This window comes from Burkholderia sp. MSMB1826, from assembly GCF_001526325.1.
Classification (GTDB): Bacteria; Pseudomonadota; Gammaproteobacteria; order Burkholderiales; family Burkholderiaceae; genus Burkholderia.
The window spans coordinates 111026-167526 of record NZ_LOYN01000055.1; the positions used below are offsets into that span (position 1 = coordinate 111026).

A 56501-nucleotide genomic window follows, 5' to 3' on the forward strand; every position below is an offset into this window, starting at 1 on the left:
TTCCTTCGAAAACACGATCGACGCCGGTTCGGACCGGATCGCGGACGATCAGGAGACACGAACCATGCTGAGCCCGCATGAATTCTCGATGCTGCTGCGCATTGCACGTGCGCCGGACAGTGTCGATCAATCGAATCCCGCTTTCGCCGTGCTGGTCGAGAAGCGGTTGGTGGACCCGACGCAGGTGCGCGTGAATGCGGTGGCCGTGCGTCCGGCGCTGACGCCGATCGGCCAGATGCTACTCGCGCGCTTCGACGAAGCGGCTTGAGGAGACGCGTCACGCCTTCGTCGACGTGACCGGCGCGACGCGTCGAAGCGCCCGATCGCTTACTGCGCGACCGGCACCGTCACGTCGCTGCCGAACCAGTGCGTCGAGATCTTCTTCAGCGTACCGTCCTTGCGCAGCGACTCGAGCGCGTCGTTGATCGCCTTCTCGAACTTCGGGTTGCCCTTGCGGAACGGGATCGCCATTTCCTGCTTGCCGCCGTTCAGCACCGCCCCCGCGCGCAGCGGCAGGTTCGACGTCTTGATCATGTACGGCAGCATCAGGCGGTCGTCGAGCGTCGCCTCGATGCGGCCCGCGGCGAGATCGCGCAGCTTCTCCGGCGCGCCCGGATACGTCTGCACCTCGATACCCGGCACGGTGCGCGCCATCTGGTCGTAGTTGGTGCCGAGCGTCACGCCGAGCTTCTTGCCCTTGAAATCGTCGAGCGACTTGAAGTTGCGCGTGTCGTCCTTGCGCTGGATTAGCTGCGCGGCCGAGTACGTGTACGGTTCGCTGAAGTCGAGCGCTTCCTTGCGCTGCGGCGTGATCGTGACCTGGTTGACGATCACGTCGAACTTGCCGGCCTGCAGGCCGGCGATGATGCCGCTCCATTCGGTCGGGATGAACTGCGTCTTCACGCCGAGCTTGCCGGCGACCGCGTTCGCGACGTCGACGTCGAAGCCCTCGAGCTGGCCGGACGTGCCGCGCGAATTGAACGGCGGATACGTGCCCTCGAGGCCGACGCGCAGCACGCCGGCTTTCTTCACGGAATCGAGCAGGTCGTCCGCGTGCGCGGCGACGGCCGTGAAGCCGAGGGCCGACGCGAGCAGCAGGCCCGACAACAGGAACTTCGAACGTTTCATCGCAGATCTCCAGTGTGCAGCGTGGGGTAATGAGCGCCGGGCGCGGTCGGGCCCGGCTGAGCCGAAATACGGGCACGTAGACACTACTCGCAACCGTGCCTTACCGGAAGTCGAAGTGGCCCTGATTGCAATCGATTTCACGAAAAACCGGTGACGTGCTCGCGCAGGCCGAATAATCTGACGAAAATAGTGCGCCGGAGGGCGCCGAAATCATCGGGCCGGGAGCAGATCGACATGGATTTCAGTTTTTTCGCCGAGGTCGCGGCTTACACGTTCGAGGACGGCGTTCATGTCGTCGGCGTGGCGGATCGCGACCCGCCGACACACTACGTGATCCTGCAGCGCGGTGCCGAAGACGACGAACGAGACGAGGCGCTCGGCCTCGGCGCGTATTACATGGAAGTGTGCGAGAGCGGGGTGGCCGGCTATGGCGGTGTCGAGTCCGTCTCGTTGCGTGGAGAAATGCTGAATATCCAACTGGCGCCGGATGCGCGATGGGCGCAAGGGCTGGCGCGGGTCACGATCGTGGTGCGCGCGACGGACGGACTGGAACACGTGAAGCAGGGGTTGGCGGCGGTTTTTGCGGGAACACCGGTCACGCTGCGCATCGACTGACGCGCGCGCGGAGGCGGGCGCGCCGGGAATTGGCATAATCACGGCCTGCCGCGGGTCGCGCGCGGCCGATGCAACGCAATCAATCCGGATACCACCGCAATACCCATGTCGCTCGATTCACCTAGCGCAGTGTCGCTGCACCATATTCTCGAACGTCCCGGCGATTTCTCCGGGTGGCTTTACCTGCCGCCGATGCCGTGGACGCTCGACACCGAGGGCGCGTTTTTCGAAGATGCCGATGACGCGCAAGCGGACGTTGCGTCTGCCATCGCGGCCCGGCCTGGCTGGAAGGTCACGCTGGACAGCGCGACGATCGAGGACATCGTGATCAACGCGCACGATCAGGTCGACGAGCCGAGCGTCGCGCAATTGCTCGATGCGTTCGTCTTCTACGTCGAGAACGACGCGTTCATCCTGTTATGACGACGGGCCGGCGAATGCGAACGACGATCGTGATCGAGGAAGCGATCGTCGGCAACCGGTCGCACGTGACGGAGGCGCCGTGCGACGATCCCGCGCTGGCGATCGCGGTCGTCGAACGACTGAATGGCCACGATCGCTCGACCGTCGCCTTCGAAGCGAGCGACGCAACGGTGATGACGATCGGCGGTGGCGACGACGGTCGATATGTCGTCTTCATCGCATCGGAGATCGACGCAGCGTTGCTGACCCTGACGACGCCCGAGGCGCCGGCAGATGAAACGATCGAACTCGTGGCAGGCGGGCAGCGAGGCACCTATCCGGCGCAGCAGTGCGTTGACCGCGCGACGGCGGCGCAGGCGGCTGCCCATTTCGTATCGACCGGCGGCGCCGATCCGCGGTTGTGCTGGCAACCCGGCTGACTCGCCGCAAGACAGGAAGAAAGCGAACATGGCCGACGATCCGGCAGCGCTGCGCGCACAACAGGATGCCGTTTGCGCACGTTACGGGCTGCATGCCGTCGAACCGGAAGACATGGTTGCCGTCGCGCTGTCGACGCTCGGGCGCATGCCCGTCTACGGCACGCGCATCGCGCTGTCCGAACGCGACAACGTCGGCTGGTTCTTCCATTGCGGCGAATACAGCGACGCCGCCGACTTCTATCAGCCCGTGCACGCCGCGCACTTGTCGACCTGCCTGCCATGGGTTCTGCCTTATCTGCGGTTGCCGCCAGGCGCACGCTTCATCATCGACGATGCCGGCTACGAAGACGTCTGGATGGCGTGACGAATCGGTACGCCGTCGGTCTTCTTCAGTTGTCCGGACAAAGCCGACAGAAGCGAAAAAGGACCGCCAAGCGGTCCTTTTCCCATGAAACGGCGTTCGAAAAACGTATGCCCGTTACGGCAGCGAAATCGTCAAATTAGCCGACTCCGGCCCGACCTTGATCACCTGCGAATAGGGGGCGAGCGTCTGCAGCGTCTTGTCCTTCAGATACGTGTTGAGCCCGATGAACGCGAGCAGCGCGACGAGCGCGAAAACCGCCCCGATCGCCCACACCGGCACCTCGCGCTTCAGTCGATGCGCGATCTGATCGGGCAGCGGCCAATGCGGCGCGAACGGCGCGCGTTTGCCCTTCATGTGCGCGATCTCGTCGCCGAGCCGCGCGGTCAGATACGCGAGCTTTTCCGGCCCCTCGAGCAGGTACTTGCCCTGGAAGCCGAGCAGCAGGCACATATGGAACACCTCGAGCGACTGCAGTCGGGCGGCACCCTGCGCACGACCTTCCTCGAGATACTGAAAGAACTTCTCGCCCGCGAGTTGCTCGCCGAACAGCACGAGCTGCAGCGGCCGGCGTTCCCAGTCGGTCCGGATCTTGAACTGCGACGACAGTACCATCTCGTCGATGGCCGCGCAGAACGCGAACTTCGCGCCGTACACGTCCTCGGCGGCGATGTTCAGCTTCTTCGCGCCGCGCTCGAAATCCGACAGAAATTCCTGGATCCGCGTGCTGAACTCGCTGGCGCTGTCCGGCTCCCGCCCATTCTTGAGCAGGAACAGCATGAAGAACCCGTCGTACAGCAAATCGAGCAACGAGCGGGCTTGGAACGCGGAGTCCGTCGACGCCGGGCTATGCTGGGGCGGCGGCACGTTGTCGCCGAACAGGGAGGGCGCGTAGCTCATGATGTGACCGCGATCAGTTCGAATTTCAGGTCATTGATGCCAGTCGGCGCGTAGATCATCGCGGACTGGGCCTGCAGCATGCGCTCGTACAGCGGGCTGCGCGAATCGAGCGCGAAGTAGCACGCGCCGGGGCGCACCGGAATCGCGGGCGGCACCTGCGGCGTGTACGACAGCCGCACGCCGGGCATGGCCGACAGCACGAGCTTGTCGACGTCGTCGGGCGCACCGACCTTGAAGCGGGCCGGCACCGCATCGACGAGCTCGACGCTCGGCATGTCGGCCGATACCGCGAGGTAGAACTCGGTCTTGTCGTCGATCTTGCCGGAATCGAGGCGGCCGAGGTGGAACGACGGGCGCACCTCGTCGAGCGTGATCGCGAAATAGCGCGTCGAGATCACGGTGTCGAGCAATTCGCGCAGCATCAGGTCGAGACGCGCGAAGCTCGGCCCGGGATCGTCGTGGCGGTACACGGGCAGGTCGGCGAGCGTATAGCCCTTCGAGAACGTCATCAATTGACCGGCGAGGCGCAGCAGTTCGTGGAACAGCCGCTCCGGATGCAGCGCCGCGTGCTGGTGCAGGTGCGCGAGCGTCGCGAACGCGGCGTTCGCGGTGTGCAGCAGCCAGAACGACGCGATGTCGCCGGAGCGGAATTCGATGATGTTCTTCGACGGCTCGCGGTGAAAGCCGTACAGCGCGTTCACCTTCGCCTGCAGTGCGTCGACCAGTTGGCGCAGCCGCTGGTGCAGGATCGGCGACGCTTCGATCGCGAGGCAGGGCGGCACGAAGCTGTCGTCGATCTCGAAACCGGACGTCGCGGTGCGGCGCACGCGCACGAGCGGCACGGACAGCAACTGGTCGCGCGGCTCGCTGTGCGCGATCAGCTTGACCTGCGTCTTCAGGAACGTGATGTCGGCTTCGGCGGCGTCGGTGAAGTTGTCGGCGACGCTCGTCTGCTCGCTGACGAACCGCGTCATGAAGCCGGCGGCCGGATCGTCGCTGTAGTTGGTGCCGTTCTCGCGCAGCGGGTGCAGCGCGAGATAGAACACGAATTCGTTGATGCCGTCGGGCAACGTATCCAGCGCGATCGGCGGCGGCAGGTCGTCGGCCTGCGGCGCGGCATACAGCGCGCCGTCCGGGAACACGAGCGCGAGCTCGGCCACCCGCAGCACGTTGCTGCCGAGCGCGTCGCGGTCGATGCGCACCGAGCGCACGCCCCAGTTGTACGGCTGGATCGCCTGGATGGACTCGAACAGGCGCGCCTCGTGGTACGCGTCCTGCCGCTGAAAGTGTTGAGGCCGGAGGAACAGCCCTTCCCCCCACAGCACCTTGGCCGAATAACTCATGTCAAATCCGGTTAATGTGGCGTTGCGATGTAATCGATTTGTTCGTGCCCGAATTAAATCGCCAATTGTTAACTCTTGTTAATTGACATTCGTGCGTCATGTTTAACCGCAGGAGACCGAAGAAAGCATATTCAGCGGTTGCGACGGCGCACCCTGCTGCGGAGCGATGACCGTACCGTCGGTGACCGTCATCGCGCAATTATGCAGGCCGACGATTATGCCGGATTTCTCCGACTTCACCGGATCGAACGTCAGTTTCCATCGTTGTATTGCGGGATCGCGGAACAGCGCGACGATGCCGAATGCCTGCGCTTCACGCGACACCTTCTCGGTTGCCGTATAGCGCTGGCCCGGAATCAGCGTGATTTCGCGCACATTCAGCAGATCGGCGCCGAGTGCGGCTTTTTCCTTGGTCGGATCGGTAAATGCGTCGAACGGCGCTTGCTGGAACGAGGTCGGGTCCTTCAGCGCATAGAGCCGGACGACGAGCGCGAGCGGCTTGTGGTCGGTCGCGGCATTCAGGTTCGGCGCGGCGGCCAGCGTGAGGCCGATGTTGCGCGGCGGCTTCTGCGCGTCGGGCACCTCGGGCTTGCCGATGCCGGCCGCGGACATCACGGCGCTGGCGGCCGAGCCGAGCAGCGGGGCGGCCGCGCATCCGGCCAGAAGGGCGCACGCAACCAGCGGCAGCGCGTAGCGAATCATGGACGATCTCATCGTTTTTCCGGCGTGCCGCCTTTATCCCTGTCAAAACTGCCGGGATATTGCCGCGTTCGCTGCGTATCCCCGACATTGCACCGTTCAACTATTAAGCACGCCCGCGCCAGGCAAGCGTTCGGAAATTTTTTCCGCCATCCGGGCGGCGGGTCGCGCGGCCAGTAAAACTTGCGCATTCCGGTCGAAAGGAAAAACCGCCGCGAGCCCGCGGCGAGAGGCCATTCGAGGGGGTAGCGCCCGGTTTTAAAAGGAATTACTCTTCACACGACGATTGAATTATGAAAAATTGATCGGTACTATACCCGCGCGCTTCTTGCAAAGCAAAAGAACCAGATTCTCAACGATTTAAAACTCACGCGCCGGTGGATATAACGATGAAAGACCGTCTGTTCGCAAAACTGTCTGGGGTAGTGGTGGCTTGCGGCGTGATCGCCGGCTGTGCGAGCCAGCCTCCCGCGCCGCCGACTGCGGAAGTGTTCAACAAGTCGCTGGCCGATGCAGACGCCGTCGCGAAGGCGGGGGATCAGGACAAGGCGCTCGGCCTGTACCAGCAGCTCGCGAAGTCGGATCCGACGCGCGAGGAACCGTGGTCGCGCATCGCGCAAATCCAGTTCGCACAAAACCATTACGGGCAGGCGATCGTCGCCGCCCAGGAAGCGCTGCAGCGCGACGCGACCGATCGTCAGGCGAAGAGCGTGCTGGCCGTCGCCGGCCTGCGGATCGCGACGCAGTCGCTCGGCGAGCTGCGCCAGGACGCGTCGCTCGCGGGCGACGCGAAGTCCGACGCGCAGGCGCTCGCGAAGCAGCTGCGCGACACGCTCGGCGAATCGGCGCTGTTCCCGCCGGAAACGAAGGTCGCGAAACCGCGCCCGCCGCGCCGGGTCGTCCATCGTCCGAAGGGCGGTGCCGCACCGGCCGCCGAGGCGGCGGCGTCGACCACGCCGACGCCGCCCGCGGCGCAAAAGGGCAGCGCGGATCCGTTCGGCGCACTGCGCAACTGAAACCGCAACTGACGCGATAACCACAACTAACCTGGGAGCCGTCGAGATGGCCAAGAAAGAAAGCATTCAGAAAAGCTTGCAGAAAATACGGCCGCCGCGCGTCCAGCTGACCTACGAGGTCGAGAAGGGCGATGCGATCGAGGTGAAGGAACTGCCGTTCGTCGTCGGGGTCGTCGGCGATCTGGCGGGCCAGTCCGAAATCGAGCAGCCGAAGCTGCGCGACCGCAAGTTCGTCAATATCGACCGCGACAATTTCGACGACGTGATGAAGGCGATCGAGCCGCGTGCCGCGTTCCAGGTGGAAAACCGCCTGAGCCCGGAAGGCGGCAAGTTCGCGGTCGACCTGAAGTTCCGCTCGCTGTCGGATTTCAGCCCGGACCAGGTCGTCGAACAGGTCGAGCCGCTGCGCCGCCTGCTCGAGGCGCGCTCGAAGCTCGCCGACCTGCGCAACAAGCTCGCCGGCAACGACAAGCTCGAGGATCTGCTGTCCGAGGTGCTGAAGAACACGCAGCAGTTGCAGGAGCTCGCGAAGGGCACCGGCAGCGACAAAGACGGCGAATGACGACGGAGTGTTGAGATGAACCAGCAAACGGCTGCGGCCCAAGCGAGCGGTGCGGAATACGCCGCCGGGACTTCGTTGCTCGACGACATCGTCGAGAAGAGCAAGGTCGCGAAATCCGATTCCGAGCATGCGCGTGCGAAGGACCTGATCGGCGAACTCGTGCACCAGGTGCTCGACGGCACGGTGATCGTGTCGGACAACCTGTCGGCCACGATCGACGCGCGCGTCGCGGAACTCGACCGCCTGATTTCCACGCAGCTTTCCGCCGTGATGCACGCGCCGGAATTCCAGCGCCTCGAAAGCACGTGGCGCGGGATGGACTATCTGGTCAAGGAAAGCAACACGGGCCAGACGATCAAGATCAAGGCGCTGCACGCACCGAAGCGCGACCTCGTGCGCGACTTCAAGGGCGCGAGCGAGTTCGACCAGAGCGCGCTGTTCAAGAAGGTCTACGAAGAGGAATTCGGCACGTTCGGCGGCTCGCCGTTCGGTGCGCTGATCGGCGATTACGAGATCTCGCGCCAGCCGGAAGACATGTACTTCATCGAGCAGATGTCGCACGTCGCGGCGGCCGCGCATGCGCCGTTCATCGCGTCGGCGTCGCCGGAACTGCTCGGTCTCGAGTCGTTCGCCGACCTCGGCAAGCCGCGCGACCTCGGCAAGGTGTTCGATACCGTCGAATACGCGAAGTGGAAGTCGTTCCGCGACGCCGAGGATTCGCGCTACGTCGGCCTGACGCTGCCGCGCTTCCTCGGCCGCCTGCCGTTCAATCCGAAGGACGGCCAGACCGCGGAGAACTTCAACTTCGTCGAGGAAGTCGACGGCACCGATCACGACAAGTACCTGTGGTGCAACGCGGCATGGGCCTTCGCGGCGCGCCTGACGGCCGCGTTCGACGACTTCGGCTGGTGCGCGGCGATCCGCGGCGTCGAAGGTGGCGGCCTCGTCGAGGATCTGCCGACCCACACGTTCAAGACCGACGACGGTGAAGTCGCGCTGAAGTGCCCGACCGAGATCGCGATCACCGATCGCCGCGAGAAGGAGCTGAGCGACCTTGGCTTCATCCCGCTCGTCCATTGCAAGAATTCAGATTACGCCGCGTTCTTCGCTGCGCAATCGGTGCAGAAGCCGAAAAAATACAGCACCGACAGCGCGAACGCGAACGCCGTCCTGTCCGCCCAGCTTCAGTACATCTTCTCGGTATCGCGCGTCGCGCACTACCTGAAGGCGATGATGCGGGACAAGATCGGCAGCTTCGCATCGGCGCAGAACGTGGAGACTTTCCTCAACCGGTGGATTTCGCAATACGTCCTGCTCGACGACAACGCCTCGCAGGAACAGAAAGCGCAATTTCCGCTGCGCGAGGCATCCATACAAGTGTCGGAGATTCCGGGCAAGCCGGGCTCGTATCGTTCGGTCGCGTTCCTGCGTCCGCACTTTCAGCTCGACGAACTCTCGATTTCTCTGCGACTTGTCGCTGATCTGCCCAAACCGGCAAATTCATAAGCGAGTAAATCGCCCGGGCGGGCCGCCTGGGTAGGACGTTAAAACCACCTCTTTGGGGAGTCGAAGGGCCATGTTACATATGCACTTGCAGTTTGGTAGTCCCGCGGTGAAGGGCGAGTCCGCGGACAAAGACCATCAGGGCTGGATCGAACTGAAATCGTGGGATCACTCGATCATTCAGCCGCGTTCGGCAACCGCATCGACCGCTGGCGGTCACACGATGACGCGTTGCGAGCACGGCGACATGATCTTCACGAAGGAAATCGATTCGTCGAGCCCGCTGCTGTATCAGCACGCTTCGGGCGGTACCACGTTCGACGAAGTGACGGTCCATTTCTCGCGCGCGGACGGTGAAGGCAAGCGCGTGCAGTATCTGGAAGTCAAGCTCAAGTACGTGATCATCTCGAGCATCGCGCCGAGCGTTCGCGAGGAAGGTCTGCCGCTCGAGACGTTCTCGCTGAAGTACGCAGCCGTGCAGTGGAAGCAAACCCAGCAGAAGATCGGCGGCAACCAGGGCGGCAACACGCAAGGCGCCTGGAGCCTGACGAAGAACGACAAGACCTACGCGGTCTAAGGTCGGTTGCGGCAACGGGGCGCGTCGCGTCCCGTTGCCGTTTTCGTCATGAAACGATTCGAACCCAGTTTTCTCGACAAGCTGTTCGACGACGAACCGCATCTGCCGGCAACGGCCGCGATGCGGCAATTGTCGCTGGACGAGCTCAAGAATACGGTCGCCCGCGACGTCGAGGCGATCCTCAACACCCGTATCGCGCACACCGAGGACGAGCTGGCCGCACTGCCGGAATGCCAGAAATCGGTGCTGACCTACGGACTGAACGATTTCGCGGGGCTGAGCCTCGCGAGCCACTACGATCGCGCGTTCATCTGCAAGTCGATCCAGCAGGCCATCGCGCGCCACGAGCCGCGCCTGCAGCAGGTGCAGGTGACGTTCGAGCTGAACGAGCAAGCCACCAACGCGCTCTACTTCGCGATCCAGGCGCTGCTCGTCGTGCATCCGGCCGAGGAGCCGGTGAGTTTCGACGCGATGTTGCAACCGTCGACGCTGCAATATTCGGTCACGCGTGCACGCGCGGCACGAATGCAGTAAATCAAGCCGCCGAGCGGGCCGGACCGCCCGGTGGTCGATCAGGTCCGGCATGAAACATTGAGGTTCGGGGTCGTCGATGGAAGAGTTGCTGCCGTATTACGAACGCGAATTATCGTTTTTGCGGCGCTATTCGCGAGATTTCGCCGAACGCTATCCGAAGATCGCCGCGCGCCTCGCGCTGTCCGGCGAGCATTGCGAGGATCCGCACGTCGAGCGGATGATCGAATCGTTCGCGCTGCTCGGCGCGCGCATCAACAAGAAGCTCGACGACGACTACCCCGAATTCACCGAAGCGCTGCTGGAAGTGCTGTATCCGCACTACCTGCGGCCGTTCCCGTCGTGCTCGATCGCGCAGTTCACGCCGGCTTCGCCCGGCCAGCAGACCGAACCGGTCGTGGTCGATCGCGGCACGGAGCTGAAGAGCCGCCCGATCCGCGGCGTGCAATGCCGGTTCCGCACCGCCTACGACGTGACGCTCGCGCCGATCCGCATCTCGGAGGCGCGCTATACGCCGGTCGCGCTCGCGCCGAGCGCGACGGTGCTGCCGTCGAACGCGACGGGCGTGATCTCGATCACGTTCGAATCGCTCGCCGCGCAGCTCGATCTCGGCGCGCTGAAGGTGTCGACGCTGCGCGCGCATCTGCACGGCGAGCAGTCGTTCGTCGCCGCGCTGACCGACTGCCTGTTCGTCAACGTGCTCGGCGCGTACGTCGAGCCCGAACGCAACGGCCGCTGGACCGCGCTGCGCAAGCTGCCGATCGCGCAGGCCGGCTTCGCCGAAGACGACGCGCTGATCGACTATCCGGCGAAATCGCATCCCGCGTACCGGCTGCTCACCGAATACTTCGCGTTCCCCGACAAGTTCGATTTCGTCGACTTCGACCTCGCTGCGATCGCACGCGCGGCCGGCCGCTGCCAGCGCGTGACGCTGCACCTCGTGCTGCAGGACGTGCGCAGCGATTCGCACGTCGCGCGCCTGCTCGAGCTGCTGACGGCGAGCCATTTCCGGCTGTTCTGCACGCCGATCGTCAACCTGTTCCAGCAGCACGGCGAGCCGATCCGCATCACGCACCGCGCGGTGTCGTATCCGGTGATCGCCGAGGCGCGGCGCGCGTTCGCATACGAGGTGTACTCGATCGATTCGGTGAAGCTCGTCCGGCAGCAGGCGCACGAGGAATCGGTGATCGAGTTCCGGCCGTTCTATTCGCTGCATCACGGCGAATCGGCGCGGATCGGCCATTACTGGTTCGCGCGCCGCAACGACTGGGTCGCGCAGAAAAGCCCCGGCTACGAAACCGAGATCTCGATCGTCGACATCGACTTCGAGCCGACGTCGCCGCAGACCGACACGCTGAGCCTCGACCTCACCTGCACGAACCGCGACCTGCCGGCGATGCTGGCGTTCGGCCTCGAAGGCGGCGACCTGTTCCAGGAAGGCGGCGCGCAGACGAGCGGCATCTCGCTGCTGCGCCGCCCGACGCAAAGCGTGCGCTTCGAGCGCGGCCGCGCCGCGCACTGGCGGCTCGTGTCGCACCTCGCGCTCAACCACGTGTCGCTCGTCGCGCACGGCCTCGCGCCGCTGAAGGAAATGCTGACGCTGTACGACCTGCGACGCACCGCCGTGTCGATGCGTCAGATCGACGGCCTTGCGGGCATCGAGCAGCGCGGCGCCGTGCAGTGGCTGCCCGGCAAGCCGTTCGCGACCTTCGTGCGCGGCATCGAGGTGCGCCTCACGATCGACGAGGAACACTTCGTCGGCGCGAGCCTCGCGTCGTTCGTGCGCGTGCTCGACAGCTTCTTCGGGCTGTACGTCCACCTCAACAGTTTCGTTCAATTGGTCGTCGTGTCGAAGCGCACCGGCGAGGAGATCATTCGATGCAAGCCCCGAACCGGCGAATCGATCCTGGCGTAGTCGACGCGCTGCTCGACGAACCGCATCGCTTCGAGTTCTTTCAGGCGGTGCGCGTGCTCGAAGGGCTGTTCGCGCGGCAGGCGTCGGATGCGCCCGGCGCGTGGCGGCAGGGCGACGTGGTCGCGCAGCGCATCGCATTTCGCAACACGCTGTCGCTCGGCTTCCCGCCGAGCGAGATCGAGGGCGCGCGTTCGTACGACGACGACGGCACGCCGCTGAACTCGGACGAGCAGCGCGACGCCGCGCTGGCCGCCGGCGAGCTCGGCCGCGTCGAGCTGACGCCCGCGTTCTTCGGGCTGCTCGGCGGGCAGGGCGCGCTGCCGCTGCACTACACCGAGCAGATCGTCGCGCGCGAGCATCTGAGGCGCGACCACGCGGCGCGTGCGTTCTTCGACGTGTTCTCGAACCGCGCGACCGCGCTGTTCTATGCGGCGTGGAAGAAATACCGGCTGCCGTTCCATTACGAACTCGACCGCGACGAGCGCTACCTGCCGCTGCTGCTCGCGATCGCCGGCGTGCCGAGCGACGAGGTGCGCGACAGTCTCGCCGCCGGCCCGGGCGGCGTGCTCGACGAGGCCGTGGCCGGCTACGCGCTGGCCGCGCGGCACCGGCCGATGTCGGCGGCTTACCTGCAGCGCACGCTGTCCGATTACTTTCGCGTGCCGGTGAAGATCGACCAGTTCGTCGGCAAGTGGTACGACGTGCCGCCCGATCAACTGAGCGTGCTCGGCGAAGTCAACGCGGTGCTCGGCGCGACGGCGCTCGTCGGCGAGCGCGTGTGGCAGCGCGACATGCGCGCGCGGATCGTCGTCGGCCCGCTGTCCAAGCGCGATTACGAGGCGTTCCTGCCCGGCGGCGCGCACGCCGTCGCGCTCGAGCGGATGCTGACGCTGCTCGCCGGCGTCACGCTCGAGTACGAGGTGAGGCTCGTGCTGAAGCGCACGGAAGTCGGCGCGAGCATGCTCGGCACGGGCTCGCGGCTCGGCTGGGATGCGTTTCTCTGCACGCGCGACGCCGCCGAAGACCGCTCCGACGCCCGCTACGAACTGCACGTGATTCACTGACCCTGACAACAACAAGCAATCGAACCTGAGATCGACGCCATGAGCACGCCTCTGAAGACCCTGATCACGAAACTGAACCCGCTGTGCCGCCACGCGACCGAGCGCGCGGCGAGCGCGTGCCTGGCGCGCGGCCACTACGAGGTCGATCTGGAGCATCTGTTCCTCGCGTTGCTCGACGAAGCGACGGGCGACCTGCCGCTCGCATTGCGCGCGAGCCGCGTCGACCCGCATGCGCTGCATGCCGATCTCGAACGCGAGCTGACGCGCCTGAAGACGGGCAACACGCGCACGCCGGTGTTCTCCGTGCATCTGATCGCGCTGTTCGAGCAGGCGTGGCTGATCGCGTCGCTCGATTCGCAGCTCGGTCGCATCCGTTCGGGGCACCTGCTGCTCGCGCTGCTGACCGCGCCCGATCTCGCGCAGTTCGCGCAACGGATGTCGTCGCGGTTCGCGGAAATGAACGTGACGGACCTGAAGCACAAGTTCGACGAAATCATGGCCGGTTCGAGCGAAGCCGAGCCGCGTCAGGCGGATGAAGACGGCAGCGACGTCGCGCCGGTCGCCGACGGCATGGCGCCCGCGGCCGGCCCGTCGAAGACGCCCGCGCTCGACACGTACACGACCAACCTCACGCAGCGCGCGCGCGACGGCAAGATCGACCCGGTGATCGGCCGCGAAGCGGAGATCCGCCAGGCGATCGACATCCTGATGCGCCGCCGCCAGAACAACCCGATCATGACCGGCGAGGCCGGCGTCGGCAAAACGGCGGTCGTCGAAGGGCTCGCGCTGCGGATCGCGGCCGACGACGTGCCGCCGCCGCTGCGCGGCGTCGCGCTGCACGTGCTCGACATGGGGCTGCTGCAGGCCGGCGCGAGCGTGAAGGGCGAGTTCGAGAACCGTCTGAAGAGCGTGATCGACGAGGTGAAGAAGAGCGCGCATCCGATCATCCTGTTCATCGACGAGGCGCACACGATCATCGGCGCGGGCGGCCAGGCCGGCCAGAACGACGCGGCGAACCTGCTGAAGCCGGCGCTCGCGCGCGGCGAGCTGCGCACGATCGCCGCGACGACGTGGAGCGAATACAAGAAGTACTTCGAGAAGGATGCGGCGCTCGCGCGGCGCTTCCAGGTCGTGAAGGTCGAGGAGCCGAGCGAGCCGCTGGCCGCGGCGATGCTGCGCGGGATGTCGGGCCTGATGGAGAAGCATTTCGACGTGCGGATTCTCGACGACGCGATCACCGAGGCCGTGCGCCTGTCGCACCGCTACATCAGCGGCCGCCAGTTGCCGGACAAGGCGATCAGCGTGCTCGACACCGCGTGCGCGAAAGTCGCGCTCGCGCACAGCGCGACGCCGGCGGCGATCGACGATACCAAGAAGCGCATCGAACGCATCGACGCGGAAATCGCGTCGCTGGAGCGCGAGGCGGCGGGCGGCGCGGTGCACGACGAGCGGCTCGGCGAGCTGCGCGGCGCGCGCGACACGGCGCTCGAACAACTGGCGAAGGACGAAGAACGCTACGAAGCCGAGCGGGCGATCGTCGCCGAGATCACCGAACTGCGCGACGCGCTCGATCGCGCGCGCGGCCCGTCGGAAGACGGCCAGCCGGTCGACGTGCAGGCCACCCGCGACAAGCTCGCCGAACGCGTCGCGGCATTGCATGCGCTGCAGGGCGGCGAGCCGATGGTGCCGCTGCAGGTCGACGGCCACGTGGTCGCCGAGATCGTCGCCGCGTGGACGGGCATTCCGCTCGGCCGGATGGTGAAGGACGAGATCGACACCGTGCTGAACCTGCAGCCGCTGCTCGCCGCGCGCGTGATCGGCCAGGACCATGCGCTGGAGGCGATCGCGCAGCGCGTGCGCACCGCGACCGCGAACCTCGAGGATCCGAACAAGCCGCGCGGCGTGTTCATGTTCGTCGGGCCGTCGGGCGTCGGCAAGACCGAGACGGCGCTGGCGCTGGCCGACATCCTGTACGGCGGCGAGCGCAAGATGGTCACGATCAACATGAGCGAGTACCAGGAAGCGCACAGCGTGTCGGGCCTGAAGGGGTCGCCGCCGGGCTACGTCGGTTACGGCGAAGGCGGCGTGCTGACCGAGGCCGTGCGCCGCAACCCGTATTCCGTCGTGCTGCTCGACGAGGTCGAGAAGGCGCACCCGGACGTGCTCGAAATGTTCTTCCAGGTGTTCGACAAGGGCACGATGGACGACGCCGAAGGCCGCGAGATCGACTTCCGCAACACGCTGATCATCCTGACGTCGAACGTCGGCTCGGCCGCGGTGATGCAGGCCTGCCTGAACAAGCCGGCCGACGAATTGCCCGATCCGGACGCGCTCGCCGAGACGTTGCGTCCGCAACTGTACAAGACCTTCAAGCCGGCGTTCCTCGGCCGGATGAAGGTCGTGCCGTACTATCCGATTTCCGACGACGTGCTGGCCGAGATCATCGAGCTGAAGCTCGAGCGCATCCGCCGCCGGATCGAGACGAACCACAAGGCCGCGTTCGAATGGGACGAGTCGCTCGTCGACGCGGTGCTCGCGCGCTGCACCGAGGTCGACTCGGGTGCCCGCAACGTCGACCACATCCTGAACGGCACGCTGCTGCCGGAGATCGCGGGCCACGTGCTCGGCCGGATCGCCGACGGCGCGGCCATCGCGCGCATCGCGGTGCGCGCGGACGAGGCCGGCGAATTCGCGTACACCGTCGAATGAGCGCGGCCGCGCCCAGCCCAGCATTGATGAACTGACCGAACCATGCCGATCAATCTCCCCGAGCTGCTGACGCCGATCAGCGAGACGTCGCCCAGCGGTGACGACTTGCTGTTTTCGAACGAATTCGACGCGATCCAGGACGCGCGGCGCTATGACGACCCGACGCTCGACCAGGGCGAATGGGTGACCGAGATCAAGGAGGCCGACTGGGGCTTCGTCGTCGATCATGCGGGCGAGCTGCTGCGCACGCGCACGAAGGACCTGCGGCTCGCCGTATGGCTGACCGAGGCGCTCGCGCTCGAGGACGGCATCACGGGCCTCACCGAAGGCTATGCGCTGCTCGAGGGCCTGTGCCGCGAGTTCTGGGACACCTTCCATCCGCTGCCCGAGGACGACGACATCGAGCACCGGCTCGGCAATGTCGCGTGGCTGTCCGGCCGCACGGCCGAGTTGCTGCGCGCGGTGCCGCTGACGGACGGCGCATCGAATGCGTTCAGCACGCTCGACTGGGAAGTCGCGCAGCACGTCGCGCAGTCGATCAAGCGCGACCCCGAGCACGCGGACGACATCGCGCGCGGCAAGCCGTCGATCGAGCAGATCGATGCGTCGCGGCGCATGACGTCGATCGCGTTCTACACGGCGCTGCTGGCGAACCTGAAGGCGTTCGAATTCGCGCTCGATGCGTTCGAGGAGCGGCTCGTCGAGCGCGCGGGCGATTCGGCGCCGAGCTTCCGGCAGGCGCGCGACGCGTTCGAGACCGTGTACCGGCTCGCCGAGCGCTTTGCGCGCGAACAGGGCTATACGGGCAGCGCGCCGCACGCACAGGTGGCGCCGCAGGCCCAGCCCGAGCGCATCGAGCCGGTGTTCGGCCAGCCGATCCAGACCGAGGAGACTCACGTGCCGCAGCAGACCGCTTCGCGTCCTCCGGCGACGCCGATGATCGCCGGCATCCAGAACCGTGCGCAGGCGGTCGATCAGTTGCGCGCGGTGGCGCGCTATTTCCGCCAGACCGAGCCGCACAGCCCGGTCGCGTATCTCGCCGACAAGGCGGCCGAATGGGCCGACATGCCGCTGCACAAGTGGCTCGAGAGCGTCGTGAAGGACGACGGCTCGCTGTCGCACATTCGCGAGCTGCTGGGCGTGCGGCCCGACGAGCAGTCGTAAACGCGGGACGGGCGGCGCATTGCTGCCGCCGCCCGTCGTGTGCCGCGCCGTGCCGCATCGCCGTCGCGCGAGCGGCCGGCCGGTTTCCCGTTACTGCCCGACGCGGAATTCGATCCGCCGGTTCCGCGCCCGTCCGTCCGCCGTATCGTTCGGCGCGATCGGCTGATCCGGTCCGACGCCCGTCGTCGTCATCTGCTGCGGCGGAATGCTCTTCGTGATCAGGTAGCCCTTCACCGCGTCCGCGCGCGCCTGGCTCAGCGCGATGTTCGACGTCCGATTCCCCGAGTTGTCGGTGTGGCCGATGATGTCGACCGTGCGGTTCGGCATCTTCGCGAGCGCGGCCGCCATCTGGTCGAGAATCAGCTTGCCCTGCGGCGTCAGCGTCGCGCTGCCGGTCTCGAACTCGATCGTCCGGTTCGCGAGCGTCTGATCGAGCACGCCCTGTTCGGACGCGGACACGCGCAGCCCGTTCTTGATCGTGTACGTCGGGTTCAGCGTGTTCGCCATGTCGCTCGCGAGCTGCTGGCGCTGCGCCTCGTTGTGCACCTCGCCCTTCATCTCGATCTGCGTGCCGTTGATTCTCAACTGGCCCTTGCTGATCTGCTTGAGCTGCGCGCCGAGCAGCTTCTGCACGTTCGCGCTCCAGTTCGGCGGCGTCGCGACGTCGCCGACCTCGATCTGGTCGACGACGTTCGTCGCGCCGTAGGTGTCGCGCAGCTTCTGCAGCACGGCCGCCTTGGTCGCTTCGTCGGGCACCTTGCCGCCGACGACCACCTGGCCGGGCGTCGCGTTCGCGGGCGGCGGCGCGATCGTGCCGGCGGTGCCGTGTACCGCCGTGCCGGACGCGCCGCCGGCGTTCGGGTTGGCCTGCGGCAGCGCGGTCGTCGCGACCGTGCCGTTGCCGACCGGCGTGACGGTCGCGCCCGTGTTCTGCGCGAAGGCCGCGCCGCTCGCGACGAGGCCGGCCGCGAACAGTGCGGCGAGGGCGGGCGAGACGGCGGCCGACAGGCGCGCGCGCCGGACCTGAATCGTGCGATGCATGCCGTCAGCCTCCGATGAACGCTTCGCGGAACGCGTCGATGGCGACGCGCAGCGAGAGTTGCGGTTGGTCGAGGTAGCTGACGAGCTTGCTGATCTGCTGATCGTTTTGCGCATGGGCGTCGATCCACTCGGGATCGTCGATGTCGATGTTGTGGGCGGCGTAGGTCTGCGGGTCGACGACGCTCAGCAGCGTTTTCGCCGACGCACCGTTGAAGCCGATGATGAGCCGTTCGCGTTCGGCGATCGTGCCGATGAAGATCGCGAGCTCGAAGTCGGCCTGCGCGACGAACGGCGCGATCAGCTCGAGCCAGAACGCGGCGACGAGGCTGCGGTAGAACGGATCGACCGGCAGCGGCAGCGTGAGGCCGCGCTCGATGTGCGACGAGCCGCTCTGCATCACCGGCCGCAGCAGCGAGCCGAGCGCGAGCATCGCGCCGCGCAGCCGCACCGGATGACCGCTTTCGAGCAGCATCTGCTGCAGGCCGTACAGCGACTGGTGTTCGACGAAATCGTTGAAGGTGCCGTCATGCGACGTGCCCGGGCCGCCGATGTCGATCGGCACCTGGGTGTCGCCGAGCGCCTGCAGCGCGCCGGGCGGCTCGTCCTTGCCGAGCAGCGGCGGGATCTGCGCGGCGACGCGCGACCACAGCCGCGCGAACGCGAGCGGGCTGCGCGCGAGGAACGCGAGCGGCCGGTCGACCTCCAGCGCGGTGGCGCCGAGGAACGGGAAGCGGCGCATCGACACGTCGTGGCTCGCGACCATGTGGCCCGCGATCGCGAGCTTGCTGCGCGAGCCGAGGAACGCGAAATGCATCGGCTTCGCATCCTCGTAGACGATCTTCCAGCGCGGATCTTCCGCGAGCAGCTCCAGCGCCTGCGCGATCCAGCGATCGAGCGTCTGCAGCAACTGCGGATTGTGCGCGCTCTTCACGAAGTCGCCGCGCGACGGAATCTTGCCGAAGTAGGCGATTTGCGCCTGTACCGTTTGCGTCATTGCGCCCTCTGTGCATTCGTTGCGTTGGCGGCCGCGACGGCCGGCGCTGCGCCCGGCGTGCCGGTAGCGGAGGTGCCGGTAGCGGACGTGCCGGTAGCGGACGTGCCGGTTGCGGACTGCGTCGCGTTCTGCGCGGCGCCCGCGCTCGCGTCGGCGACCGACGACGGCAGTTGCAGGCCGCGCAGGCTCTGTTGCTGCGGCTGGTCGCCGCCGCCGGCCGACGGTTGCGACGTGCTGATGATGCGCATCGTCACCGACACGTTCACGCTGCCCTGTGCCCACGTCAGGTCGAAGGTGCCGTCCGGACGGCGCTTGCGCTGCGCCGAGTTGATCAGCTTCTCGAGGCCGTAGCGGCCCGGCTCGTTGACGAGCTGTACCGTGCGGCCGTCGAAGGTCGTCGCGGACAGCGTCGCGCCCGGCGAGCCCTGCGGGTTCGGCCACACGAAGTTGGTCCACTGCGGCGGCGTGTTGCGGTAGCGCAGTTGCTGGCCGTCGATCGCGATCGTGTATTCCGTCGTGCCCGTGCTCGGTTGCGGCAGGATCTGGAACACGGTCTGCGGCTCGGCCGACGCGGCCGCGCTGCCGGCGGCGCCGCCGGCGAGCGGCGCGACCCAGCGCGCGAAGCCGTTCGTGAACTCCGGCGTGAGCCCGATGCCCATGTCGCCCCACGTGCGGGCGGCGAGCGTGTCGCCGCGGCGCACCGCGAGCGGCCCGAGCGTCGTGCCGACGAACTTCGCGATCGAGCCGTCCGGACCGAACACCTGCGCGATTTCGCCGGCGCCGGCCTCGACCTTCGCGTTCGCCGCGAACGGGTACTTCGTCGCGAGCGAACTCTGGAACGGCTGGTAGACCTGCGCGTTCCACACCTTGTTGACTTCGGCGCTGGCCGGCTGGATCACGACCGCGAACGCCTGCATCAGCGGCCGCACCAGCAGGGGGCGCAGCGACTTGCGTTGCGAATCGGTCAGGCCCGTCAGCATCTGCTCGTCGACGAGCTTCAGCGAATCGGCGAGCTCCGAACCGCTGCCGTCGAGGGTCTGCTGCATCAGCTGGCGCGCGCCCGGGCCCGGGTCGCCCTGGTTCTTGATCACGTTGAAGCGCGTGCGGACCTTCGACAGCGACTCCATGTAGCTCTTCAGCATCGACGTGCCGTCATGTGTCGCGACGATCCGCGCGAGCCCGACGAACTCCTGGCCGATCGGACCCATCGGCACCTCGGCCGGATTACCGTTGATGTCGATGTTGGCCGCCGCCACCTGGCCGGCCTGCGAGCGCGAGAACAGTTGCTTGACCCAGTTCACGACGCCCGTCTGCGCCTTCTTGATCGTCACGTTCGCGAGCGACGGGTTGTCCCACGACGTCTGGTCGTACGCGGTCTCGAGGATCTTGCGGATCGGCGAATCCTGCGGGTCGCCGAGGCGGTTCATCCCGTCGACGGCCTGGCCGAAGCTGGTGAAGCCCTGTACCGCGATGCCCTGCATGAACTTCTGCCAGTGCTGCGCGTACTCGGTCTTGTACATGCCGACGAGCGTCTTCTGGATCTGCTCGGGGCTGCCCTCGAGCGTCAGGTCGTCCTGCGTCGACGTGTTGAGCACCCAGTCCTTCGCCTGCAGTTCCTTGGTCGCGGCATCGCGGATCGCCGGCTGCACGTAGTCGAACCACGCTTCGCGCGTGAACGTGCCCGGAATCGCGTAGCTGCCGGCAACCAGCGACTGGTTGCCGTCGCCGACGATGCGCGCGATGGTCATCGGCGCGAAGCGGGTCGATGCGCGGGCCTTGATTTCCTCGTAGACGCGCTGGCGGGCCGGCATGCCGCGCACCACGCGGCGCAGGTTCTCGCGGGTCTGGTCGACGAGCGCGAGGTTCGCGTCGATCATCGGCCAGTCGTTGTCGTTCACGCGCGACAGGTAGAACGAGATCATGCGCTCGGCGCTCCTGATCATCTCGTCGCGCGGCATGTTGCCGCGATTCGTCTCGAGCCAGCCGCGCCAGAAGCGGGCGAGCTGGTCGGTCAGGTGCGCCTGCTCGACGTGACGCTTGTCGGACAGCATCAGGTACGTCTTCAGCGCGTTGTACGCGTCCTGCACGTTGGTCGGCGACGCGTCGCTGTAGAGGCCGCCCTGCGGCGCGGCCGCCTGTTGCGGGGCGGCGGCCGGTGCGGCGCCCGACGCGGCCGGCACGGCGCCGGCCTGCGGCGCGGCGCCTGCCGCGTTCGTCGAGACCGGCAGCGTGCCGCCCTGCACGGCGCCCGATTCGGGCGGGCGCGTCATCGGCACGAGCTGTTCGGGGTGCGCGTTCACGTCCTTCATGAACGACGCGAGGTTCTGCGACACCGGCGCCAGCAGGATCTGGCGCACGCCGTTGTAGTACTCGGTCAGCAGGTGCTGTTCGAGACGGTCGCCCTGGTACAGGCCGAGCGACACCGACAGCGGCTTGTCGCGGCGGAACTGTTCGAGCTGTTCGATCCGGTCTTCCAGGATGTCCATCGCCTGCAGGCGCGACTGCAGGTCGTTGCGGCCCTGCTGCAGGCGCGTGACGTTGTCGAGGTCGGCCTGCACGTTCGCGACGAGCTGCTGGTTGCCGATCGTCGACCAGGTCCAGCCGCCGAGCGCGAGCGCGAGCGCCGCGACGAAGCCGAAGAAGGTCGCGTAGCGCAGCCGCGTCTTGGTCGGGCTCGCGAACTGGCGCACCGTCTGACGGTCCGCGAAGATCACCTTCGAGAACAGGTCGCGCAGGAAGAAGCCGTTCTTCGAGAACGCGCTGTGCGGTTTCGGCAGCGCGCTTCCGTCGAGGCCGAAGCGGTGCGCGATGCGCTGCGCGGCCGCGCTGTTGGTTTCGCCTTCCTGCAGCGCGCTGGTGAAGTAGAAGCCGCGGAAGATCGGCTTGTACTGGAACGGGTTGTTCTCGAACAGCGTCGCGAGGAACGCGCGCAGCGACGGCTTGATCGTCGAGAATTCGAGCGGGAAGCTCAACTGGCCCGGCGACAGCTGGTTGCCGCGCGACAGCGACAGCTGCGCGACGCTGATCTCCTTCAGCCCTTCGTAGAGTTCCTCGAAGTGCGTGTCGAACTGCGCGACGACGTCACGCTTGTCGTCGGGCTCGTAGGGCAGGGTGGCGCCCCACACGCGGTCGTACTCGTGCTTGTCGCTGCTGCTGAAGAATTCGGTGAAGCCGGTGATCAGGTCGGCCTTCGTGAACATCACGTAGACCGGCGCGAACACTTCCAGCTTCTCCGTCAGCTCCTGAACGCGCTGGCGGAGGTTTTTCGCGAGGTTGATCGCGAATTCGGGGCGGTTGCCCGTGAGTTCGGCGATGCTGGCCGTGACGATGATGCCGTTGATCGGCGCCTTCGGACGATAGCGCTTGAGCAGCCCGAGGAAGCCGAGCCATTCGCTGCGGTCTTCCTCGTGCACCGAATAGCGGCCGGCCGTGTCGAGCAGGATCCCTTCGGTCGTGAAGAACCAGTCGCAGTTACGCGTGCCGCCGATGCCGTGGATCACGGCGCTGTTCTTGTCCGCGAACGGGAACTGCAGGCCGGAATTGAGCACGGCGCTGCTCTTGCCCGCGGCCGGATTGCCGATCACGATGTACCACGGCAGTTCGTACAGCGCGGAGCCGCCCGACACCTGGCCGATCTTCGACGTCTTGATCGTCTTCACCGCATCCGACAGGCGCGTGCGCAGCACGTCGAGGTCGGCCGTCTTCGCGTCCGGTGCGAGCGCCGCGGCGGCCGGGGCGGCGATCTTGCCGGTTTCCGCCTGCTCTTCCAGCACCTGGCCGAGCTGCTGGTTCGCGCGCTTCACGCGCCAGCGGCGCCACAGCGCGACGACGAGCCACAGCGCGAGGACCGCCGCGAACGCGAGCGCCGCCCACAGGAGCGGCAACTGCAGCATGTCGGCGACGATGAACAGGATGGCCGCTAGCGCGACGATCCCGACGATCGAGAGCGTACGCGGATGAGTCAGCACGTTGAGGATGCGTTGCATAGGACGTTCAGGTTCCGGTGCGATTCGGTGAGGCGACGCAGGCGCGCCGAGCGGCAAGGGTGGCGCCGCGATGTGTCGCCATGCTGTCAAACGGGATGAAGGAGGCTGGCATCAACGCGCTCGCGGCATCGGAGAAGGCGCGCGCATTAACGAAAGGACGCTGTGAGATTTAAAACGGAAGCGGCGGCCGGAAAAAATCGCGCACCGGAATGCCCGATTGTTTGCGCCGCTCAAATCGTTTCCTGCCGGGTGATTAAAAAGCCCCATGCCGCCCTCATTATTTCTTGTCCGGCAGCCCTGGCTAGCTGCCGCGTCCCAGTTTAAAACCGGGTTTATGGTATTCCACGTGCCCGAGATCCATCATTTTCCATCGGCCGCCCCAGGTCAGGCCGACTTGCTCGGCGACCTGGCCGTACAACTGATAGCCGCGCATCGCCCACGGATCTTTCTCGGAAATGACCAGCTTGCCGTCGCGCAGGAATGCGTTATCGGCCGCCAGCCCGAATTGGTGATAACTCTGGAAGGCTGCCGCGTTGGTCACGTTGCTGCCCATCTGCGCCAGCCGGTTCTGCCGTTCCGGGCTCCGGTAACCTTCCAGCAACGCCATTTCATAACCGTGCTGTTCGTGCATGATCTTGTAGACCAGCAGCAAACGCGTACGGAAATCCGGGTCCAGCAGATTCCAGTCGCGGCTCGCATCCTTCAGCGCCGGGCGGACCTGCTCGACCTCCTTGGTGGCGAAGACTTCCGGCGGCAGCGGCGGGGGCGGCACGAGTTGCTCGCCCTGCAGCAGCGCGGCGATTTTCTCGTCGGGCACGCGCGCCGTGTCGTCGTACTGGAACAATTGCCGGCCGCGTAACGCAATGGCGACCAATGGCGGCGTCGCAAGAATACCTGCCGATACCATAATCATCAAGCGTCGCCGAATCAGTAAATTTTGCACATCGCTTAATGCGCCGCGCGTCGCGCTTGCCGATTTAACAATCTGACTCCGCGTGCGCGCGGCGCGATCGTTCGCACGACGCGTAAGGCGGCCGTGAAACTGGGCGACGGATTCGAAAACGGTCGCGCGGATACCCGGTAAAAGCAACAGTGCCGCGACGGCGACGGCAAGGGCGAAATAGGCGACGAGTGCGACGGCAATCAACGAAATCCCCGGAAATTGGAATTGATTGTGTTTTGCAATGCTTGCTCTTAGAATCAGGCTGCTTCGAGAAGCCGGGCTATATTATCGCGGTGAATTAAACCAGGATTCAATGAGACGCTGAATGAGTGCGCCGGAAAATTCAAATTCGAAAACTCCGCCCAGCCTGCTGTCCGATACCAAACCGGCAGGCGAGGGAGGACCTCGGCAGTCGCGCATTCTCGCGGATCTGGAAGGGCGTGTCACGCCGCCCGCCGAGCCGCCGCGCCGTTCGCTGAAGGCGCCGATCGCCGCCGTGGTGGCGTTGGTCGTGGCCGTCGGCGGCTGGGGCGCGTGGCGCATGCAGCAGTCGTCGGGCGAACGGCCCGCGGTCGTCGCGGCCGCGCCGGCACCCGCGGCGGCTGCGCCGGAGAAGGCCGCACCGGCCAGCGGCGGCGCCGCGCAGGTCGCGCAGAACGGCGCGTCCGCCGCATCGGCCGTGCAACCGGCCACGATCGTCAACGACGATTCGGCGTCCCAGGCCGTTGCGTCTGCTTCGACTGCGTCCGCCGCGGACACCGGCCGCCTGTCGCGTGCGCTTGCCAACGGCGCCGACGACGCATCGGGCGCGGCCACCGCCGGCGCAGCCGCAACGGCGGCCGCCGCGGCGGCGACGGCCAAGACCGCGAAGGCCGACGCGTCGAAGGGCACGAAGGTCGCCGCGCACGGCAAGACCGATGCGAAGGCCGACACGAAGGCCGAAGCCCGCAAGCATCGCAAGGAACAGCAGGCCGAGCTCGCGCAGGCGAAGAAGCGCCGCGACGCGACGCCGACCCGAACCGCGAAGGCGGCCGGGAAGGACGATCCGGATGCCGATCTGCTCGCCGCGCTCGTCGCGCGCACGAAGCCGGCCGACAAGAAACTCGCCGCGCAGAAGGGGCAGGCGGTGCCGACCAAGACGGCGGCGGCGACCGGCGGCTCGCTGGCGTCGCGCGTGAAGGAGTGTTCGGAGCGCGGTTTCTTCGAGGATCAGCTGTGCCGCTGGCGCGTCTGCGACGGCCACTGGGGCAAGGACCCCGCGTGCCCGAGCGCCGCGCAGTCGGAGACGCGGCAGTAACGCGTGCCGCGCACGCCGCGAGGTCTTTCCTATCAGCGCCGCCCACTGGGCGGCGCGTTGTTTTTGGGGCATGGAGCGACCGCCGGTATGATGCCGCGTGACGGTGTCACGAACGCGTCACGCCCGTCGGGCATACGTTTCCTTTCTTTTCCCGGCGCGGGCCCGCGACCCGCGATGTGCGGCGCGGCGCGCGCCGCACGACCTTCGACACGATGGACCTGATCGTACAGACTTACGGCGCCGATACGTCCGGCATGGTGTGCGGATTCCGCTTCGTTCCGGGCGGCGCCGGCACGATGCTCGATGCCGACGCGGCCGCCGCGTGGTTGCGCACGTGCCGCGAGCACGGCGCGGCCGCGTCGGACGATTTCGTCTGGCTGCATTTCAATCTCGCGCATGGCGCGAGCGAGCGCTGGATGCGCACGCATCTCGGGTTGCCCGACAGCTTCTTCGAATTCCTGCACGAAGGCTCGCGCTCGACGCGCATCGAGCAGGAGGACGGCGCGTTGCGCGCGATCGTCAACGACGTGATGTTCAATCTCGAGCTCACGCCGTCGGAGATCGCGACGCTGTTCGTCCACGTCGAACGGCGCATCATGGTGACCGCGCGGCTCAAGCCGCTGCGCTCGGTCGACACGCTGCGCGCGTGCGTGCGCGACGGCGAGCAGTTCCGGTCGCCCGCGGAATTGCTCGTGCACCTGCTGCGCGACCAGGCCGACCTGCTGATCCAGATCATGCGGCGCACGAGCGTCGACGTCGACCGCATCGAGGATCGTTTCCTGTCGCAGCGGCTCACGTCGAACCGCATCGAGCTCGGTGCGATGCGCCGCACGCTGACGCGCCTGCAACGCATGCTCGCGCCGGAGCCCGGGTCGATCTTCCGGCTGCTCGCGAAGCCGCCCGCGTGGCTGCACACGGAGGACGTGCAGGAGCTGCGCGAGTCGACCGAGGAATTCTCGCTGGTGCTCGCCGACCTGGCGGGACTCAACGAGCGCATCAAGCTGCTGCAGGAAGAGATCGGTTCGCGCCTCGACGAACAGAACAACCGGACGCTGTTCACGCTGACGCTCGTCACCGTGATCGCGCTGCCGATCAACATCGTCGCGGGCTTCTTCGGGATGAACGTCGGCGGCGTGCCGTTCTCGGAGAACAAGCACGGGTTCTGGCTGATGGTGCTGCTCGTCGCGGGCTTCACCGCGCTGGCCGCGTGGTGGGCGTTCCGGCGCCGCGACGATCGCTAGCGCGGCATCGGGCGACGCATCGACGCATCGACGCAGCAGCGCGTTTCGCCGCGCGGTTCGCGCAGCCGGCGCGGGAACGCCGCGTGGGCGGGACGGCGGGCAGAGGCGCCGCCGATGAAAAAAGGGCCTCGCATGCGAGGCCCGTCAACAGGTCGGAGAAACCGGTACGCCGGCCGGCACCGCGGGTGGCGCAGCGCCGGCCGGAGTCGCACCGTTACTGCGTCACTACCTTGCGCGGCCGGAAGATGCCCTGGTATTGCCGTGCCGGGCGTTCCTTCGTCACCGGTTCGATGCCGCCGAAGGTCGGCGTCTGGCGCAGCTTCATCGCGGCCGGCGAAGCGACCGAGCCGATCGACGTCGAGCGCGAGGCCGGCGCGAGGTTGTTCGCGACGAGCAGCGCGGCTTCGCTCTTCAGGTTCGCCAGCAGCACCGGATCGGTCGAGCCGTTGACCTGCGTGAGCAGCCCGCTCCAGGCCGCGTCGCTGTAGTTCACGACGTAGTAGTCGAGACCGCTCGGATCGGCGACCACGCCCGTGCAGCCGTCGATCCGCGTCTGTGCCTGCGTATCCTTCAGCGCGAGCGTCGTGCGTTTCGCGAGCCCCTGGCCGTACGCGAGCGTGATCGGCACCGTCCACTGCAGGCCCGGATACGCGTTCTTGTTCGGGAACGGCTGCTGTTTCAGCGTGACGACCGTCTGGTTCTTCGTCAGGTCGCACTGCGTGTCGAGCGAGATCAGCGGCACGCCGGTCTGACGCACGTAGCTGTCGCCGATCGGGCCGACCGCCTGGCCGCTTTCCTTCGACAGCGCATCCCACAGACGCTTCGGCGTGCCGTTGCCGAACGAGTAGTCGACCAGGTACTGCTGCAGCCCCTTGCGCAAGGTCTGCTCGCCGAGATAGTTCTCGAGCGTCTTCAGCACGTGGCCGCCCTTGTCGTACGTGAACGCGCTGGCGCTCAGCACGAAGTCGTTCGACGCCCAGTCGTTGAAGTTCGGCGCGACCGGGAACGCGTTCGGGCCGATGTCACGATTGATCACGCGGTACTTGTTCTTCACCTGGTCGAGCCAGCTGAACTCGTTGGGGAAGAACTGGATCGTGGTCTTCGTCTCGAAGAACGTCGCGAACGATTCGTTGAGCCACACGTTGTCCCACCAGTCGGTCGTCACGAGATCGCCGAACCACTGGTGCGCCACTTCGTGCGTCAGCACTTCGTTGCCGTAGTGCGACATCGGTTGGCCCGGCTGCGGCAGGATGTCGTCGGCGAATTCGAGGATCGAGCCCCAGTTCTCCATCCCGCCGAAGTTCAGGTCCTTCTGCTCCTTGAACGCGTCGTTCGCGGCCACCGTGTCGAACTTCGTGAGCGGCAGCGGGATGCCCGTGTAGCGGTAGTAGAAGTCGAGCGCCTGCTTGGTGCGGTCCATCGCCGGCTTCGCCCACTCGCTCATGCCCGGCGGCGTGAACACGCGCAGGTGCAGGCCGCCCTTGCCGCCCGGCAGCGGGCTCGTGAAGTCGTCCTCGTAGGTGTCGAACATGCCGCCGCCGAAGAACAGCAGGTACGACGGCATCGGCGGGGTCTTCTCGAACTGCACGAGCTTGTAGCCGCCGCCGACGTTGGTCGACGGCTTCTCGGCCGCGTTCGACACGACGCGCCAGCTTTGCGGCACTTCGGCCGTCACTTCATAGGTCGGCCGGAACGCCGGCTCGTCCCAGCCGGGGAACCACTGGCGCGACAGGTTGGTTTCGCCCTGCGTGAGGATCGCGCCGCTCGTCTTGCCGTCGGTGCCCTTCAGGTCGACGCGGAATACGCCTTCCGCGGCCGAGCAGCCGGGATACGGATCGTCGCCGCAGCTGCCGCCCGTGTGGTTGACCGGATCGTCGTACGACTTGAAGTTGATGATGCCCGACCACTCCATGTGCAGCGAATAGTTGCCCGGCGCGATCGTGCCGGCGGCGGGGCGCAACTGATAGAAGTCGCCCTTGTCCTGCGGCGTCGCGATCAGCTGGATGTTGCCCGGCTGCAGCGTGATGCGGCCATTGGTGAACTTGATCCGGTGGCCGGCGATCACGATGTTGTTGACCGGCTTCAGCACCTTGATCTCGACGTCGGCGCGGCCGTCGAACGCGTTCAGCGCTTCGTTCGGGCGGAACCACAGCCGGTAGTTCACGGGCACCACGGTGTCGGGCAGTTCGACGGGCTGCACGCTCTTGTCGACGTTGGATGCGCTCGGCGGCGCGGTGACGGCGGGCGACGAGCCCGTGTGCGGCGCGCCGGCGGAGCTGAGCGCGGAAGCGGAGCCCGCACCGCCGTCGTCGCCGCCGCACCCGGCGAGCGCGAGTGCGGCGACGAGCGGCAGATAACGCATCTTGCGAATATGAATCGACATGACTGAATCCTCGATTGTTGAAAAAATCGTTCAGTGCTGCGAAAACGCCGGCAAAAGCAATCCCCTCGCCGTTTAATCAACAGCGAAAAAATGCCAATGACGGATTATTCGAAAAAGACGGCGGCCGACTACGTGAAGGTAATCATGGTTTACTGCCCCCTCTGAATTTCCGGATGTCGTTTAACTGGCCGGTTCAAAATGGCCGGGCGCGTGTTGTACTGAATTGATTTCGCGCGCACGACACGGGGCCGCACGCCCGGCGCGGGCGCGCAATCCCTTTGAACCGACGACCTACGGGGCTGGCCGGGCCAGTCCGCAGGACGGAAGGACAGCGTGTCGCCGTCCCGTAAGTGCGCCGTCATGCGGCTTCAAGGTTTGTCGGCTTGCTCCAAGGATGCGTAAATATACTTGATGGTTTTGGGTAAAGGAAACGAAAAAATTAGAAAGCGCATCTATTGAATTCCTGGCGCTTCATTGAATGCTGAAAGGCATTAATGCGCTTTCCGTTCAGCTGGAAATTTCGTAGTTTTAATCTATTAACGATCTTGCGGCATCGCGAAAACTACGAAATCCGGTGAAGGGCGGCACGGTCGGTACAATGCAGCGACGAACCCGTTCACCGATTGCCGCGAGGAGACCGTCCCATGCCGCGAGCCCTGTTCCGTATCGCGCCGTTGCGCGCCGTGCTGCTGCTGTTCGCCGCCGTGTTCCTGCTGGGTGGTTGCGCGGCGCTCACGCGCGAGCCGGTGCGCGTGTCGGTCGTCGGGCTCGACCCCTTGGTCGGGCAGGGCCTTGAGATGCGCTTCAGCCTGAAGTTGCGCGTGCAGAACCCGAACGATGCGCCAATCGACTACGACGGCATCTCGGTCGCGCTCGACCTGAACGGCACGCCGTTCGCGAGCGGCGTCAGCGACCGGGCGGGCACCGTGCCGCGGTTCGGCGAGGCCGTGCTCGACGTGCCGGTTTCGGTGTCGGCTTTCGCGGCCGCGCGGCAGGCGTGGAACCTGCCCGGCGCGGCCGCGAACGGCGAACTGCCGTATGCGCTGCGCGGCCGGCTCGCGGGCAGCGTGCTGGGCACGGTGCACTTCAGCGACGTGGGCACGCTGCGTCTGCCGACCATGCCGGGGTGGGGCGGCTAGATCGTCCGTCGGTGTGCAACGTCGGTCAAATGTGTCTAAATATTCACCATTTAACAATACTTAACGCTTATCTCCGTGGAATATCGATTTTCGTCGGCGTGGGCCCTACACTTGACGATGTCCGAGGGTCGGACGTTCTTTTAGGGGAAATCCATGGCGGCAAAATTCGAGCTCAAGAAAGCCACGAACGGTCAGTACTACTTTCACCTGAAGTCGGCGAACGGCGAGATCATCCTCGCGAGCGAGCGGTACGAGGAGAAAAGCGGCGCGAGGAACGGGATCGCGTCCGTACGGGAAAACGCGCCGCTCGACGCGCGCTACGAACGGAAGCTCGCCCACAACGGTGAGCCCATGTTCAATCTGAAGGCGGCCAATCACCAGGTCATCGGTACGAGCGAGACGTACAGCAGCGAGCAGGCACGCGAGAACGGCATCGCGGCCGTCAAGCGCGACGCGCCCGTTGCGGAAACCTTCGATCTCGCCTGATCGACGGTCGCGCCGCGACGAACGCTTTCGGGCGGCCGTCGCGGCGTCTGTTTTGCCGGGCCGGGCAAAGCGCGGTATGGTGTGGTCCGCGCGGTGAATTCTCGCCGCCGTTGAAGCCAACCGTACCGAATTCGCGTGACCGATTCCCCCGTTTTCCACTGGACCGACGCCGACGGCGTCGATCATGCCGTGCGCTGGCGCTCCGAAGCCGGCGTGCAACCGCCGAAGCGCGCGGTGTCCGCCGACGACCGCCTCACCGCCGACGCGGCCTACCGTCTCGCCTGCGAGGGCACCGCGCTCGTCTGGCAGGGCGACTTCCAGAATGCGCGCCAGCTCGTGCAGGCGATGGCGCGCCGTGTCGAACGCAAGCCGAAGAAGGCGAAAGCCGCGGCCGGCGTCGATGCGTTCAACCTGCATCGTCTCGCGCAATCGCAGCGCGCCCGCACGCTCGGCATGCTGCTGATCCCGCTCGACGCCGATTACACGATCCCGCTGCGCCGCGCGCCCGACGTGCGGGCGGCCTGCGAGGAGGCGTACGGCCCCGGCGGTGCGCCGTCGGTCGTGTCGCTGCGCGAACTGCTCGGCCTCGTCGGCGCGCATGAATGGCGCAAGAAGGGCGTGCCGATCCCGGCGCTCGGCGGCGCGCCGATCCACCCGCACTACGGCGTGTTCTCGCCGGTGCGCGGCGAATACGTGACGCTCGTCGCGCGTGCGCCGCTGCCGGCGACGTCGCTCGCGTTCGATATCGGCACGGGCACCGGCGTGCTGGCGGCCGTGCTCGCCTCGCGCGGCGTCGAGCGCATCGTCGCGACCGATCAGGATCCGCGCGCGCTGGCTTGTGCGCGTGAGAACGTCGCGCGGCTCGGGCACGCGGCCCGGGTCGACATCGTCGAGGCCGACCTGTTTCCGCCCGGCCGCGCGCCGCTCGTGGTCTGCAACCCGCCGTGGGTGCCGGCCCGGCCGAGCGCGCCGATCGAATATGCGGTCTACGACCCGGACAGCCGCATGCTGCGCGGTTTCCTCGCCGGGCTGGCCGCGCATCTGGAGCCGGGCGGCGAGGGTTGGCTGATCCTGTCCGATTTCGCCGAGCATCTCGGCCTGCGGCCGCGCGACACCTTGCTGCAGTGGATCGACGAAGCCGGCCTCGTCGTGCTCGGCCGCGACGACATCCGCCCCGCGCATCCGAAGTCGACGGACGCCGACGATCCGCTGCATGCGGCGCGTCGCGCCGAGGTCACGTCGTTGTGGCGGCTCGGCGTCCGGGCCTGAGCGCGTATTTTCGGTAAACTACCGCCATTCCTCACGAATTCCCGCCTCCGGGCCGTGGTCGACAGACCGTGGCCCGGCGCCGCTTCACGATGTCGAACAAGACCCACGAAATCCGTCCGGAGCAGTCCGTCGAACTGCTGAAGGAACTGCACATCCTCACCCGCGACGGGAAGCTGAACCAGGACAGCCGCCGCAAGCTGAAGCAGGTGTATCACCTGTTCCAGTTCATCGAGCCGCTGCTCGCCGGCGTGCAGGCCGACAAAGGCGACGTGACGCTCGTCGATCATGGCGCGGGCAAGTCGTATCTCGGCTTCATCCTGTACGACCTGTTCTTCAAGCAGCAGCCGGGGCACGGCACGCCGGCGTTCGCGTCGCACGTGTACGGCATCGAGACGCGCGAGGAGCTCGTCACGCGCTCGACCGAGCTCGCCGCGCGGCTCGGCTTCGGCGGCATGTCGTTCCTGAACCTGTCGGTCGCCGATTCGATCACGTCGCCGCGACTGCCCGAAACCGTCGATGTCGTCACCGCGCTGCACGCATGCGACACGGCGACCGACGACGCGATCCGCTTCGCGCTCGCGAAGCGCGCGCAGCACATCGTGCTGGTGCCGTGCTGCCAGGCGGAAGTCGCGGGCGTGCTGCGCAAGAACAAGGGCAAGTCGCTCGCGAATGCGCTGACCGAGGTGTGGCGGCATCCGCTGCATACGCGCGAATTCGGCAGCCAGATCACCAACGTGCTGCGCTGCCTGCAGCTCGAAGCGCACGGCTACCAGGTCAGCGTGACCGAGCTGGTCGGCTGGGAGCATTCGATGAAGAACGAGCTGATCATCGCGCAGTACAAGAACCTGCCGCGCCGCAAGCCCGGCGAGCGGCTGACCGAGATCCTCGCGATGTTCGGGCTCGCCGAACTCAACGAGCGCTTCTTCGTCGCGCAAGCCGCCGCGGCGGGCGGCGGCGCCGTCGAGCCGGCCGAAGGCTGACGTGCGGCCGCGCGGGCATCGCGCCCGCGCCGCCTGGCGTTGTACGCCGCGTCACACGTCGTCGCCCGGCCGGCGCATCCATTCGCGCCAGCCTTCGTGGCCGAGGCGGCGTAGCGTTTCCTGATTCTTTTCGTAGATCGCGGACGCGTCCGGGAACGCGTCGACCGCGCGCGCGATGCTGTCCTCGCGCAGCAGGTGCAGGATCGGATAGGGCGCGCGGTTCGTGTAGTTCTCGATGTCGTCGGGTTCGGCGCCTTCGAACTGGTATTGCGGATGGAAGCTCGCGATCTGCAGCACGCCGTCGAGCCGCAATTGCCGCACGAGCCGCTCGGCAAAGAACAGCGCATCGTTGTAGTCGACGAAATCGGCGAACGCATGCGGGTAGATCACGAGCGTCGTATCGACCTGCCGCGGGTCCGCCGCTTCCAGCGCGCGCAGCTCGGTTTCGAGTTCGGCGAGCGCGTCTTCCAGCGTCGTCGCTTCGCTGATCGCGTAGCGCACCTGTTCCTTCACGTAGACGCTTTTCGCGAACGGGCACAGGTTGAGCCCGATCACCGCGCGCGCGAGCCAGTGCCGCGTGGCGGCGAGGATGTCGTCGTGCGAGTCGGGGCGGGTGTCGGTCATCGTGATGCCAGTCGGGCGAAAGGGCGAAGAGGGCCGCATTGTAGCGGGCGCGCCGGGGACGAACGCGCGCCGACCGTCACGCGCAGGCGGCTTCGATCAACTGCGTGACGAGCGCGGGCGCAATGCCGATCGGCGTTTCGCCGTGCCGGTAGGTCTGGCTCGCCGCGTAGATGCCTTCGACCACCAGAGCGAGCGCATCGGCCAGCGCCTTCGGCTGTCGCGCGCCGGCGCCTTCGCAAAGCGCGACGAGCCGTTTCATCAGCTGTTCCTTGTTCTGCGCGACGCGTTCGCGCGCCGGGTGCGACGCATCCGGGAACTCGGCGGCGACGTTGACGAACGGGCAGCCGCGATAGTCCTTTTGCGTCGCCCGCTCGGCGAGATCGACGAAGTACTGGATCAACTGCGCCTTCGGCTGCCCCGGATGCTTCGCGACGCTCGTGTCGAACCGCTCGAAGAAGCACGCGTCCATCCGCTCCAGATACGCGAGGATCAACTCGTCCTTCGACGAAAACTGGCGGTACAGGCTCATCTTGTTGACGCCCGCGCGCTCCACCACCGCCTCGACGCCGACCGTGCGCACGCCTTCCTTGTAAAACAGCTCCTCGGCGGCGCGCAGCAGGTGCTCCTGCGCGGTGGCGCCGTCGATCGGCCGGCGCGTGCGCCGCGCGAGCGGTTTGGCGGCCTCGATGTCCGACATGATGACCCTCGACTTCGTGATGAATTGCTTGACATGTTACCGACTGGTAACTACGATCGCAACACACTTGTGACCGACCGGTAACAATGCCGGCCGGATCGACGGGAAAAATGCCACGCATCGGCCCGGGTCAGCCGATGCAGCGTGCGGCGGAGGTGGCCTGGTTGGGGCGGAGCCGGTGCGACGACACCGGAACCGCCAACTGGAGAACATGAAGATGAACTGGGCAGTGACACGAATCGGCGGGCGCTTCCATTACGGATGGCTCGCGGCGGCGGTGGTATTCCTGATCCTGCTGGCGGCGGCCGGCACACGCGCGACGCCGAGCGTGCTGATGGTGCCGCTCGAGCGCGAGCTCGGCTGGAGCCGCGGAGCGATTTCGCTGGCGATTTCGGTGAACATCGCGCTGTACGGCCTGACGGGCCCGTTCGCGGCCGCCGCGATGCAGCGCTTCGGGTTACGCCCGACGATCCTCACCGCGCTCGTCACGATGGGCGCGGGCGTCGCGCTGTCGTCGATGATGACGCAGAGTTGGCAGATGGTGCTGATCTGGGGGCTGATGGTCGGTTGCTCGACCGGCGTCGTCGCGCTGACGCTGTCCGCGACCTTCGTCACGCGCTGGTTCCATGCGCGGCGCGGCCTCGTGATGGGGATCCTGACCGCGAGCACGGCCACCGGCCAGCTCGTGTTCCTGCCGATGCTCGCGGCGATCGCGCAGCGCCACGGCTGGCGGCCGGTCGTGCTGGTCGTCGCGGTGGCGGCCGCGATCGTGATTCCGCTCGTCGCGTTCCTGCTGCCCGAGCGGCCGGCCGACGTGCAGTTGCGCCCGTACGGCGAGCCGGCCGATGCGCCGCCCGCGCCCGATGCGACGAAGGAGAACCCGCTCGCGGTCGCGTTCCGCACGCTGCTGACGGCGAGCCGCTCGCGCGACTTCTGGCTGCTGTTCTTCAGCTTCTTCATCTGCGGCGCGAGCACCAACGGCTATGTCGGCACGCACCTGATCGCGATGTGCAGCGACTACGGGATGACCGAAGTGCAGGGCGCGTCGCTGCTCGCGGCGATGGGCGTGTTCGACCTGTTCGGCACGACGCTGTCGGGGTGGCTGTCCGACCGTTACGACAACCGCGTGCTGCTGTTCTGGTACTACGGGCTGCGCGGGCTGTCGCTGATCTACTTGCCGCATGCGTTCGGGATCGATTTCTTCGGGCTGCCGCTGTTCGCGATGTTCTACGGGCTCGACTGGATCGCGACCGTGCCGCCCACCGTACGGCTCGCGACCGACGTGTTCGGCAAGGCCGCGGCGCCCGTCGTGTTCGGCTGGATCGTCGCCGGCCACCAGCTCGGCGCGGCATTCGCGGCGCTCGGCGCGGGGCTGTTGCGCGCGAGCCTCGGCACCTACACGATCGCGTCGATGATCTCGGGCGCGTTGTGCATCGTCGGCGCGCTGATCGTGCTGCGGATCAACCGCGGTCCGTCGCGCGCGGCCGCGCAGGCAGCCTGATCGCGGCGGCCCGGCCGGCCGCACCTGCTGCGGCCGGCCATTGCACGCACGGAGATTTGCATAGCGCGGCGGGATCGGGCGCGCTGTCGCTCAAGCAGGTATGCTTGCGGTTCGCCGGGCGTTCGCGCCCCTTCATCGATGTCAGCGAGGAACCGCATGTCCGTCAAACCTGCTCCCACCACTGTTTCGATTCACGATCTGATCGCGGGCCGCTGGAGCCCGCGCGCGTATTCGGATGAACCCGTCAGCGCCGGCGATCTCCACGCGGTGCTCGAAGCGGCGCGCTGGGCGCCGTCCGCGTACAACGCGCAACCGTGGCGTTTCATCGTATTCGATCGCACCCAGGACGAAGACGCGTTCAAGCGTGCGTTTGCGACGCTGGTGCCGTTCAACCAGGGCTGGAATGCACCGGCGCCGGTGTTGATCGCGGTCACCGCGCACACGTTGACGCCGAAGGGCGAGCCGGCGCCGACCGCGCTGTACGACGCGGGCGCCGCCGCGATGTCGCTGGTGCTCCAGGCGCACGCGCTCGGCCTCGCCGCGCACCAGATGAGCGGGTTCGACGCGAAGGCGTTCCGCGACGCGTTCGCGATTCCGGCGGACGTCGCGATCGTGTCGATCATCTCGCTCGGCCACTACGGCAACGTCGACAAGCTCGATCCCGTGCTGCGCGATCGCGAGAAGGCGCCGCGCACGCGCCATGCGATCGGCGAAGTGGTCTACGCGGGCGCGTGGAAGAAGAGCTTCGACACGGCGGCCTGATCCTGCAGACGGGCAGGCGGCGTCGCGCATCCTGCCCGCGCATGTTCCCGGCGCGCCACGCCGCGCGTCGGCCGCCGCCGGTGCCCGTTGCGCGGCCCCGGTGGCCGGCCCGGTTGTGATCGCGCGGGCTTCATGTTAAAAAGCCCGTCCTTTCCGTTTTCGCGCCGGCCTGCTGCGGCAACTTCCCATGACTTACTGCGCGATCGATTTCGGCACGTCCAATTCCGCCGTGGCGCTGCCCGACGGCGACGGCATGCGCCTCGCGCCCGTCGAGGGCGACCATCTGACGCTGCCCACCGCAATCTTCTTCAACAACGACGAAGAGACGGTCGAGTACGGCCGGGCGGCGCTGGCCTCCTATATCGACGGTTTCGACGGCCGGCTGATGCGCTCGATGAAGAGCATTCTCGGCTCGCCGCTCGCGGAAACGACGACCGATCTGGGCGACGGCAGTGCGATCGCGTACACCGAAATCATCGCGCGTTTCCTGACGCACCTGAAGCGCAAGGCCGAAGCGCGCGCGGGCGCGCCGATCGGCCGTGCGGTGCTCGGCCGGCCGGTGTTCTTCGTCGACGACGATCCGCGCGCCGACCGCCTCGCCCAGGCTCAGCTCGAGGCGGCCGCGCAATCGGTCGGCTTCGCGGACGTGCACTTCCAGTACGAACCGATCGCCGCCGCGTTCGACTACGAATCGCGCCAGCCCGCCGAGCGTCTGGTGCTCGTCGCCGACATCGGCGGCGGCACGTCCGACTTCTCGCTGGTGCGCGTCGGCCCGCAGCGGATGGCGCGGCTCGAGCGCAAGGACGACGTGCTCGCGCACCACGGCGTGCACGTCGCGGGCACCGACTACGACCGGCGTGTCGAGCTGGCGGCGATCCTGCCCGCCTTCGGCTACCGTTCGCTCGATCCGGAAGGGCGCGAACTGCCGAACAAGATCTACTTCGATCTCGCGACCTGGCACCTGATCAATACCGTCTACACGCCGAAGCGGATCGGCGAGCTGAAGCTGATGAAGCACCTGTACCAGGATCCGCGGCAGTACGACCGGCTCACGAGCGTGGTCGAGCAGCGGCTCGGGCATGCGCTGATGGCGCGCGCGGAAGAAGCGAAGATCGGCGTCGCGGCGGGCGGGGAGACGATGATCGACCTGAACGACGTGGAAGAAGACCTGCTGATCGCGTTCGACGCGGATCGCCTCGTCGACGCGAGCCGGGACGATACCGCGCGCATCGTCGATGCCGCGCGCGAGACGGTGCGGCTTGCGGGCGTTGCGCCGCGCGATGTCGGCGCGCTGTATTTCACCGGCGGTTCGACGGGGCTCGCATTCCTGTCGGGCGCGCTCGCCGACGCGTTCCCGGATGCGCAGCCGGTGTTCGGCGATCGCCTCGCGAGTGTCGCGACGGGTCTCGGTATTCACGCGCAGCGACTGTTCGGCTGAGTGGAGGGCGGTTACCGGTCGCCATGCAGGATGACCGGCGCCCAAAAACAAAAAGCCCCGCCGAAGCGGGGCTTTTTTTTACACGAATGATCGCGCCAGCTTAGACCGGACGGATGTTCGCAGCTTGCAGACCCTTCGGGCCCGTCTTCACTTCGAATTCAACCTTCTGGTTTTCTTGCAGCGTCTTGAAGCCTTCGACGCGGATTTCCGAGAAGTGCGCGAACAGATCGTCGCCGCCGCCTTCCGGGGTGATGAAGCCGAAGCCCTTTGCGTCATTGAACCACTTGACGGTACCGGTTGCCATGTTACTTGTTCCTAAAAAAATAAAACGGGGCCGAAGCCCATGGTGTGCGGAAAATCAAGGAAGGGGTAATAGGACCAACCGGAGTACCGTTGATGGGCGAACTACGAAAGAACCAATTCACTCGCCACTTGAAATCCTGCGAAGTTCTTTATACGGCTAATCGGTCTGACGGTCAACCGTATTCCCATGCTCTCAGGGTTATTGCGGAGATCAGGTTTACAAAGCTTGCAAGCGATGCGAATTTTTTGTAGGGGCCGATCGATTTTGGCGCCACGTTCGAGGTGCAACCGTTAAACTACGCGCCGCGTGGACGGGTTGCCCCGATCGGGTGACCCTCCCCCCAAGAATGCGTGCGCGGTGCGGTCCGAGCCGATCCCGGACCGCCGGCCGACCATGCTTTTTGAGACACAGGAGAGGATGTGAAGAGTTCTATTCAACGGAACATCGGCCCGTTTGCATTGATGCTGACGGGACTGGGTTCGATTATCGGCTCGGGCTGGCTGTTCGGTGCCTGGAAGGCCGCGAAGATCGCCGGTCCGGCGGCGATCTGCGCATGGATCATCGGCGCCGTCGTGATTCTCGCGATTGCGCTGACGTATGCGGAACTGGGCGCGATGTTCCCCGAGTCGGGCGGCATGGTGCGCTACGCGCGCTACTCGCACGGTTCGCTGGTGGGCTTCATCAGCGCATGGGCCAACTGGATCGCGATCGTCTCCGTGATCCCGATCGAGGCCGAAGCGTCGATCCAGTACATGAGCACGTGGCCGTATCCGTGGGCGCATGCACTGTTCGTGAACGGCGAATTGCAGACACTCGGCCTGCTGCTGTCGGCCGTGCTGGTCGTCGTCTACTTCATGCTGAACTACTGGGGCGTCAAGGCCTTCGCGCGGGCGAACACCGCGATCACGATCTTCAAGTTCCTGATCCCCGGCCTGACGATCCTCGGCCTGATGCTGACGAGCTTCCACGCGGAGAACCTCGGCACCGCGTCGAGTGCGAGCTTCGCGCCGTACGGCTGGTCGGCCGTGCTGACCGCGGTCGCGACGAGCGGCATCGTGTTCGCGTTCAACGGCTTCCAGAGCCCGGTGAATCTGGCGGGCGAAGCGCGCAATCCGGCGCGCAGCGTGCCGTTCGCGGTGATCACGTCGATCCTGCTCGCGCTCGTGATCTACGTGCTGCTGCAAATGGCGTATATCGGTTCGGTGAACCCGGCCGACGTCGCGAAGGGGTGGGCGCACTTCAACTTCTCGTCGCCGTTCGCGGAACTCGCGATCGCGCTGAACCTGAACTGGCTCGCGATCCTGCTGTACGTCGACGCGTTCATCAGCCCGAGCGGCACCGGTACGACCTACATGGCGACGACCACCCGCATGATCTACGCGATGGAGCGCAACAACACGATGCCGAAGATGTTCGGCAACGTGCACCCGATCTACGGCGTGCCGCGCCAGGCGATGTGGTTCAACCTGCTCGTGTCGTTCGTTTTCCTGTTCTTCTTCCGCGGCTGGAGCTCGCTCGCGGCGGTGATCTCGGTCGCGACGGTGATCTCGTACCTGACCGGCCCGATCAGCCTGATGGCGCTGCGCCGTTCTGCGACCGACATCGAGCGTCCGCTGTCGATTCCGCTGATGAAGTTGATCGCACCGTTCGCGTTCGTGTGCGCGTCGCTGATCCTGTACTGGGCAAAGTGGCCGCTGACGGGCGAAATCATCCTGCTGATGATCGTCGCGCTGCCGGTGTATTTCTACTTCCAGGCGAAGGCGGGCTGGACCGGCTGGGGCGCCGATCTGAAGGCGGCATGGTGGCTGGTCGCGTACCTGCCGACGATGGCCGTGCTGTCGCTGATCGGCAGCAAGGAATTCGGCGGTCACGACCTGCTGCCGTACGGCTGGGACATGGTGGTCGTCGCGGCGATCTCGCTGGTGTTCTACTTCTGGGGCGTGAATACCGGTTACCGGACCCAGTATCTCGACGAGCGCGAGTCGCACGACGAGATCCTCGAAGGGGTCGGTGTCTGACGGCCCACCTGTCGCCGGATTCGGCGGCGGCAGGATGCAGCGATAAAAAGAAGCCCGCCCGAGCGATGCCCGGGCGGGCTTTTTGCTGGCTCGGCCGCTGCGCCGCGGCTCAGGCGCCGGCGCTCGCGAACACGTAGTTCGTCATCGCGAGCACGCGCTGGTAGGTGCCGAGCGACTGGATGCCGAGCCGGTAGTCGTCGTCCGCCGCGCCGAGCGCCGCGAAGACCGGCAGCAGATGCTCGTCGGTCGGATGCATCAGCGCCGCGTGCGGCGCCTGCCGACGGTAGTCGAGCAGCGCGTCGACGTCGCGCGCGGCAAGCTTCGCCTCGAACCAGTCCGTGAATTCCGCGACGCGCGGATCCGCGTCCTCGGGCGCCGCGCCGAAATCGGCGGCGCGCAGGTTGTGCGTGATCTGGCCCGAGCCGATCACCATCACGCCGTCGTCGCGCAGCGGCCGCAGCGCACGGCCGAGCGCGAAGTGATGCGCGGCGTCCGCGCGCGGCTGGATCGACAGTTGCGCGACCGGCACGTCGGCTTCCGGAAACATCAGCAGCATCGGCACCCACGCGCCGTGATCGAGGCCGTGTTCGGTCGTCGCGGTCGCGATGCCGGCCGCGTTCAGCAGCGCGGCCGCGCGCTCGGCGACGTCGGGTGCGCCCGGCGCCGGATAGCGGATGTCGTACAGCGCCTGCGGGAAACCGTAGAAGTCGTGAATCGTGTCCGGATGCGCGGCGACGCTCGCGACCGGCCGTTGCGTGCCCCAGTGCGCGGACAGCATCAGCACCGCGCGCGGGCGCGGCAGTTCGGCGCCGAGGTGCGTGAACGCGCCGGACGGCAGCGCCGGGTCGATCGGCAGCGTCGGGGCGCCGTGGGACAGGTACAGCGAAGGCAAGCGGTTCATGATGGTGACCTGCAGAAGGATTTGCCTGTGACTATAGGTGCGCACCGTGCATTGATAAATCGGCGAACGGGAATTTGATTGACGCTTGTTCGTTGATAATCGCGGCGGCGCCGATCAATCGATGCGGATTCGCACCGAAAGCGGGAAATCGACGGAATTGCCGCGAAGATCGATGGAGATGCGCGCAAAAGCGGCGTGGTTACTGCGCGTGCCGGATGCCCGCCCACGGCGTCGTGAGCGGCGCGCTGAGCGCGAAGAGGTCGAGGACGCGCGTGACGGTCTGGTCGACGAGTTCCTCGATCGTCTTCGGCATCGCATAAAACGCCGGCAACGGCGGAAAGACGATGCCGCCCATTTCGGTGACGGCGGTCATGTTGCGCAGATGCGCGAGGTTGAACGGCGTTTCGCGCACCATCAACACGAGACGGCGGCGTTCCTTCAGCGTGACGTCGGCCGCGCGTGTGATCAGGTTGTCGGACAGCCCGTGCGCGACACTCGCGAGCGTCTTCATCGAGCAGGGTGCGATCACCATGCCGTCGGTCGCGAACGAACCCGACGCGATCGTCGCGCCGACGTCGCGCACCGAATGCACGACGTCCGCACGGCTTTCGACATCGGCCTTCGGCAGCTTCAGTTCATGCTGGATGTTGAGCCAGCCGGCGTTCGAAATCAGCAGGTGCGTTTCGACGCCGCCGGCGGCGCGCAGCAGGTCGAGCAGCCGCACACCGTAAATCGCGCCGGTGGCGCCGGTGATCGCGACGATCAGCCGGCGTGGCGGCGCGCTGGGAGATGCCATCGAAAGGGGGACGGGTGCCGCGTATCAAGCGGCGGCGAACAGTTGCTGCAGTTCGCCCGACTGGTACATCTCCATCATGATGTCCGAGCCGCCGATGAATTCGCCCTTCACGTAGAGTTGCGGAATGGTCGGCCAGTTCGAGAATGCCTTGATGCCCTGGCGGATTTCGTCGTCCTCGAGCACGTTGACCGTCTTGAACTGGTCGACGCCGCAGGCCTTCAGCACCTGCACGGCGCGGCCCGAGAAGCCGCACATCGGGAATTGCGCGTTGCCCTTCATGAAGAGCACGACCTGGTTTTCGTCGACGATTTGCTTGATACGTTGTTGGGTGTCCATGACTGACCTTGCGTTTGCGGGGCGTTAGATCGAAATGATAGCGGATTTCAACCGGGCGGGCCGGGCGTCAGCCCGGCAGGCGGCCGCCGGTCGTGCGTTCGATGGCGGCGAGATCGGCGCGCGATTCGACCGCGACGAAGCCGTGCGACGCCAGTATCGCGCGGACGGCTTCGGCCTGGTCGTAGCCGTGCTCGATCCACAGCGTGCCGCCCGGTTTCAGATAGGCGCCGGCGCCCGCGACGATCGTGCGGATCGCGCTGAGACCGTCGGCATCGTCGGTGAGCGCGCCGCGCGGCTCGAAACGCAGGTCGCCTTGTCCGAGGTGCGGATCGTGCTGCGCGATGTACGGCGGGTTGCTGACGATCGTATCGAACGCGAGCGCGGGATCGAGCGCCGCGTACCAGTCGCTCTGCAGCCAGTGCAGCGGGCCGCCGGGGCGCGGCGTGCCGAGCAGTTTGTCGGCATTGCGTTGCGCGACCGCGAGCGCGTCCGGCGACCGGTCGAGCGCCCACACGCGCGCATCGGGACGCTCGGCCGCGATCGACACGGCGATCGCGCCGCTGCCGGTGCCGAGATCGAGCACGGTGGCGTGCGGCAGCCCGTCGATCGCATCGAGCGCGGCTTCGACGAGCAGCTCGGTTTCGGGGCGCGGGATCAGCACGTCGGGCGTCACCTCGAACGGGCGGCCGAAGAACTCGCGCATCCCCACCAGTTGCGCGACGGGCTCGCCGGCGATGCGCCGCGCTTCGAGCGCGCGGTAGCGTTCGACCGCGGCGGCGTCGAGCGGCGCGTCGCCGCGCGTGATCAGTTGCGTGCGGGTCCAGCCGAGCGCGTGCGCGAGCAGCACGCGTGCATCGACGGGGTCGAGCGGCGAGGCGCGCAGCAGCGCGTCGGCGGTGGTGTCGGACATCGCGGCCTCAGTCGGCGTCGCCGAGCGATGCGAGCAGCTCGGCCTGGTGCTCGGTGACGAGCGCGCCGATCAGTTCGTCGAGATCGCCGTCCATGATCGCCTCGAGCCGGTACAGCGTCAGGTTGATCCGGTGGTCGGTCATCCGGCCCTGCGGGAAATTGTACGTGCGGATCCGCTCCGAACGGTCGCCGGAGCCGATCAGGCTCTTGCGCGTCGCCGCTTCCTTCGCATGCTGCTCGTGATACTGCTTGTCCTTGATGCGCGCGGCGAGCACCTTCAGCGCGCGATCCTTGTTCTTGTGCTGCGAGCGGTCGTCCTGGCATTCGACGACGATCCCGGTCGGCAGGTGCGTGACGCGCACCGCTGAATCGGTCTTGTTGATGTGCTGGCCGCCGGCGCCGGACGCGCGGAACGTGTCGATGCGCAGGTCGGCCGGATTGATCTCGACCTCGCCGATCTCGTCGGCTTCCGGCATCACGGCGACCGTGCACGCGGACGTATGGATGCGCCCTTGCGTCTCGGTGGCCGGCACGCGCTGCACGCGATGGCCGCCCGATTCGAACTTCAGGCGCGAATACGCGCCCTGGCCCGCGATCCGCACGATCACTTCCTTGTAGCCGCCGAGATCCGACGCGCTTTCCGACATCATTTCGACCTGCCAGCGCTGGCGTTCCGCGAAGCGCAGGTACATGCGCAGTAGATCGCCCGCGAACAGCGCCGATTCGTCGCCGCCCGTGCCCGCACGGATTTCGAGGAAGATGTTGCGGTCGTCGTTCGGGTCCTTCGGCAGCAGCATCTTCTGCAGCTCGGTCTCGAGGCGCGCCATGTCCTCGCGCGCGCGGCGGATTTCGTCTTCCGCGAAATCGCGCATCGACGGATCGGCGAGCAGTTCCTGCGCGGCCGTCTCGTCGCTGCGCGACTGGCGCCATAACGCGTACTGCTCGACGACCGGGCCGAGTTCCGCATGTTCGCGTGTCAGCTTGCGGTACTGGTCGAGGTCGGCCGTGACGTTTTCGCGGCTCAGCAGATCGTTCAGTTCGGCCAGCCGTGTGGAAAGCTGGTCGAGCTTGCGTTGCATGCTCGTCTTCATGGTGTGGAGCGGCGCTCCCGGGCAAAGGGGTATTCGGAAAGGATAGACCGGCGGCAGAACCACGACCGGCCGGCGGCAGGGCGAGCGGCGCTAGTGGCCGGACGGGTCGTTCGAGCGGGGAGCGTGCTGGTAGAAGCCGCGCATCAGGTCGATCAGCGAATCGCGATCGGCGCCGTTGACGCGGTTGAGCGCGCTCGTCGGGCCGTGGATCAGCTTGTTGGTCAGCGCTTGCGACAGCGCTTCGAGCACGGCCGCCGGATCGTCGCCGCGCGCGAGCAGCTTCTGCGCCTTCTCGACTTCGGCCCGGCGCAGCGCGTCGGCCTGCGTATGCATGTGACGGATCACCGGCACGACGCTGCGCGTGTCGAGCCATTGCATGAAATTCTGCACGCGCGTCTCGATGATCGCCTCGGCCTGGGCGACCGCGGCCTGACGCGATGCGTTGCCTTCGCGCACGATCGCGCCGAGATCGTCGACGGTGTAGAGGAACACGTCCTTCAGCTTGCCGACTTCGGGCTCGATGTCGCGCGGCACCGCGAGGTCGACCATGAAGATCGGACGGTGGCGGCGCGCCTTCACCGCGCGCTCGACCGCACCGAGGCCGATGATCGGCAGCGTCGATGCGGTGCACGACACGATGATGTCGAATTCGTGCATGCGGGTGGGCAGATCGGCCAGCGGCATCGCGCGGCCGTTGAAGCGTTCGGCGAGCCGCTGGCCGCGTTCGGCCGTACGGTTCGCGACGACGAGCTCGCGCGGGCCTTGCGCGGCGAAGTGCGTCGCGCACAGCTCGATCATCTCGCCGGCGCCGATGAACAGCACGCGCTGATCCGACACCTTTTCGAAGATCCGCTGCGCGAGGCGAACCGCGGCGGCGGCCATCGACACCGACTGCGTGCCGATTTCGGTCGTGCCGCGCACTTCCTTCGCGACCGCGAACGTGCGCTGGAACAACTGATTCAGATAGGTGCCGAGCGCGCCGGCTTCCGTCGCGGTGCGAACGGCATCCTTCATCTGGCCCAGAATCTGGGTTTCGCCGAGCACCATCGAATCGAGGCCGGAGGCGACGCGGAACGCGTGCCGGACCGCTTCGGACTGCGGCAGCGCATAGACGTGCGGCGCGAGCTCGTCGACCGGAATCCGGTGATACTCCGACAACCAGCGGATCGCGCCTTCGCGGGCCGCGCGATCGTCGGTCGCGCAATACAGTTCGGTGCGGTTGCAGGTGGAGAGGATCGCCGCTTCGGGCGTATTGGGCGCCTGCGGGCCGAGAAACACGTTCTTGAACGTAACGAGAGCCGGCTTGATCTGCTCGAGCGGAAACGCCACGCGTTCGCGCAGGGCGACAGGCGCAGTGTGGTGATTGATTCCGATCGTGAGGAGTTGCATATCGAGGGCTATCGTTTAGCCCCATATTATAGCGTTTCGGCGATTTCCTCACTCGCCGCATACCGGGCATCGGCGTGGCGCGGCCGCGAATTTGGGGGCTCGATCGGTACGCGGTCGAGCCGATAGCCGAAGCCGTAGAGCGGCAACAGCTGGTAGCCGCGCTCCGGAAGCAACTGCAATTTGCTGCGCAGCCGGGACGCGTGCGTGTCGAGCGTGCGCGACTTCATGTCGCGGCGGCGCGCCCATACCGTTTCCAGGATGTGCGCGCGCGACACGGGCCGCGACAGGTTCGTGAACAGCAATTGTGCGAAACGGAACTCTTTCGGCGTGAGTGAAACGATTGCGTCGCCGAAACGCACGAGGCAATGCGTGGCGTCGAACGCGTATTCGCCATACATTTCGCGCGAGCGGGTGGGCGCCCGCCGTACGCCGGCGCGCCGGCTCAGTGCATTGACGCGCGCGAGCAGTTCGGGCCCGCTCACCGGGCGCACGAGGCAATCGTCGGCGCCGGCGTGCAGGCACGACACGATTTCGCTTTCGCGCGCCGACTGCATCACCGCGATGGCCGGCAACCCGGGCAGGACCGCCTGCGCGCGCGGGATGACTTCCTGCGCCGGCTGGTCGCCGGCCCAGTGGCCGGTGACCAGCATGTCGCAGGTGTTGTCGGCAGCGAGCCACTGGAAGAATGCGGTGCTGGACGAAAACGCATGGCACACGTGACCGCCCGCGAAGAGCAGGCGGTTCAGGAGTGCGGTATGGCGCGATTCCGGATCGATCAGAGCGATTCGCATGAGGATTTCTTCAATACGGCAGCCGGTGTGCGCTTGCCATAACGTCGAGTCGGCCCCTACACTCGAATGTTCGCGGCGCCCGGCTGGTCTCGGGTTCGATGGATGAATCGATGCTAGCCGCTGGCAGCGTTCACGCCTATGGGACGAATCTGAATTTATAGAAGGCGTTGAATGAACTGGTTTGGAATCCTTGTCCTGGGAGCGGCCGTCGGGCTGTTCGGCCGCTGGCTGCATCCGCTGCGGCGCACGGGCCGGCCGGCGTGGTGGATCGCGGTGCTCGTCGGCATCGTGGGCGCGGCCGCCGCCCGCATGGTCGGCAATCTCTCGGGACTGTTTTACGATGGCGAGACGCTCGAATGGCCGGTCTGCACCGGCGTCGCGTTCCTCGCCGTAGCCGTGACGGTCGCGCTGTCGGCCCGTCGCTGAATGCTCTCAGGTGAAATCATGAATGCCCGTCTCCCCGAAGTCTCGCCGGTGCCGGCCCGTCTCGCGCTGCTGCGCGACGCCATGGCCCGCGAGAATCTGGCCGCCTATCTCGTGCCGTCCGCCGACCCCCACTTGTCCGAATACCTGCCCGAGCGCTGGCAGGCGCGCCGCTGGCTGTCCGGCTTCACGGGCTCGGTCGGCACGCTGGTCGTGACCGCGGATTTCGCGGGGCTGTGGGTCGACAGCCGCTACTGGGTGCAGGCCGATGCCGAACTGGCGGGCACGGGCGTGCAGTTGATGAAGATGACGGGCGGGCAGCAGAGCGCACCGCACGTCGACTGGCTCGCGCGGAACGTGGCGGCCGGCGCGACGGTCGGGGTCGACGGCGCCGTGCTCGGCGTCGCGGCCGCGCGCGGGTTGACGGCCGCGCTGAGTGCGCGCGGCATCGCGCTGCGTACCGACGTCGACCTGCTCGACGCGATCTGGCCCGAGCGGCCGGGGCTGCCCGGCCACGCGGTATTCGAGCACGTCGCGCCGCTGGCCGACACGACGCGCGCGAGCAAGCTCGCCGACGTGCGCCGCGCGATGCACGCGCAGGGCGCGCAATGGCACTTCGTGTCGACGCTCGACGATCTCGCGTGGCTGTTCAACCTGCGCGGCGCCGACGTCAACTTCAATCCGGTGTTCGTTGCGCACGCAATGATCGGCACCGATCGCGCGACGCTGTTCGTCGCCGACGGCAAGGTGCCGCCGGCGCTGGCCGCGTCGCTCGCGCAGGACGGCGTCGACGTCCGCGCCTACGACGCCGCGCGTGCGTCGCTTGCGGCGCTGCCCGACGGCGCGACGCTGCTGATCGACCCGCGCCGCGTGACGTTCGGCACGCTCGAGGCCGTGCCGGCCAGCGTGAAGCTCGTCGAGGCCGTGAATCCGTCGACGTTCGCGAAGTCGCGCAAGACGTCCGCCGAGATCGAGCACGTACGCGTGACGATGGAGCATGACGGCGCCGCGCTCGCGGAGTTCTTCGCGTGGTTCGAACAGGCCGTCAATCGCGAGACGATCACCGAGCTGACGATCGAGGAACAGCTCACGGCCGCGCGCGCCCGCCGCCCCGGCTACGTGTCGGCGAGCTTCGCGACGATCGCCGGCTTCAACGCGAACGGCGCGATGCCGCACTACCACGCGACGCGCGAGTCGCACGCGACGATCGCCGGCGACGGGCTGCTGCTGATCGATTCGGGCGGCCAGTACATGACGGGCACGACCGACATCACGCGCGTCGTGCCGGTCGGCACCGTCAGCGACCTGCAGCGGCGCGATTTCACGATCGTGCTGAAATCGATGATGGCGCTGTCGCGCGCCCGCTTCCCGCGCGGCATCCGCTCGCCGATGCTCGACGCGATCGCGCGTGCGCCGATGTGGGCGGCCGGGCTCGACTACGGCCACGGCACCGGGCATGGCGTCGGGTACTTCCTGAACGTGCACGAAGGTCCGCAGGTCATCTCGCACTACGCGCCGGCCGAGCCGTACACGGCGATGGAAGAGGGCATGATCACGTCGATCGAGCCGGGCGTGTACCGTCCGGGCCAGTGGGGCGTCCGGATCGAGAACCTGGTCGTGAACCGTGCGGCCGGGCAGACGGAATTCGGCGATTTCCTCGCGTTCGAGACGTTGACGCTGTGCCCGATCGACACGCGCTGCGTGCTGATCGAGATGCTGCACGATGAAGAGCGCGCGTGGCTGAACACGTATCACGCGACGGTGCGCGAGCGCGTCGGCCGGCACCTGAGCGGCGACGCGAAGGCGTGGCTCGATGCGCGCACGCAGCCGATCTGACGCAACGCGCGGTAATGGCCGGAGGGCGGCCGGATAGCGGCCGCACGACGGCGGAACAATCACAGCGAGGGCAAGTCATGGCGGACACTGCGGTGATCGTGATCGACATGCAGCGCGGGCTGGTGGAGCGGGCGCAGCCCGCATACCGGCTCGACGACGTGGTGTCGGGCATCAACCGGTTGACGGCGGCAGCGCGCGCGGCGAACGCGCCGGTGTGCTTCGTGCAGCACGACGGCGATGCGGACGACGACATCGTGCCCGGCACGCCGGGCTGGGAACTGCATGCGGGGCTGGTCGTCGGCCGCGACGACTGGCGCGTGCGCAAGCAGGCGAGCGACGCGTTCCACGACACGCCGCTCGCGGCGCAGCTCGATCGCCACGGCATCCGCTCGGTGCTGATCTGCGGCTATGCGACCGAGTTCTGCGTCGATTCGGCCGCGCGCCGTGCCGCGCTGCTCGGCTACCGGACCACCGTCGTGTCCGATCTGCATACGACGAACGAGCGCGCCCACCTGTCGGCGGCGCAGATCGTCGCGCATCATCACTTCGTCTGGAACAACAATTCGCTGTCGGGTAACGCGGTGACGCCGCGTCCGCTCGCAGACGTGCTCGCCACGGAGTTCGCATGACGATCAAGGCCGTGGTGTTCGATTTCGGCGGCGTGCTGATCGACTGGAGCCCCGAGTACCTTTACCGCGAACTGATTCCCGACGCCGCCGAGCGCCGCTGGTTCCTCACGCACGTGTGCGCGATGGACTGGGTGGTCCGTCAGGACGGTGGGCAGACGATCGAGGAAGGTACGGCCGAACTCGTCGCGAAGTTTCCGGAGCACGAAGCGCTGATCCGCGCGTTCTACGCGCGCTGGCACGAGATGATCGGCGGCGTGCTCGAAGAGGGCGCGGCCCTCGTCGACCGGCTGGACGCGCAGGGGATGCCGCTGTTCGGGCTGACGAACTGGTCCGCGCAGACGTTTCCGTATGCATGGGACAACTTCCCGGTGTTGCGCCGGTTCAAGGACATCGTCGTGTCGGGCCGCGTGAAGCTCGTGAAACCCGATCCGGCGATCTACCGCGAGATGCATGCGCGGATCGATCCGCACCTGCCCGGCATCGCGCCGCACGAGCTCGTGTTCATCGACGACAACGCGAAGAACGCCGCGGCTGCGACGGCGCTCGGCTGGCACGGCATTCATCATACGAGCGCGGCGGCGACCGAGGCGCGGCTGCGCGAGCTGGGCGCGCTCGCTTAAGCGGCGGGGCGGACGTCGGGCGAAAAAAAGCGAGCCAAGGGCTCGCTTTTTCGTTGGGCCGTTCCGGAAACGGCCGCTTTCGGCATCCGGCGCCGTGCGATCGCGGCGCCGGATGCCCGGGCCGTGCCGGTCAGCGGCTGATCGGCTTGTAGCGCAGGCGCTTCGGCTTCGCGGCTTCCTCGCCGAGGCGCGCACGCTTGTCGGCTTCGTACTCCTGGTAGTTGCCGTCGAAGAACGTGACCTGCGAATCGCCTTCGAACGCGAGGATGTGCGTCGCGATTCGGTCGAGGAACCAGCGATCGTGCGAGATCACCATCACCGAGCCCGCGAATTCGAGCAGCGCGTCTTCCAGCGCACGCAGCGTCTCGACGTCGAGGTCGTTCGACGGTTCGTCCAGCAGCAGCACGTTGCCGCCCGAGATCAGCGTCTTCGCGAGGTGCAGGCGGCCGCGTTCGCCGCCGGACAGGTTGCCGACGATCTTCTGTTGGTCGCCGCCCTTGAAGTTGAAGCGGCCGATGTACGCGCGCGACGGCGTTTCGTACTTGCCGACCGTCAGCACGTCGGCGCCGCCCGAGATTTCCTCGAACACGGTCTTCGAACCGTCGAGCGCGTCGCGGCTCTGGTCGACGTACGCGAGCTTCACCGTCGGGCCCATCACGACTTCGCCCGAATCCGGCTGTTCCTTGCCGGTCAGCATCTTGAACAGCGTCGACTTGCCGGCGCCGTTCGGGCCGATGATGCCGACGATCGCGCCGGCCGGGATCTTGAAGCTCAGGTTGTCGATCAGCAGGCGGTCGCCGAACGACTTGCTGACGTTCTTGAACTCGATCACTTCGTTGCCGAGGCGCTCGCCGGCCGGAATGAAGATTTCCTGCGTTTCGTTGCGCTTCTGGTATTCCTGGCTGCTCAGCTCCTCGAAGCGCGCGATACGCGCCTTCGACTTCGCCTGGCGGCCCTTCGGATTCTGGCGCACCCACTCCAGTTCCTTCTTGATCGCCTTCTGGCGCGCGGATTCCGACGCTTCTTCCTGCTTCAGGCGCTCTTCCTTCTGGTCGAGCCAGCTGCTGTAGTTGCCCTTCCACGGAATGCCGTGGCCGCGGTCGAGTTCGAGAATCCACTCGGCCGCGTTGTCGAGGAAGTATCGATCGTGCGTGACGGCGACGACGGTGCCCGGGAAGCGCACCAGGAACTGCTCGAGCCAGTCGACCGATTCGGCGTCGAGGTGGTTGGTCGGCTCGTCGAGCAGCAGCATGTCGGGTTTTTCGAGCAGCAGCTTGCACAGTGCGACGCGGCGCTTTTCGCCGCCCGACAGGTGCTCGATCTTCGCGTCCCATGCCGGCAGGCGCAGCGCGTCGGCGGCCACTTCGAGCTGCTGCTCGGGGCTGCCGCCGTCGCTCGACGCGAGGATCGCCTCGTATTTCGCCTGCTCGGCCGCGAGCGCGTCGAAGTCGGCGTCCGGCTCGGCATACGCCGCGTAGATTTCTTCCAGCTTCTTGTTCGCCTGGAACAGGTCGCCGAGGCCTTCCTCGACGGCTTCGCGCACGGTCTTCGTCGGATCGAGTTGCGGCTCCTGCGGCAGGTAGCCGATGTTCAGGTTCGGCATCGGCGTCGCTTCGCCTTCGATGTCCTTGTCGATGCCCGCCATGATGCGGATCAGCGTCGACTTGCCCGAGCCGTTCAGGCCGAGCACGCCGATCTTCGCGCCGGGAAAGAACGACAGCGAGATGTCCTTCAGGATCTGGCGCTTGGGCGGCACGATCTTGCCGACCCGGTTCATCGTGAAAACGTATTGGGCCATTTCGGTGTGAAAGTCAGAAGTGGTTGAGACGACCGCGCAGCGCGCGGGCGGGGCGGCGTCGGGAGATTCGGTACGGAGCGTGCCGCGCGGGGCGCGGCGGTGCGAGCGCGTATTGTACTGCGCCGCCGGCTGCCGCTGGCGCGGTGCAGGCCATTCGGCCGACCCGCGCTCACAGCCATGCGGCGACGCCCCCGTGCCCCGAGCAGGTGCCGCGCCGGTGCCGGCTGAAGCTATACGTGCCGTCGCGGCAACGCGCGCTCGCGCCGTCCGGCACGCGGCCCGATTTCGAATGCGCGGGCGCATGCACGGTTTCGCCGTCGCGGTTGCGATACGTGTCGTGACGGTCGAGATCGGCTTCGTTGCCGTAGCCGGGCGGCGCGCGATACGCGTGCGCGGAAGCGGGCAACGCGGCGCCCGCGACGAAGAGCGCGGCGGACAGGGTCGCGGACAGGGCCGCGGCATGGGTCGCGCGATGGAGCAGGGTACGCATGGTCTCTCTCGTTATGTTCGTTGTTGTCGTTGTCGTCGTTGTCGTCGATGCCGGGCCGGTGGCCCGCGCCGCATGTTAGCGGATCCGCGCCGTGTACCCGCGCGACGCTACGCCGCGCCGGACATCGACGCCGCGCCGTCGGCCCGCGCGGCGTCGAGAATCCACCGCCGGAACGCGGCAACCTTCGGCCGTTCCGCGTGATGCGGCGGATAGACGAGGTAGTACGCGAAATCGTCGAGCCACGCGGCGTCGGCAAGCTGCACGAGCCGGCCGCTCGCCAGCTCGCCGCGCACCATCGCGGCCGGCAGCAGCCCGGCGCCCTGGCCGGCGACGATCGCCTGCAGCAGCAGGCCCGAGTCGTCGAACGCAGGGCCGCGCGGCGGGCCGAAATCGTCGATCCGCTGCGCGCCGAACCAGATGTGCCAGCCCTTGCGTTCGGCGTCGTGCAGTTGCGGCCAGCCGACGAGCTCGGCCGGCGTCGCCGGCATGCCGAGCCGCGCGACGAGGTCGGGCGACGCGAGCGCGACGATTTCGACCGTCAGCAGCCGTTCGCTGCACAGCCCGACGTAGCGCCCGAGACCGTGGCGGATCGCGACGTCGACGCCGTCGCGCGAGAAATCCGCGAGCGCATGGCTCGTGACGACCTGCAGGTCGACGTCGGGGCTGGCTTGGCGGAACTGCGCGAGGCGCGGGACGAGCCACGCGGACGCGAAGAACGGCGTGACGCTCACCGTCAGCACGCCGCTGTCGGCGGCGCCCGACACGCGCTGCGACGCGTCGGCGATCTGCCGGAACGCGTTGCGCACCGGCGGCAGGTAGTCGCGGCCGGCGGCCGTCAGCAGGATGCCGCGGTTCACGCGCTCGAACAGTTGCACGCCGAGGTGGGTCTCGAGCGTGCGGATCATCTGGCTCACCGCGCCGGGCGTGACCGACAGCTCCTCGGCCGCCGACTTCACCGACAGGTGGCGGGCGGCGGCTTCGAAGGCGCGCAACGCGTTGAGTGGCGGCAGGCGGGAACGATTCATTCAGTTTTTCTAAAGCGAAAGGCCGACGAAATATGGTTTGAGGCGACGCGTACGCGCGAGTAACGTCGACACATCGGATCGCCTGTTGCGCGGCTGCCTGTCGGCGGCCGATGCGATCAACATAGTTCAACTATATCCACGGGGCAATCCGGATGCCGCCCGGCAGCCGGTGGAACCCGAAAGGAGCATCGTCATGAACCGCCCGGGCACATCGCGCCTTTTCTACGGCTGGTACGTGGTGGCGGCCGCGTTCGCCGTCACGTTCGTCGGGTTCGGCAGCGCGTATACGTTCAGCGCGTTCGTCGAGTCGCTGCAGCGGGATTTCGCCGCGTCGCGCGGCCAGATCTCGCTCGTGTTCTCGCTCGCCGGCTTCCTGTACTTCGGCTTCGGCATCGTCAGCGGGCCGCTCGCCGATCGTTTCGGCTCGCGGCGGCTCGCCGTCGCCGGGATGCTGCTGACCGGCGCGGGGCTCGCGGCCGCCGGCGCCGCGCATACGCTGCTGCAGGTCTATGTCGCGTACGGGCTCGGTGTCGGGCTCGGCGTCGGTTGCGCGTACGTGCCGGCCGTCGGCGCGGTGCAGCGCTGGTTCGTGCGCCGGCGCGGGTTCGCATCGGGGCTCGCGGTCGCGGGGATCGGCGTCGGCACGCTGGCGATGCCGCCGCTCGCGTCCGCGCTGATCGCGCAGGTCGGCTGGCGCGGTGCGTATTTCACGCTGGCCGCGATCGCGCTCGTGCTGGGAGCCGGCATGTCGCTGCTGATCGAGAACGATCCGCGCAGGCGCGGATGGCTGCCGGACGGCGATGTCGTCGGCGACGGCAGCCGGAATGCCGCCGCTGCATCGACCGGCGCGAACGTGCATGCCGGCGCGACGGTGCGCGAAGCCGTCACGTCGCGGCCGTTCGCGAGTCTCTATGCAGCCTGCCTCGTCTGCTCGTTCGGTGTGTTCGTCCCGTTCGTTCACCTCGTGCCATATGCGCTCGATCACGGCGTCGCACCGTCGACGGCCGTGCTGCTGCTCGGCGCGATCGGCGTGGGCAGCACGGCCGGCCGCTTCTTCCTCGGCGGCCTTGCCGACCGCTTCGGCCGCCGCGCGTCGCTGCTCGCGATGTTCGCCGGCATGGCCGTCGCGCTGATCGGGTGGGCGGGCGCCGGCACCGTCGCGACGCTCGCTGCGTTCGCGCTCGTGTTCGGCGTGTTCTACGGCGGCTGGGTCGCCGTGCTGCCGGCGGTCGTGATGGACTATTTCGGCGGCCGCAACGTGAGCGCGATCATCGGCATTCTGTACACGAGCGTCGCGTTCGGCACGCTGATCGGGCCGGCCGCCGCCGGCTTCGTCTACGATGCCGGCGGCGGCTATCTCGTGCCGATCCTCGCGAGCGCCGCCGCGAATGCGATCGCGTTCGCGATCGTCGCGACCACCGGGCGTGCGCCGGCCGCTGCGCGCGCGGCCGGCGGATAACGCCGTCCGCTGGGCGCGTCGCGCGGTTTCCGGTAAGGTGGCCGGACCGTCAACCGTCGACGCATGGTCGGGGAGGCATCGTGACATTCGACGAAGTCCGGCAGATCGCATTGGCGTGGCGCGGCGTCGAGGAAGGCACGTCGTACGGCACGCCCGCGCTGAAGGTGAAGGGAAAAGTGCTCGCGCGGCTGCGCGAGGACGGCGACACGCTCGTCGTGAAGGGCGTCGGCCCCGACGAGCGCGCATGGCTGATCGAATCGGCGCCCGACGTGTATTACGTGACCGATCACTATGTCGGCTGGCCGATCGTGCTGGTGCGCCTGTCGGCCGCGTATCCCGACGCCGTGAAAAACCTGCTTCTGCGAGAATGGCACGCACGCGTGCCGGCGAAGTGGCGGGACGAAACCGTCCGCGACGCGAACTGAGCGGCGCGCGCGGCGCACGGGCCGCCGCCGAACCGGATCAAGCGTTGCATCGGTTCGTATCGATGCAACGAGTGGTTCCATCGAAATTCTTCAATTGGTTCTTAGTGACGAACCGTTTGATGCTTACACTCCTTCGCTTCGAAGGCGGCTGACGACAGCCGACGGAACGGGCGTACGCGATGCGCCGGCGCCCGGCGCGCCGCATCGCACCCGCAGCTTCGCAGACTGCGCGGACGACCCGACCGGAACGGCCCGGTCCGGCCTTGTGCCCGCGTGCGATCGCACGCGGGGCCGCAGCCGGATTCGACAACGACAACTCCCCCGCGCCGCCTTCACGCGACACCGGTCGTACCGGAACCGTTTTTTGGAGAGAGACAGATGAGTGGAAGCAACACAGGCCTCGGCACTGGCCTGAAGCAGCGTCACGTGACGATGATGTCGATTGCCGGCGTCATCGGCGCGGGCTTGTTCGTCGGCTCCGGCCACGCGATCGCGGAGGCCGGGCCGGCATCGATACTCGCGTATGCGATCGCGGGCGTGCTGGTCGTGCTGGTGATGCGCATGCTCGGCGAAATGGCCGTCGCGCATCCGGACAGCGGGTCGTTCTCGACCTATGCCGATCGCGCGATCGGCCACTGGGCCGGCTTCACGATCGGCTGGCTGTACTGGTGGTTCTGGGTGCTCGTGATCCCGATCGAGGCGACCGCCGCCGCGACTATCCTCAATGCGTGGTTCCCGGGCATCGCGACGTGGATCTTCGCGCTCGGCATCACGCTGCTGCTCACCGTCACCAACCTCTTCTCCGTCAAGAACTACGGCGAATTCGAATTCTGGTTCGCGCTGATCAAGGTCGTCGCGATCGTCGTGTTCCTGTGCATCGGCGGCGCGGCGATCGTCGGCATCATCCCCGCGCCGGCCGTGTCGGGCGTGTCGAACCTGTTCGTGCACGACGGCTTCATGCCGCACGGCGCGAGCGCGGTGCTCGCGGCGATGCTGACGACGATGTTCTCGTTCCTCGGCACCGAGATCGTGACGATCGCGGCCGCCGAATCGGACAACCCGCAACGCCAGATCGTGCGCGCGACGAACTCCGTGATCTGGCGTATCACGCTGTTCTATCTCGGCTCGATCCTCGTCGTCGCGGCCATCGTGCCGTGGAACGACCCGCTGCTGCCGAAGCACGGCTCGTACCAGCGCGCGATGGAGCTGATCGGCGTGCCGAACGCGAAGGCGATCATCGACGTGATCGTGCTCGTGTCGGTCGCGAGCTGCCTGAATTCGGCGTTGTACACGGCGTCGCGGATGCTGTTCTCGCTGTCCCGGCGCCAGGACGCGCCGGCCTTCCTGCATCGCACCGATTCGACCGGCACGCCGCGCGCGGCCGTGCTGGCGTCGACCGCGTTCGGTTTCCTGACCGTGATCGCGAACTACCTGATGCCGGAACAGGTGTTCGGCTTCCTGCTCGCGACGTCGGGCGCGATCGCGCTGCTCGTGTATCTCGTGATCGCGATCTCGCAGTTGCGGATGCGCAAGACGCTCGAAGCGGGCGGC

54 protein-coding genes (1 of these 54 cut by a window edge) are annotated in these 56501 nt (G+C 66.9%); 32 read left to right on the forward strand and 22 right to left on the reverse strand.

The features are described 5' to 3' along the window. The first annotated feature begins 64 nt into the window (after positions 1-64). Positions 65-268 carry a hypothetical protein gene (locus WS95_RS29690; RefSeq protein WP_027783368.1) on the forward strand — a complete coding sequence of 68 codons (204 nt, stop codon included), beginning with the start codon at positions 65-67 and terminating at the stop codon, positions 266-268. A gap of 59 nt (positions 269-327) precedes the next feature. Here the strand turns inward: WS95_RS29690 and WS95_RS29695 are convergent, their stop codons facing one another. Then, on the reverse strand, positions 328-1128 hold the full coding sequence (locus tag WS95_RS29695) for a transporter substrate-binding domain-containing protein (protein ID WP_011546588.1): 801 nt from the start codon (positions 1126-1128) through the stop codon (positions 328-330). Between the two features lie 234 nt (positions 1129-1362). Here WS95_RS29695 and WS95_RS29700 point away from each other — a divergent pair, with 234 nt between their 5' ends. The 4 genes from WS95_RS29700 (at position 1363) to WS95_RS29715 (ending at position 2949) form a co-directional block, all read left to right on the forward strand. Next, positions 1363-1743 carry an Imm10 family immunity protein gene (locus WS95_RS29700; protein ID WP_059827588.1) on the forward strand — a complete coding sequence of 127 codons (381 nt, stop codon included), beginning with the start codon at positions 1363-1365 and terminating at the stop codon, positions 1741-1743. A 105-nt stretch (positions 1744-1848) separates the two neighbouring features. Then, entirely contained in the window at positions 1849-2166 is a 318-nt protein-coding gene (locus WS95_RS29705) for a DUF7716 domain-containing protein (protein WP_059780296.1), read from the forward strand. Between the two features lie 14 nt (positions 2167-2180). Then, a complete protein-coding gene (locus tag WS95_RS29710; protein WP_063890186.1) occupies positions 2181-2585 on the forward strand; it encodes an Imm1 family immunity protein in 405 nt (134 codons plus the stop codon). A gap of 28 nt (positions 2586-2613) precedes the next feature. Next, positions 2614-2949: an immunity protein Imm33 domain-containing protein gene (locus WS95_RS29715; protein ID WP_059827592.1), complete on the forward strand. Its 336-nt coding sequence runs from the start codon at positions 2614-2616 to the stop codon at positions 2947-2949. A 114-nt stretch (positions 2950-3063) separates the two neighbouring features. On the opposite strand, the gene icmH is transcribed toward WS95_RS29715, so the two are convergent. The 3 genes from icmH to tssJ form a co-directional block, all read right to left on the reverse strand. Further along, positions 3064-3846: a type IVB secretion system protein IcmH/DotU gene (gene icmH, locus WS95_RS29720; RefSeq protein ID WP_034209792.1), complete on the reverse strand. Its 783-nt coding sequence runs from the start codon at positions 3844-3846 to the stop codon at positions 3064-3066. After that, the gene (gene tssK / locus WS95_RS29725; RefSeq protein WP_034209793.1) at positions 3843-5189 is read right to left on the reverse strand and encodes a type VI secretion system baseplate subunit TssK; all 1347 of its coding nucleotides are present in this window, start codon (positions 5187-5189) and stop codon (positions 3843-3845) included. The genes icmH and tssK overlap by 4 nt, the downstream gene beginning before the upstream one ends. A gap of 102 nt (positions 5190-5291) precedes the next feature. Beyond that, on the reverse strand, positions 5292-5903 hold the full coding sequence (gene tssJ, locus WS95_RS29730) for a type VI secretion system lipoprotein TssJ (protein ID WP_034209794.1): 612 nt from the start codon (positions 5901-5903) through the stop codon (positions 5292-5294). 374 nt (positions 5904-6277) lie between these two features. On the opposite strand from tssJ, the gene WS95_RS29735 reads away from it, so the two are divergent. From WS95_RS29735 to tssA, 9 genes are all read left to right on the forward strand, one after another. Continuing rightward, complete coding sequence (locus WS95_RS29735) at positions 6278-6904, forward strand: tetratricopeptide repeat protein (RefSeq protein ID WP_034209795.1); 627 nt, start codon at positions 6278-6280, stop codon at positions 6902-6904. Positions 6905-6950: 46 nt separating this feature from the next. Next, a complete protein-coding gene (tssB, locus tag WS95_RS29740) occupies positions 6951-7466 on the forward strand; it encodes a type VI secretion system contractile sheath small subunit (RefSeq protein ID WP_034209796.1) in 516 nt (171 codons plus the stop codon). A 15-nt stretch (positions 7467-7481) separates the two neighbouring features. Further along, positions 7482-8972 carry a type VI secretion system contractile sheath large subunit gene (tssC, locus tag WS95_RS29745; protein WP_034209797.1) on the forward strand — a complete coding sequence of 497 codons (1491 nt, stop codon included), beginning with the start codon at positions 7482-7484 and terminating at the stop codon, positions 8970-8972. Positions 8973-9042: 70 nt separating this feature from the next. Beyond that, positions 9043-9546: an Hcp family type VI secretion system effector gene (locus WS95_RS29750; RefSeq protein ID WP_059780291.1), complete on the forward strand. Its 504-nt coding sequence runs from the start codon at positions 9043-9045 to the stop codon at positions 9544-9546. A 48-nt stretch (positions 9547-9594) separates the two neighbouring features. Further along, positions 9595-10080 carry a type VI secretion system baseplate subunit TssE gene (gene tssE / locus WS95_RS29755; RefSeq protein WP_034209799.1) on the forward strand — a complete coding sequence of 162 codons (486 nt, stop codon included), beginning with the start codon at positions 9595-9597 and terminating at the stop codon, positions 10078-10080. Between the two features lie 76 nt (positions 10081-10156). Next, positions 10157-11992: a type VI secretion system baseplate subunit TssF gene (gene tssF, locus WS95_RS29760; RefSeq protein ID WP_059827594.1), complete on the forward strand. Its 1836-nt coding sequence runs from the start codon at positions 10157-10159 to the stop codon at positions 11990-11992. Continuing rightward, positions 11956-13056, forward strand: a complete 1101-nt coding sequence (tssG, locus tag WS95_RS29765) for a type VI secretion system baseplate subunit TssG (RefSeq protein ID WP_059827596.1) — start codon at positions 11956-11958, stop codon at positions 13054-13056. The genes tssF and tssG overlap by 37 nt, the downstream gene beginning before the upstream one ends. Positions 13057-13095: 39 nt before the next feature. After that, a complete protein-coding gene (gene tssH / locus WS95_RS29770; RefSeq protein ID WP_059827598.1) occupies positions 13096-15765 on the forward strand; it encodes a type VI secretion system ATPase TssH in 2670 nt (889 codons plus the stop codon). A 42-nt stretch (positions 15766-15807) separates the two neighbouring features. Continuing rightward, positions 15808-16929 (forward strand): type VI secretion system protein TssA, encoded by a 1122-nt coding sequence (tssA, locus tag WS95_RS29775; RefSeq protein ID WP_059827600.1) that lies wholly within the window; start codon positions 15808-15810, stop codon positions 16927-16929. 90 nt (positions 16930-17019) lie between these two features. Here tssA and WS95_RS29780 read toward each other — a convergent pair whose 3' ends face one another. The 4 genes from WS95_RS29780 to WS95_RS29795 form a co-directional block, all read right to left on the reverse strand. Then, on the reverse strand, positions 17020-17970 hold the full coding sequence (locus WS95_RS29780; RefSeq protein WP_059827602.1) for an OmpA family protein: 951 nt from the start codon (positions 17968-17970) through the stop codon (positions 17020-17022). Positions 17971-17974: 4 nt separating this feature from the next. After that, positions 17975-18964 carry a type VI secretion system-associated protein TagF gene (tagF, locus tag WS95_RS29785; protein WP_034209805.1) on the reverse strand — a complete coding sequence of 330 codons (990 nt, stop codon included), beginning with the start codon at positions 18962-18964 and terminating at the stop codon, positions 17975-17977. Beyond that, positions 18961-22950, reverse strand: a complete 3990-nt coding sequence (tssM, locus tag WS95_RS29790) for a type VI secretion system membrane subunit TssM (protein ID WP_059827604.1) — start codon at positions 22948-22950, stop codon at positions 18961-18963. Before tssM ends, tagF begins: the two co-directional genes overlap by 4 nt. 301 nt (positions 22951-23251) lie before the next feature. Further along, a complete protein-coding gene (locus WS95_RS29795) occupies positions 23252-24097 on the reverse strand; it encodes a M15 family metallopeptidase (RefSeq protein ID WP_034209807.1) in 846 nt (281 codons plus the stop codon). Between the two features lie 121 nt (positions 24098-24218). Here WS95_RS29795 and WS95_RS29800 point away from each other — a divergent pair, with 121 nt between their 5' ends. Then, on the forward strand, positions 24219-25190 hold the full coding sequence (locus tag WS95_RS29800; protein ID WP_059827606.1) for a hypothetical protein: 972 nt from the start codon (positions 24219-24221) through the stop codon (positions 25188-25190). Positions 25191-25402: 212 nt separating this feature from the next. After that, a complete protein-coding gene (locus WS95_RS29805; RefSeq protein WP_034209876.1) occupies positions 25403-26431 on the forward strand; it encodes a transporter in 1029 nt (342 codons plus the stop codon). Between the two features lie 214 nt (positions 26432-26645). Here the strand turns inward: WS95_RS29805 and WS95_RS29810 are convergent, their stop codons facing one another. Next, entirely contained in the window at positions 26646-28814 is a 2169-nt protein-coding gene (locus tag WS95_RS29810; RefSeq protein WP_034209809.1) for a M1 family metallopeptidase, read from the reverse strand. 17 nt (positions 28815-28831) lie between these two features. Between WS95_RS29810 and WS95_RS35210 the strand changes: the two genes are divergently transcribed. The 5 genes from WS95_RS35210 to WS95_RS29830 all read left to right on the forward strand — a co-directional run bounded on the left by WS95_RS35210 (position 28832) and on the right by WS95_RS29830 (position 32688). Further along, complete coding sequence (locus tag WS95_RS35210; RefSeq protein WP_156444607.1) at positions 28832-29041, forward strand: hypothetical protein; 210 nt, start codon at positions 28832-28834, stop codon at positions 29039-29041. Between the two features lie 417 nt (positions 29042-29458). Next, the gene (locus WS95_RS29815; RefSeq protein WP_034209810.1) at positions 29459-29953 is read left to right on the forward strand and encodes an LEA type 2 family protein; all 495 of its coding nucleotides are present in this window, start codon (positions 29459-29461) and stop codon (positions 29951-29953) included. A gap of 153 nt (positions 29954-30106) precedes the next feature. Beyond that, positions 30107-30439: a YegP family protein gene (locus WS95_RS29820; RefSeq protein ID WP_034209811.1), complete on the forward strand. Its 333-nt coding sequence runs from the start codon at positions 30107-30109 to the stop codon at positions 30437-30439. Positions 30440-30574: 135 nt separating this feature from the next. Beyond that, positions 30575-31708 (forward strand): methyltransferase, encoded by a 1134-nt coding sequence (locus tag WS95_RS29825; protein WP_034209812.1) that lies wholly within the window; start codon positions 30575-30577, stop codon positions 31706-31708. 89 nt (positions 31709-31797) lie between these two features. Continuing rightward, positions 31798-32688: a class I SAM-dependent methyltransferase gene (locus WS95_RS29830; RefSeq protein WP_059827650.1), complete on the forward strand. Its 891-nt coding sequence runs from the start codon at positions 31798-31800 to the stop codon at positions 32686-32688. Positions 32689-32739: 51 nt separating this feature from the next. Here WS95_RS29830 and WS95_RS29835 read toward each other — a convergent pair whose 3' ends face one another. Beyond that, the gene (locus tag WS95_RS29835; protein ID WP_034209813.1) at positions 32740-33312 is read right to left on the reverse strand and encodes a DUF1415 domain-containing protein; all 573 of its coding nucleotides are present in this window, start codon (positions 33310-33312) and stop codon (positions 32740-32742) included. Positions 33313-33388: 76 nt separating this feature from the next. After that, positions 33389-34009: a TetR/AcrR family transcriptional regulator gene (locus tag WS95_RS29840; RefSeq protein ID WP_059827607.1), complete on the reverse strand. Its 621-nt coding sequence runs from the start codon at positions 34007-34009 to the stop codon at positions 33389-33391. A 217-nt stretch (positions 34010-34226) separates the two neighbouring features. Between WS95_RS29840 and WS95_RS29845 the strand changes: the two genes are divergently transcribed. The 3 genes from WS95_RS29845 (at position 34227) to WS95_RS29855 (ending at position 37710) form a co-directional block, all read left to right on the forward strand. Further along, the gene (locus WS95_RS29845) at positions 34227-35510 is read left to right on the forward strand and encodes an MFS transporter (protein WP_034209878.1); all 1284 of its coding nucleotides are present in this window, start codon (positions 34227-34229) and stop codon (positions 35508-35510) included. A gap of 156 nt (positions 35511-35666) precedes the next feature. After that, positions 35667-36272, forward strand: coding sequence for a nitroreductase family protein (locus WS95_RS29850; protein ID WP_034209815.1), 606 nt, complete (start codon positions 35667-35669; stop codon positions 36270-36272). A gap of 187 nt (positions 36273-36459) precedes the next feature. Beyond that, entirely contained in the window at positions 36460-37710 is a 1251-nt protein-coding gene (locus WS95_RS29855; protein ID WP_059827609.1) for an Hsp70 family protein, read from the forward strand. A 100-nt stretch (positions 37711-37810) separates the two neighbouring features. Here the strand turns inward: WS95_RS29855 and WS95_RS29860 are convergent, their stop codons facing one another. Beyond that, positions 37811-38014, reverse strand: a complete 204-nt coding sequence (locus tag WS95_RS29860) for a cold-shock protein (RefSeq protein ID WP_006477070.1) — start codon at positions 38012-38014, stop codon at positions 37811-37813. Between the two features lie 419 nt (positions 38015-38433). Between WS95_RS29860 and WS95_RS29865 the strand changes: the two genes are divergently transcribed. Next, a complete protein-coding gene (locus tag WS95_RS29865; protein ID WP_059827611.1) occupies positions 38434-40032 on the forward strand; it encodes an APC family permease in 1599 nt (532 codons plus the stop codon). A 109-nt stretch (positions 40033-40141) separates the two neighbouring features. Here WS95_RS29865 and WS95_RS29870 read toward each other — a convergent pair whose 3' ends face one another. The 7 genes from WS95_RS29870 to WS95_RS29900 form a co-directional block, all read right to left on the reverse strand. Continuing rightward, positions 40142-40933 carry a DODA-type extradiol aromatic ring-opening family dioxygenase gene (locus WS95_RS29870; RefSeq protein WP_034209818.1) on the reverse strand — a complete coding sequence of 264 codons (792 nt, stop codon included), beginning with the start codon at positions 40931-40933 and terminating at the stop codon, positions 40142-40144. A gap of 199 nt (positions 40934-41132) precedes the next feature. Continuing rightward, positions 41133-41729: a UbiX family flavin prenyltransferase gene (locus tag WS95_RS29875; RefSeq protein WP_034183704.1), complete on the reverse strand. Its 597-nt coding sequence runs from the start codon at positions 41727-41729 to the stop codon at positions 41133-41135. A 24-nt stretch (positions 41730-41753) separates the two neighbouring features. Next, complete coding sequence (gene grxD / locus WS95_RS29880; RefSeq protein WP_006477066.1) at positions 41754-42065, reverse strand: Grx4 family monothiol glutaredoxin; 312 nt, start codon at positions 42063-42065, stop codon at positions 41754-41756. Positions 42066-42132: 67 nt separating this feature from the next. Continuing rightward, positions 42133-42975: a peptide chain release factor N(5)-glutamine methyltransferase gene (gene prmC / locus WS95_RS29885; protein WP_059827613.1), complete on the reverse strand. Its 843-nt coding sequence runs from the start codon at positions 42973-42975 to the stop codon at positions 42133-42135. A gap of 7 nt (positions 42976-42982) precedes the next feature. Next, complete coding sequence (gene prfA, locus WS95_RS29890; RefSeq protein ID WP_034209820.1) at positions 42983-44065, reverse strand: peptide chain release factor 1; 1083 nt, start codon at positions 44063-44065, stop codon at positions 42983-42985. A gap of 90 nt (positions 44066-44155) precedes the next feature. Beyond that, the gene (gene hemA / locus WS95_RS29895; protein ID WP_034209821.1) at positions 44156-45454 is read right to left on the reverse strand and encodes a glutamyl-tRNA reductase; all 1299 of its coding nucleotides are present in this window, start codon (positions 45452-45454) and stop codon (positions 44156-44158) included. A gap of 26 nt (positions 45455-45480) precedes the next feature. Continuing rightward, complete coding sequence (locus WS95_RS29900; protein WP_034209822.1) at positions 45481-46245, reverse strand: response regulator transcription factor; 765 nt, start codon at positions 46243-46245, stop codon at positions 45481-45483. A gap of 171 nt (positions 46246-46416) precedes the next feature. Between WS95_RS29900 and WS95_RS29905 the strand changes: the two genes are divergently transcribed. The 4 genes from WS95_RS29905 (at position 46417) to WS95_RS29920 (ending at position 49753) form a co-directional block, all read left to right on the forward strand. Then, positions 46417-46671, forward strand: a complete 255-nt coding sequence (locus tag WS95_RS29905) for a hypothetical protein (protein ID WP_034209823.1) — start codon at positions 46417-46419, stop codon at positions 46669-46671. A gap of 18 nt (positions 46672-46689) precedes the next feature. Next, positions 46690-48504 (forward strand): aminopeptidase P family protein, encoded by a 1815-nt coding sequence (locus WS95_RS29910; protein WP_059827616.1) that lies wholly within the window; start codon positions 46690-46692, stop codon positions 48502-48504. Positions 48505-48581: 77 nt separating this feature from the next. Beyond that, positions 48582-49133 carry a cysteine hydrolase family protein gene (locus tag WS95_RS29915; RefSeq protein WP_034209825.1) on the forward strand — a complete coding sequence of 184 codons (552 nt, stop codon included), beginning with the start codon at positions 48582-48584 and terminating at the stop codon, positions 49131-49133. Next, positions 49130-49753, forward strand: a complete 624-nt coding sequence (locus tag WS95_RS29920; protein WP_034209826.1) for an HAD family hydrolase — start codon at positions 49130-49132, stop codon at positions 49751-49753. The genes WS95_RS29915 and WS95_RS29920 overlap by 4 nt, the downstream gene beginning before the upstream one ends. Before the next feature lie 130 nt (positions 49754-49883). Here WS95_RS29920 and ettA read toward each other — a convergent pair whose 3' ends face one another. The 3 genes from ettA to gcvA all read right to left on the reverse strand — a co-directional run bounded on the left by ettA (position 49884) and on the right by gcvA (position 53066). Then, positions 49884-51551, reverse strand: a complete 1668-nt coding sequence (gene ettA, locus WS95_RS29925) for an energy-dependent translational throttle protein EttA (RefSeq protein ID WP_059499686.1) — start codon at positions 51549-51551, stop codon at positions 49884-49886. 169 nt (positions 51552-51720) lie between these two features. After that, positions 51721-52041: a DUF3761 domain-containing protein gene (locus WS95_RS29930; protein WP_034209828.1), complete on the reverse strand. Its 321-nt coding sequence runs from the start codon at positions 52039-52041 to the stop codon at positions 51721-51723. Positions 52042-52148: 107 nt separating this feature from the next. Further along, the gene (gene gcvA, locus WS95_RS29935; protein ID WP_059780279.1) at positions 52149-53066 is read right to left on the reverse strand and encodes a transcriptional regulator GcvA; all 918 of its coding nucleotides are present in this window, start codon (positions 53064-53066) and stop codon (positions 52149-52151) included. 193 nt (positions 53067-53259) lie between these two features. Here gcvA and WS95_RS29940 point away from each other — a divergent pair, with 193 nt between their 5' ends. The 3 genes from WS95_RS29940 to gabP form a co-directional block, all read left to right on the forward strand. Then, positions 53260-54525, forward strand: a complete 1266-nt coding sequence (locus WS95_RS29940) for an MFS transporter (RefSeq protein WP_059827618.1) — start codon at positions 53260-53262, stop codon at positions 54523-54525. A gap of 80 nt (positions 54526-54605) precedes the next feature. Further along, the gene (locus tag WS95_RS29945) at positions 54606-54950 is read left to right on the forward strand and encodes an MmcQ/YjbR family DNA-binding protein (RefSeq protein WP_059827620.1); all 345 of its coding nucleotides are present in this window, start codon (positions 54606-54608) and stop codon (positions 54948-54950) included. A gap of 378 nt (positions 54951-55328) precedes the next feature. Next, positions 55329-56501 carry the 5' portion of a GABA permease gene (gene gabP, locus WS95_RS29950; RefSeq protein ID WP_059827622.1) on the forward strand. Its footprint extends 219 nt past the window's final position, so 1173 of the gene's 1392 nt are visible here — the first part of the coding sequence; the start codon lies at positions 55329-55331; its stop codon lies beyond the right edge, outside the window.

Coding starts and splice junctions, on each gene's coding strand:
- WS95_RS29690 (WP_027783368.1), top strand. CDS start 65: ATGCTGAGCCCGCATGAATTCTCGATGCTGCTGCGCATTGCACGTGCG.
- WS95_RS29695 (WP_011546588.1), bottom strand. CDS start 1,128: ATGAAACGTTCGAAGTTCCTGTTGTCGGGCCTGCTGCTCGCGTCGGCC.
- WS95_RS29700 (WP_059827588.1), top strand. CDS start 1,363: ATGGATTTCAGTTTTTTCGCCGAGGTCGCGGCTTACACGTTCGAGGAC.
- WS95_RS29705 (WP_059780296.1), top strand. CDS start 1,849: ATGTCGCTCGATTCACCTAGCGCAGTGTCGCTGCACCATATTCTCGAA.
- WS95_RS29710 (WP_063890186.1), top strand. CDS start 2,181: ATGCGAACGACGATCGTGATCGAGGAAGCGATCGTCGGCAACCGGTCG.
- WS95_RS29715 (WP_059827592.1), top strand. CDS start 2,614: ATGGCCGACGATCCGGCAGCGCTGCGCGCACAACAGGATGCCGTTTGC.
- icmH (WP_034209792.1), bottom strand. CDS start 3,846: ATGAGCTACGCGCCCTCCCTGTTCGGCGACAACGTGCCGCCGCCCCAG.
- tssK (WP_034209793.1), bottom strand. CDS start 5,189: ATGAGTTATTCGGCCAAGGTGCTGTGGGGGGAAGGGCTGTTCCTCCGG.
- tssJ (WP_034209794.1), bottom strand. CDS start 5,903: ATGAGATCGTCCATGATTCGCTACGCGCTGCCGCTGGTTGCGTGCGCC.
- WS95_RS29735 (WP_034209795.1), top strand. CDS start 6,278: ATGAAAGACCGTCTGTTCGCAAAACTGTCTGGGGTAGTGGTGGCTTGC.
- tssB (WP_034209796.1), top strand. CDS start 6,951: ATGGCCAAGAAAGAAAGCATTCAGAAAAGCTTGCAGAAAATACGGCCG.
- tssC (WP_034209797.1), top strand. CDS start 7,482: ATGAACCAGCAAACGGCTGCGGCCCAAGCGAGCGGTGCGGAATACGCC.
- WS95_RS29750 (WP_059780291.1), top strand. CDS start 9,043: ATGTTACATATGCACTTGCAGTTTGGTAGTCCCGCGGTGAAGGGCGAG.
- tssE (WP_034209799.1), top strand. CDS start 9,595: ATGAAACGATTCGAACCCAGTTTTCTCGACAAGCTGTTCGACGACGAA.
- tssF (WP_059827594.1), top strand. CDS start 10,157: ATGGAAGAGTTGCTGCCGTATTACGAACGCGAATTATCGTTTTTGCGG.
- tssG (WP_059827596.1), top strand. CDS start 11,956: ATGCAAGCCCCGAACCGGCGAATCGATCCTGGCGTAGTCGACGCGCTG.
- tssH (WP_059827598.1), top strand. CDS start 13,096: ATGAGCACGCCTCTGAAGACCCTGATCACGAAACTGAACCCGCTGTGC.
- tssA (WP_059827600.1), top strand. CDS start 15,808: ATGCCGATCAATCTCCCCGAGCTGCTGACGCCGATCAGCGAGACGTCG.
- WS95_RS29780 (WP_059827602.1), bottom strand. CDS start 17,970: ATGCATCGCACGATTCAGGTCCGGCGCGCGCGCCTGTCGGCCGCCGTC.
- tagF (WP_034209805.1), bottom strand. CDS start 18,964: ATGACGCAAACGGTACAGGCGCAAATCGCCTACTTCGGCAAGATTCCG.
- tssM (WP_059827604.1), bottom strand. CDS start 22,950: ATGCAACGCATCCTCAACGTGCTGACTCATCCGCGTACGCTCTCGATC.
- WS95_RS29800 (WP_059827606.1), top strand. CDS start 24,219: ATGAGTGCGCCGGAAAATTCAAATTCGAAAACTCCGCCCAGCCTGCTG.
- WS95_RS29805 (WP_034209876.1), top strand. CDS start 25,403: ATGGACCTGATCGTACAGACTTACGGCGCCGATACGTCCGGCATGGTG.
- WS95_RS29810 (WP_034209809.1), bottom strand. CDS start 28,814: ATGTCGATTCATATTCGCAAGATGCGTTATCTGCCGCTCGTCGCCGCA.
- WS95_RS29815 (WP_034209810.1), top strand. CDS start 29,459: ATGCCGCGAGCCCTGTTCCGTATCGCGCCGTTGCGCGCCGTGCTGCTG.
- WS95_RS29820 (WP_034209811.1), top strand. CDS start 30,107: ATGGCGGCAAAATTCGAGCTCAAGAAAGCCACGAACGGTCAGTACTAC.
- WS95_RS29830 (WP_059827650.1), top strand. CDS start 31,798: ATGTCGAACAAGACCCACGAAATCCGTCCGGAGCAGTCCGTCGAACTG.
- WS95_RS29835 (WP_034209813.1), bottom strand. CDS start 33,312: ATGACCGACACCCGCCCCGACTCGCACGACGACATCCTCGCCGCCACG.
- WS95_RS29840 (WP_059827607.1), bottom strand. CDS start 34,009: ATGTCGGACATCGAGGCCGCCAAACCGCTCGCGCGGCGCACGCGCCGG.
- WS95_RS29845 (WP_034209878.1), top strand. CDS start 34,227: ATGAACTGGGCAGTGACACGAATCGGCGGGCGCTTCCATTACGGATGG.
- WS95_RS29850 (WP_034209815.1), top strand. CDS start 35,667: ATGTCCGTCAAACCTGCTCCCACCACTGTTTCGATTCACGATCTGATC.
- WS95_RS29855 (WP_059827609.1), top strand. CDS start 36,460: ATGACTTACTGCGCGATCGATTTCGGCACGTCCAATTCCGCCGTGGCG.
- WS95_RS29860 (WP_006477070.1), bottom strand. CDS start 38,014: ATGGCAACCGGTACCGTCAAGTGGTTCAATGACGCAAAGGGCTTCGGC.
- WS95_RS29870 (WP_034209818.1), bottom strand. CDS start 40,933: ATGAACCGCTTGCCTTCGCTGTACCTGTCCCACGGCGCCCCGACGCTG.
- WS95_RS29875 (WP_034183704.1), bottom strand. CDS start 41,729: ATGGCATCTCCCAGCGCGCCGCCACGCCGGCTGATCGTCGCGATCACC.
- grxD (WP_006477066.1), bottom strand. CDS start 42,065: ATGGACACCCAACAACGTATCAAGCAAATCGTCGACGAAAACCAGGTC.
- prmC (WP_059827613.1), bottom strand. CDS start 42,975: ATGTCCGACACCACCGCCGACGCGCTGCTGCGCGCCTCGCCGCTCGAC.
- prfA (WP_034209820.1), bottom strand. CDS start 44,065: ATGAAGACGAGCATGCAACGCAAGCTCGACCAGCTTTCCACACGGCTG.
- hemA (WP_034209821.1), bottom strand. CDS start 45,454: ATGCAACTCCTCACGATCGGAATCAATCACCACACTGCGCCTGTCGCC.
- WS95_RS29900 (WP_034209822.1), bottom strand. CDS start 46,245: ATGCGAATCGCTCTGATCGATCCGGAATCGCGCCATACCGCACTCCTG.
- WS95_RS29905 (WP_034209823.1), top strand. CDS start 46,417: ATGAACTGGTTTGGAATCCTTGTCCTGGGAGCGGCCGTCGGGCTGTTC.
- WS95_RS29910 (WP_059827616.1), top strand. CDS start 46,690: ATGAATGCCCGTCTCCCCGAAGTCTCGCCGGTGCCGGCCCGTCTCGCG.
- WS95_RS29915 (WP_034209825.1), top strand. CDS start 48,582: ATGGCGGACACTGCGGTGATCGTGATCGACATGCAGCGCGGGCTGGTG.
- WS95_RS29920 (WP_034209826.1), top strand. CDS start 49,130: ATGACGATCAAGGCCGTGGTGTTCGATTTCGGCGGCGTGCTGATCGAC.
- ettA (WP_059499686.1), bottom strand. CDS start 51,551: ATGGCCCAATACGTTTTCACGATGAACCGGGTCGGCAAGATCGTGCCG.
- WS95_RS29930 (WP_034209828.1), bottom strand. CDS start 52,041: ATGCGTACCCTGCTCCATCGCGCGACCCATGCCGCGGCCCTGTCCGCG.
- gcvA (WP_059780279.1), bottom strand. CDS start 53,066: ATGAATCGTTCCCGCCTGCCGCCACTCAACGCGTTGCGCGCCTTCGAA.
- WS95_RS29940 (WP_059827618.1), top strand. CDS start 53,260: ATGAACCGCCCGGGCACATCGCGCCTTTTCTACGGCTGGTACGTGGTG.